This window comes from Nitrosomonas oligotropha, assembly GCF_900106555.1.
GTDB classification, from domain to species: Bacteria; Pseudomonadota; Gammaproteobacteria; order Burkholderiales; family Nitrosomonadaceae; genus Nitrosomonas; species Nitrosomonas oligotropha_A.
This window is the reverse complement of record NZ_FNOE01000014.1, coordinates 1-55,330: the sequence shown is the minus strand read 5'-3', so window position 1 is coordinate 55,330 and position 55,330 is coordinate 1. Positions and strand designations below refer to the sequence as shown.

The following is a 55,330-nucleotide window of genomic DNA, read 5'->3' as shown; positions in this document are numbered from 1 at the left end:
CCAATAGCTATCAGGACATCACAATACTGCATCGCCATGTTCGCTTCGTACGTGCCATGCATGCCCAGCATACCCAGCGATTGCTTATCGGTTGCAGGATATCCGCCCAATCCCATCAGCGTATTGGTGCACGGAAAATTCAGCAGTTGCGTTAACTCGGTCAATTGCGGCGCGGCATCGCTTAGTATTACCCCGCCACCCGCGTACACCATCGGCCGCTTAGCGCTGAGAATCAATTCCGCCGCTTTCTTAATTTGCCGTGAATGCCCTTTGGTCACGGGATTATAGGAACGCATACTGATCTTATCCGGGTATACGAACTTGGTTTTTTGCTGTGAGATGTCTTTTGGGATATCCACCAGCACGGGACCAGGTCGTCCGGTTGAAGCGATATAGAAAGCTTTTTTGATAGTCAGCGCCAGTTCGGTGATATCTTTCACCAGAAAGTTATGCTTGACGCATGGGCGCGTGATACCCACAGTGTCAACTTCCTGAAATGCATCGAGACCAATAGCGCTGGTAGGCACTTGTCCGCTAATTATCACCATTGGAATCGAGTCCATATAGGCCGTGGCAATACCGGTTACCGCGTTGGTAACACCCGGACCTGATGTTACCAGCGCCACGCCCACTTTATTACTGGAACGCGCATAGCCATCGGCGGCATGTATCGCAGCCTGTTCATGGCGCACTAAAATGTGCCGAACTTTATCCTGCTTGAACAATTCATCATAAATAAATAACACCGCACCGCCAGGATAGCCGAAAATACACTGCACTCCTTCTTCCTGCAGACAACGTATCGTAATTTCAGCACCGGTTAATTCCACGCTCATGCTTTCTGCATCCCAATATCAATTTCAACAAGTTATAAAAAAATTCTAATTATCATCACATCGTCAAATTCCTGTCCCGCCGACAGTCAATCCATCGATGCGCAATGTCGGCTGCCCGACACCCACCGGCACACTCTGACCTTCTTTCCCGCAAGTCCCGACACCCGGATCCAACAGCATATCGTTGCCAATCATGGAAACCCGGGTCAATACATCAGGCCCGTTACCGATTAAGGTCGCTCCTTTAACCGGATAAGTGATTTTACCATCTTCAATCATATAGGCTTCAGCAGCTGAAAAAACAAATTTCCCGCTGGTGATATCAACCTGACCGCCGCCAAAGTTTGCCGCGTACAAACCATGCTTCACCGAGGCGATAATTTCCGCCGGATCTTTGTCACCGTTCAACATATACGTATTCGTCATGCGCGGCATAGGAATATGCGCGAACGATTCACGCCGACCATTGCCGGTTACCGGCAAATCCATCAAGCGGGCATTCAGGCTATCCTGCAAGTAGCCCCTCAGTATGCCATCTTCTATCAATACAGTACATTGTGTCGGATTACCTTCATCATCGATATTTAACGACCCGCGCCGCTGTGGAATCGTTCCGTCGTCGACAACCGTAACACCGGGAGCGGCAACGCGTTGACCGACACGCCCTGAGAAAGCCGAGCTGCCTTTACGGTTGAAATCCCCTTCCAATCCATGACCGATTGCTTCATGTAACAAAATCCCAGGCCAGCCGCTTCCTAAAACCACCGTCATCGTGCCAGCCGGGGCCGGACGGGCATCCAAATTGACCGTGGCTTGATGAACAGCTTTTTTTGCATAATCGTGCAAAATCTCATCGGTAAAATAAGCATAACTGAAGCGTCCGCCGCCACCGGCTACCCCCTGTTCACGGCGGCCGTTCTCTTCCGCGATCACTTGCACTGATAAACGAACCAGCGGCCTTACATCGGCTGCAACCAATCCGTCACTGCGCGTCACTAAGATCACTTCATACTCGCCAGCGAGTGATGCCACCACTTGCGTCACACGCCGGTCAAGCTGCCGGGTAATGCGCTCCAATCTTTCCAGCAGCGCCACTTTATCCGCATCCTTAAGGTTCGCTATCGGATCTTCGGGTAAATAAAGCTGTGACCGCTGATCAATTGCATTACGTTTCACAATTTGCGCTGACTGGATACTGCCTTGATTGGCAATTGCCCGTGTTGCTTGAGCGGCTGATACCAACGCCGGCATGCTGATATCGTCGGAATAAGCAAATCCGGTTTTTTCTCCACAAACCGCGCGAACACCGACACCTTGCTCAATATTGAAGCTACCCGATTTAACAATACCTTCTTCCAGCATCCAGCCTTCGGAGCGGCTATACTGAAAATAAAGATCAGCATAATCGATTTTATGCGTCAGTATCTGTCCTAATACGTGTTGCAATCCGCTTGTATCGATATCATAAGGCGACAACAAGCAGCGATCGGCAATCGCAAGAAAATCCTTTGACTCTGTTATATATTCGGCTGTCATTTATGCTGTTCTATCAATCGCTTTAATCAACATGGCTGTAAAATCCGGTGATCTAACGCGGGTAAATTAGTGCGTAAGCTGGTTTGATACTCCGGATCGATTGCCGCAACCACGGCTCCAGAACCGCGCGGCAACCGTTCCATGACAACCCCCCAGGGATCAACGATCATGCTATCGCCGTTGGTTTCACGCCCATTGACATGATAACCGCCTTGTCCGGGCGCAATCACGTAAGCCATATTCTCAACCGCGCGCGCACGTACCAGTACTTCCCAGTGTGCTTTTCCGGTAATCGCCGTAAACGCCGCGGGCGCCAAAATAATATCAACATTATTCATCAGGCGGAATAATTCCGGAAAACGCAGATCGTAACATATCGACAAACCGATACGGCCAAAGGGCGAATCGACCGTCACCACTTTATTTCCCGCCTTAATGGTTTTTTCCTCGGCATAATGTTCATGACCGAGTTGCAGACCAAACAGATGAATTTTATCGTAGCGCGCGACCTGTTCGCCGTTATCCGCGTAAACCAAACAGCTATTATAGACTTTATCCGGTTCGGATGACGCCAGCGGCACTGATCCGCCCACCAACCAAATCCCCAGCCGTTTTGCCGTATCACTGAGAAATTTCTGAATTTGTCCGTCGCCCGGTTGCTCCCGGACCGCTAGCTTATCAGTATCTTTCATTCCCATGATGCAAAAATACTCCGGCAATACTATCAGCTCCGCTTTCTGAGAAGCGGCATCTTCAATCAAGCGCGCAGCTTCTTCCAGATTAGCAGATACGCTCGGACCCGAAGCCATTTGAATGGCGGCGACACGAAAGCCTTTATGTTTTTTGTTTTCCATCATTGCTTGTTGCTGTTTAGTGGTATTGTTTAACATAGTTGTTCGACTGTTCTGATTTTTAGAATGAATCAGCCAGTAATCAACACCGTGAGCAAATCCCTTTTTAAATTACGTTATCATTAAGTGATTTTCTTTTTATTAACTATCTTATAGAAAATAAAAATCTCCGCTGTACAGGCTTGATTCTAGCATTTACTCTGATAACGTTCTATTTTGATTTATGCTTAATCTAAAATGCTTCGCTATTCTATAGCCTTTACCACCCGATTATGCCTATAAACGTTCATCCATCCGCTGCAACCCTCGCCGCCGCATTATCTTTCAGCCGCTATGCACAACGCATCTTGGATAGTGAGCCGATGCGGAAGATCGCGCTGCAGGAAACGCTGCACCTGCCCTTCCGCAGAGAGGAGATGCAGGCTTTTCTTAATTCGCAAGCTGGTAAAATTGCCCATGAAGAAACTTTACATCAGGCCCTGCGCGATCTGCGCAAACAAGTCATGCTGCGGCTCGCCGTACGCGATATCAGCGGTCAAGCCGATTTGTTTGAAGTGATGTCCAGCATGACCGATCTCGCCGAAGTCACGATCAATTTCGCTTTACAACACCATGAAATCTGGCTGACGCAATCGGATCGTTTCGGATTCCCGAGGGGGGAAAACAGCAACGCCATTCAGCATTTGCTGGTGGTGGCCATGGGCAAACTGGGCGGCGGTGAACTGAATGTATCATCGGATGTTGATTTGATTTTTGTTTATCCCGAAGATGGCGTGACCGATGGCGCCAAGCCGATTTCAAACCATGAATTTTTTGCCCGCCTGGGACGCAAGCTGATCGCCAGTCTCAATGATTTGACCATCGATGGTTATGTATTCCGGGTTGACATGCGGTTACGCCCTCATGGCGAAAACAGCCCTTTAGCGATCAGTTTTTCCATGCTGGAAGAATATTTCATCAAGCATGGACGAGAATGGGAGCGCCATGCCTGGATCAAAGGCCGGGTGATCGCCAATCACACCGGCACAGAGGCCGAGTCGATTTTGATGGAAAAAATTGTCCGGCCTTTTGTGTTCCGAAAATATCTGGATTTCAGCGCATACGAATCGATGCGCCGCTTGCATGCGCAATTGCGCAAGGAGGTCGAGCGCCGCGAAATGCACGACAATATTAAACTGGGGCCCGGCGGCATTCGTGAAATCGAATTTATCACGCAAGTTTTTCAGTTGATTCGCGGCGGCCGCGATGTAGATTTGTGTATCCGCCCAACGCTCAGTGTTTTACAGCGACTGCGAAAAAAACAGCAACTCCCGATGGAGACCGTAACGGAACTTATCGATGCTTATCTGTTTCTGCGCAAATTGGAACATCGTCTGCAATATCTCGACGATCAGCAAACACAAACGCTGCCGCTAAATGTGGACGACCAAACGCTGATTGCCACTGCCATGGGATTTCCCAATTATGCAGCTTTCATGGAGCAGCTCGACATTCACCGGAATGACGTAACGCGTCACTTTGAGCTCATTTTTGCCACCCCACGGAAGTCATCCGCGCACGACACGCTGGCCAATTTGTGGCAAGCCGAAACACAAGACGTTTCACAAACCGAAGCCGCCACCATGCAACTGAGCACACTCGGATTTAGTAATCCGGTCAAAATTTCGGAACGGCTGCGGTTGTTTTATCAGGGCAGTTTTTATCAGCAACTACCTGAAACCAACCGTGAGCAAATCAATACCTTAATTCCGCTGTTGATTGAAGCTGTGGCCGGGCTACCTCCGGTTGAGACCACGTTGGAGCGTATGCTGCAGCTAATGGAAAAAATCAGCCCGCAAACATCGTATCTGGCGCTGCTGCTGGAACATCCGCACACGCTGCATCGCGTAGCCGAACTCGCCAGCATCAGCCAATGGGCAAGCGATTATCTCGGACGGCACCCTATTCTGCTGGATGAATTACTGCGGCAGGAATCGCCACATCCCGTCCCCGATTGGAACGCACTCCACGATGAGCTCGTCTATCAACTCAATCATGTCAACAACCCCAAGGATGACGTCATTGAGTGGCAAATGGACGTTTTACGTCACTTTCAACACGCTCAGGTATTCCGTCTGCTGGTCACCGACCTGGAAGGTTCATTGCTGCTCGAAACGCTCAGTGATCATCTGACTGCGTTAGCTGATCTGATGCTGGATACGGTGCTGAATTTAGCCTGGTCCGGCCTGAAGAGACGTCACCGGGCAGAACCCGCGTTTGCAATCATCGGCTATGGCAAGTTGGGCGGCAAAGAACTCGGGTATGCTTCCGACCTCGATCTGATTTTTCTTTATGAGGACGATCATCCCGATGCCGCGGAAATCTATACCAAGCTTGGACAAGGCATTAATGGCTGGCTTACGCGCCATACATCGGCGGGCCTATTGTACGAAACGGATCTGCGCTTGCGCCCTAATGGTGTTTCTGGATTATTGGTCAGCTCGATAGAAGCTTTTGCGCAATACCAGCGCGAACAAGCTTGGGTATGGGAGCACCAGGCACTGACCCGGGCCCGTTTCGTCGCGGGCGATCAGCAAGTGGGCGCGGTATTTGAACATACGCGCAAGGAAATTCTGTGCAAACCGCGTAGTCTTGGCGAACTCAAGCAGGAAATTCTGAAAATGCGCGAAAAAATGCTAGATGTCCATCCCAATCCAACCGCGCTGTTCGACATCAAACACGACCGCGGTGGTATTATCGATGTGGAATTCATCGTGCAGTATCTGGTATTGGGCTATTCTTCCCGATACCCTCAATTAACAGGCAATATCGGCAATATCGCACTACTGAAACTCGCTGGTGAACTAAGACTGATTTCCCAGGGCGCAGCTGATAAAGTACGCTCCGCATACCGGGAATTCCGGCGCATTCAACACCGCTTACGATTGAATGGCGATGTAGATATGACCGGTAATGCGCCCATCGATGGGCAAACTCAGAAATTCACTCGAGTGGAAGGCGGCCATTTGAAAGATGATCGCATGGCGGTGTTGGCTTTATGGGAGGAAGTATTTGACAATCAACAAAATGAATTCTGATCCCTGTAAAATCTACACAGAACGTGAGACATTCCCTGATCCTCGAAACAATCTCAAGTATCAGATACAACCTGATAAATTAAAAAAGATAAAATAACAAATTTTCAGAATTAAAATTCTGGCATAGTTTCTGCTATAGACACTACACACACACTTGGTGTGCCTTACTCAACCCAAAGGAGAACAACAAATGCAACAAGCACAAAAAGGTTTTACTCTGATAGAATTAATGATCGTTGTCGCCATCATTGGTATTCTGGCTGCAGTTGCTGTGCCTGCATATCAAACTTATACAATGAAAGCTAGATTCAGTGAAGTCGTATCAGCTGCTGCTCCACTTAAACTCGGTATAGAACTATGTTTCCAAGAACAAGGTACTCTACTTAACTGTACAAATGGTGCTAATGGTGTACCAGGAGCAATTGGTGCTAGCGGTCAAGTACAATCTGGGACCGTTGGTGGCAATACTGCCACATCAGCTGCAATAACCATGACACCAGCAGCTGCAAATGGAATCTTAGCTACTGACACATATATTCTGACAGGAACCACAACTGGTCCTGGAGTCCCCATACAATGGGCAAAAACTGGCGGCTGTACTGGTCGCGCAATTTGTTAATCTAACTTCTCAGTAAGAATTCAACGTATAAGGCGCGATACCCAAAGGGTATCGCGCCTTTTCTATGTTAGATGAACTACTCATTTGTAGCCGTTAATTCTATCTTATATTTTTCAGTCTGAAATACCCCTCATTTCATCAAATTCCTGCGACAGCAACCATTACTAAATTAAGTCAAAATGTGACATTTTTGGTCACAATTTATGCATAGCAATCAAACACTACATTGCATTCAAATCAGGTACGTTTACTTAATACACACCACTCGCACCTGATGAATATCCGTAACGCCCTGTAGCACTTTTTCAATGCCGTCTTGCTTCAATGTCCGCATACCATCACCCAAGGCCGTCACCAGCATATCCGCCACACGAGCACGCTCTTGGATATTCTTTTTCAGTGCATCGGTAGCCGTCATCAATTCGTGCAATCCAACCCGGCCGGAATAACCGGTACCAACACAATCATCACAACCAGCCGCTTTGTACAAGGTAATTTGACCTTGATCATCTCCATATTGTTGGATCCATTGTGCGCGTATTTCACGAAGTGCAGCATCGGGATCGGCTTTGAAACGGTCGATATTTCTGAGCTCGGCGCAATACTCGGCTAATAATGTATCGACTTCATGTTCGCTGGCTACATACGATTCTTTACAATTCTTGCATAAGCGCTTCGCTAACCGTTGCGCCAATACGCCAAGCAAAGCATCGGAAAAGTTGAACGGATCCATGCCCATATCTAGCAGCCGAATGACCGATTCCGGTGCGCTGTTGGTATGCAATGTCGCCAAAACCAAGTGCCCGGTTAGTGAAGCTTCGATACCGATACTGGTGGTTTCCTTGTCGCGCATTTCACCCACCATGATGATATCCGGATCGGCCCGCAGAAAAGAGCGCATGATGGCTGGGAAAGTTAATCCCGCTTTGACGTTGATTTGCACCTGACGCAATCCTCTTTGTGTAATCTCAACTGGATCTTCCGCAGTCCAAATCTTGGTATCGTCGCGATTGAGATATTTCAATACCGAATGCAGCGTGGTTGTTTTACCCGAACCTGTCGGGCCGCATACAAAAAACAACCCGTACGGTTTGCTGATAATTTTCTTCAACTCCTCCAGATTGTGCTCGGTAAAGCCCATTTTCTCCAGTGGAATGGGTTCACCGGCAGCCAGAATACGCATCACGACGTCTTCCAAACCACCGGCTGAAGGAATAGTCGCAACACGCAATTCGATATCCAGTGGCGCAAATTTCCTGAATTTAATCTTGCCATCCTGTGGTTTGCGCTTTTCAGAGATATCCATATCGCACATAATTTTTATACGTGTGATCATAGAGTTACGATAACCTGCTGGAACCTCGATATAAGGCATCAATGAACCATCCTTACGGAAGCGTACTTTGGTTTTTTCTTTCCCTGAGTAGGGTTCGATATGAATATCCGATACCCCCATTTTATAGGCATCAATAATGATTTTATTGACGAGCTTGACCAGCTCGTTGTCAGTCGCCGCGGAAGATTCTTCTATCTCACCTGCTGTCTCTTCGATGTCTTCAGTCCCGAGATTGGTAAGCATTTCATTGATGTCGCCGGTACCGATCTCATCCTGGCTGCCACCATAAAATTGTTCGACCGTAGCATTAAATTCTCTTTGCGTAGTAACCGTGTAAACGATCTTATGCTTTGGGAAAATGGTATTGGCAATACGCTGCGACTTAACCCGTTCAGGATCGAGCGTTAGTAGTATCAGGCCATCTTTTGTTTCATCAATCGGTAGCAAAGCATTGCTTTCAATATAATCTTTTTTTAAATTCTTAAGCAGATCAGCCGGTTTAATCCTATCCGTTCTAAAAGGCTCGTACTTAACCTGAAAGAAAGAAGCCAGTGCCTTGCCGATAAGCGGCAAACTCATGCGGAATTCGTCAACCAGCACATCTTCCAGATCGCAGCCTTTTTTCCGCGCTGAGCGTGTGGCCAGTTCCAGTTCAGGGGCGGAAATAATTGCATCGAGAATCAGATAATCATATTTTGATTTCAACAATTGAGAGGACTTCTGGCGCTGCTTAAAAGCAATGGCAAGAACGCGGCAAATTTCCACGACCCCTTCCATGATCGCGGTGGTGAATGATTCGTTCGATCTATTATTAATCACCTGAACCACGCCCATCAATTCCCGGCTATCAGCGTTCAGAATCGGCACCGCCAGCATCTGTTTGGTTCGATAACCCGTGCGTTTATCCACTTCGTTGGAAAAAACCAGTAGCGGATTAAATTTTTTTAACTCACTTTTATCGTATACATCCGCAATATTGACCACTTTCTTTTGTAAAGCGGCAAGACCGATAATACTGTTTTCCGTTACCGGCAGTTTCAAATCCTGAAAAGAATCAAATCCAGTTTTAACCCTCGAAACAAAAGAAGATTTATCTTCATTCAGTGAGTAAATGGTAAACCGGTCCGCGTTGAGTAATGCGCAAATATCCTTGCTAGTTTCCAGCATGATTTCTTCAACACCATTCGCAGCGTATATCTTGTTGATAATAACCTGCAGATTTTTGGAAAAAGCTGATTCGTTATTGTTATTTGCATTATTCTTTTGTGGTTGAATCATCGCGACTGTACTCATAGCCTCACTTCCTAAAATTCGAATAATTGATTGTTCTCAAGGCGACGCGGATTATATTTTCCAATGCACTGATCTATTTCTTCCATGATGACATCAGCTTCACCGGGTTTCAGGTGCGTAATAAATATTTCCACGTTCCGTTCCAATTTCTCTAATTCTTCCGCCAGCAAGCTGGGGCAAAAATGCCGTGATCTGATCGCGATATCCCTGTTCTGATTGCAGAAGGCGCATTCAATGATCAAATACTGCAAATTTACAATCTTATTAACGGCTACCCAGAAGGCATCATTAGTAGTTGTATCACCGGAAAAAACAAGACTGGCTAACCCCGAGTCCAACTGAAAGCCGACTGTAGGAACGGTGTGATGGGCGGGCAGTGGCGTAATCGCACGGCCATCGAGAAGAATGGTATCTCCCAACGACAATGTTTCGTAACGCATATAAGGGGAAATGTCATTGGGAATTTTTGTAAAATCTGGCCACAGATGCCAGTTAAACAAATGCTCCCGCAACGTATCCAGCGTGGGCTGGATGGCATGAATTGTTATCGGTTTGTTGCGGATTGAACCGACGGTATCCACCAGAAATGGAATAAATGCAACATGATCCAAATGTGCATGCGTAACAAGAATATGATCAATTTTGATCATCTCGGACAAACTCAAATTACCCACACCTGTTCCCGCGTCGATTAGCACATCGTCGTCCAGCAACATCGCAGTGGTTTGTTCGCCGCTTCCTATCCCTCCGCTACACCCCAAGATCCTTAGCTTCAAAAGACTCGCCCCGGAAATTCATTACTTAATCAATAACACGGGAGTTTTTGCCAACTGCATCACTTTGCTGCTTACCGAGCCCAGTAACAAACCTTGGATACCGCCCGCTCCGCGCGGCCCCATCACAATCTGATCATATTGCTTCTCACTAGCAAACCGGACAATCATTTCGGCCGGATCACCCACCACAATGTGATATTGATAAGCAACGCCCGCCTGATCGAGCAAAGTGCACGTGCTTTGCAATTCTTTTTGGCCTTCCTCTTGGTGATATTGCTTAATATCCGTCTGGTTAATGAACAATGCCGCATTGCCGCGCAGCGGATATTGCACATTCAGCAAATGCAGTTCCGGTTTTTCCTTATACCAGTCCAATAAAGCAATGAAGCCGGTTATTGCTTTATTGGCATAATCAGAACCATCGACAGGTAATAAAATTTTTAGCATGATCAATCTCTCAAACTTTTATACGTGAATGACTATTTGGGAATTTTTTCATTGGCCAAATCTTCCAATGGCTCGGGTTTAAACGGTTTCCGGGCCGCCAGCAATTTGCCGGCCGCAATAACCAGAAGCGCTACGGAAGCCGGCGCAATCCACTGAAGATACTTCGCCTGCGTACTGACCCATTCCTTAGTGACGACATCGGTAACCGCCATATCGCCAGCAATCCATCCCAACAATCCCGCGCCAATCGCGATCGTAACCGGATATCGATCCATCACCTTCATCACCATTTGACTGCCCCATACGATGATCGGCACGCTGACGACCAAGCCGAAAATGACCAAACCGATGTCATCCTTGGCCGCGCCTGCGATGGCGATGACATTGTCCAAACTCATCACTGCATCCGCCACAATAATCGTTTTAATCGCACCGACTAACGTCGTGCTGGCATCAATTTCATGCGCACCCTCCGGCTCCGGTTGCAGCAATTTAATACCAATCCAAACCAGCAAAACCGCGCCTACAATCTTTAAATAGGGCATGGTCAACAGACTCAAAGCAAAAAAGATCATCACCACGCGCAATAAGATTGCGCCAAACACACCCCAGAAAATACCCAATTTGCGCTGTTGCTCGGGCAAACGCCGACAAGCCAGCGCGATCACAACGGCATTGTCGCCGCCCAGTACAATATCAATCGCAATGATTTGTAATACAGCAAGCCAAAATTGCGGACTATCAAAAGCCATTTATTTTTCCTGACAAAAATTTTAATGCAAAAAAACGTGACGCCCGTATGCGCTATACCTTCTCTTGAACTCCAATAAACTTCAAAAGTTCATTTTTCTGTTGCATGGTATCGTTATAACCCAACTCGATTAAATCCCGGCAGAAAGGCACCTCAAATAATACGTAGCTGAGTAAAGTCGAACCATTCGGCCCCATGGCGCCGATGGCACGGTATAGATAGCGCATGATCCACGGCAGCGTATGCGCATATTTCTGGGCAATTTCGTTGATTCCCTCGCTCGGGGCAATCATCATTGCTTCGATGGGACGCAGCGATATGTTATTCGCTTTAAACGCCTCGGGCGGAATCAGTTTCAGTGTTTCATTAATGCGTAGCAAACGCTCCAGATCCACATCCAGGCTGTCGACAAAGATGCTGTTCAACGCATGTCCGGCAATCTGTGCAAAAGGCGGATAACCTGATGCGCTGATACGTTTGGGCTCGTCGGTTACTGGTTTACGCACGCCGATGATCAATACTTTATCGGCGCCCAGATGAAGCGCAGGGCTAATCGGCGCCATCTGACGCATGGAGCCATCGCCAAAATACTCACGATTCAATTTGACCGCGGGAAAAATAAACGGTATCGATGAAGAAGCCATCAAATGCTCAACCCCTATCTCGACCGGAAGACCCAGTCTTTGCGCTCGTTTCCACGGCAACACTTCTCTTGCCGCCTGATAGAAGGTCACCGATTGACCTGATGTATATCCCCAGGCAGTCAATCCCAGTGCATGCAGCGAGCCGGAGCGGATACAGTGTTGAATGGTACGGAAAGAAAAACGGTTCTTCAGTAAAGCTTCCAGTGGCGCATTATCCAGCAGAGAAATGGGATTATGCTGGCCGTATTCACTCGATACCAAGGAGAGCATACAGCGCAAAGTGTTATGAATAACACCCATGAGATCCGACCGGTAAATCTGATCGACATGAAAATTCGACCATACTTCTTCCAGCCGTCCGACACCTTCGGCAAAATTGTGGGCGGAAACGGCAATACTAGCAGCATTGATAGCGCCCGCGGAGGTGCCACAAATAATCGGAAACGGGTTACGCGTCTTATCAGGTAATAATTCGGCGATTGCGCGCAACACACCCACTTGATAGGCGGCGCGCGCTCCACCACCGGTCAGAACAAGTCCAACCTTCGGTACGGCTAATGCTTTTTTCTGTTCATACACGAACTGCAAACTCTGACTTCACCCTCTCCAGCGCATCCCGTAAGGTTTCTTCTGGTAAATTGTTTAACGAACTGGACAGGATTTTGGCTGCCTGGCAGACCGAATCCGGCAATAAAGTACTGTCCATCTTGGCCACAAACACAGCCGCGGCGCCAGTCGCATCCAGCAGGCATTGACGTTCATTCATCAATATTTCCATTTCTTCGCGCAACATGGAAACTTCTTGTTCTCTCAGGATAGTATTAGGCATATGATATTCCTTTTAACATTGATACAGTAGATAGCCTGTCGAGCAATATAGCAGAACTATAATTCATTTAAGACCTGAACTCTGTGATCTTTGCCACTCTTTTCTATCTTTCTTAAACCCAATTAATTATCGGCATTTGTACCCATATCATGAACCATCATTCACCTGCGGCGCTTTACCCTGAAATTCAACCCTACCGGCAAAGCACATTAGCCTTGGATAATATCCACACCATGTACTGGGAGGAATCCGGCAATCCCTCCGGCACACCAGTGGTATTTCTTCATGGCGGCCCGGGCGCGGGATCGACACCGGCGCACCGGCGCTTCTTCGATCCGGCATATTACCGCATAGTCATATACGATCAAAGGGGCGCGGGGCGTTCAACACCGCTGGGTGAAACACAAGACAACACAACACCGCATCTAATCAACGACTTGGAATCACTGCGCCAGCATCTGGGCATTGACCGCTGGCTGGTATTTGGCGGCTCGTGGGGCAGCACACTGGCGCTGGCGTATGGCGAAGCACATCCGGAACGTTGTCTGGGCTTCATCCTGCGCGGCATTTTTCTCTGCCGCAAACAGGAAATCGATTGGTTTCTGTACGGATTGCGCAATTTGTTCCCGGAAGCATGGCGTGAATTAGTTGCACCGCTATCCGATACGGAGCGCAACGATATACTCTCCGCTTACCATCAACGCCTGATGAACCCGGATCCGGCTATCCACATGCCTGCGGCACGCACCTGGAGTACCTATGAAGGCTCGTGCTCGACGTTATTGCCCAATCCGGCGACAGTCCGCTACTTTGCCAGCGACACCGTGGCGCTCGGACTGGCGCGCATGGAAGCGCATTACTTCATGCACAATATCTTCCTGCCGGAAAACTCGTTACTGAATAACGTGCACAAACTGCACAACATCCCCGCCACCATCGTACAAGGCCGCTACGACGCCGTGTGCCCAATCGTCAGCGCGGACGATCTGCATCACGCCTGGCCGCAAGCGGAGTACATCATCATCGACGACGCCGGGCATTCGGTGTGGGAACCGGGCATACAAGCCGCGCTGATCCGCACCACCGATCGCTTCAAAACCCGCAACCCGTAACGCGCAATCTATCCGCTCCTTACATTCCCGGCATAAGCGCTGACCTCCATCATCCACGCGATGCCCAGATGCACCGCCAGACCACCGGCGATGGAGCGGGTTTGATACGCGACGACGCCCAAAATCAAACCGCCGAAGAACGAAGAAATGCACTCGAGCAGCGGTTTACCGAAATGGACGCTGCAATAAAAAACCGCCATCGGCAGAATCGCCGCCGGTCCGGCATAGCGGGCAAACGCAAAAATCAGGAAACCACGGAAGAACAGCTCGATCGTGACGAAATCAATGCCGTAACTGACTTCGTACAACAACTGAAACCAGCCGAAATGCTCCGTGTGCGGCGCGATGAAAGCGATCTGCTTTAAGCGCGGATAGGCCGCGAGAAAATCCGGCTGCGTCCCGGCATACGCAATCAGCGGTACCATCATCAACAGCATCAAACCGTACGGCCGCCAGCGCACATTGCACAGCGTCAGCCCCCAGAAACCCGGCTGCTCTGGAAACCACCGCTGTAACACGATCAACGGCACTAGCACGACCAGCAACTTAAAAGGCAGCGTCGTGACGATCGTCCAATAACTCCCCCACACCCCATCGATTTGATTTTCCAGTGGATTGACCGCACTCGCCTTAACCGCAAACAAAGCCGGTGCGATCAGCAGCAGCAACCAAAATAGCGGCGTGGCCGCGATCAGATGTCTGCGGAATACCACCGCAAAACCATACGGAATGACAAACGCGCTGCAATACACCAAAAACAGCGCGGCACACTGCTGCCAGCGCGAATCCATCCCTTTGATCATGCTACTTTCAATGCCCAACGTATAGTTCAGCGCGATCAATAGCCCCGCCCACACCGTGCAGAACAGCAGCAGCCCTTTGTCTATAATTGATACCAATTCTCTTAAATAGTTAATTCTGAAATATAAAATAAAAAATAATGTTGAGTAGCTAAGGAAAAATAGTTACGAATCTACGGATCATCAGAGGTAATGTATTGATTACATTTCTCGTGAAATTTTGATGCTGACTTTTCCTTAACTACCGATACTGTTTAGAGATTAGTCATCGTGCACCAATGCGGCAGCAACTTGACGTGATGAAGTAATCTGACAAGAAAAATCTTCCTTTATTGAAAGATGATGCTGTTCGAGAAGAGATTGCATAGGTTTATCAGTGAAAAACACACACAGTAACCCAATGCAGCTTCAGCATGGTGAAAATCGTACAAATCGTTCACAACGATCTTTTGTGTTCGATTCCATCGAACAGCAGCGTGCAAAAGCGCACCTATGTGAAGAGTCCTTAATGCCCGTCTCACAGATTGCTTTGATATGGCTGCACATAGCAAGTTGTGGGTAGCTTGAATTTTTGACTCACGTTCATTCGTTGAGTGTTCGATAGTTTGACCAGTTGATTTTAAAAGCATGCCTTCAAAGACATCACGAGCAATAGGCGCAGCAATCTCCAGTACACCGTAGATTTCATCCTTATAGACTTGCTCGAAACTTCTCATTTCCCATCGTATGCCTCGCATTACTTTCGTTGAGGCGTGCAGCGAAATCTCCTGAATACGGCGCATCTGGAAATAAGGCATTACTTAGTATTTCAACCATTTTTGAGAGCGAGATCTCCCACATGTGATCAAAAAATGCTTTCTGAATAACAAGCTGCTCTTCAGCAGGGAATGCAGCTATCACAGGATATTATTGAATACCCAATATATAGCTGACTTTCGACCACGTGAGTAACTCTAAGTCATGTACTGTATATCCACTCTGAGCGTATAAGAAATGAGTAATCTCCGCCGCGACACGTTCTTGATGCGGTATAAGAGTGACACCACGACTAAGCTCATCGATGAGCTCAGCTGTTGCAAGTCGGGTTTGAAGATCAGTTTGCTTTAGTAGCTCCAAGAAAAGTACATCACTTATCGGGCAAATCAATCGATCCTGACACACACCTCGTAGAAATCCATCAAGCAATTTATGAGCAACTGGGTCATTTATTCGTCCAATACGAGTATCACGTAAACAAATCCAGAAACACTTATCCAGATAAATTCGCCGCCTTGTCATAACCCATTCACCGAGTTCAATTTTGCGACAACGCACATATTCACTTAACGAAACTTCTGGCATTGCACGATGGCAGTCAAAACTATCTTGGATATTTTGAGTATTCACGAGAAGGATTAACTGATGACAACTAATTAAATTAAGAATTTTGAGATCATACAATATTGAATTAAAAAATGAAGATCGTGATGCGCTCATTCTCCAAAAGCTGCGGAACATTCTCAACCAAATCTCCCGCTGAACGGAAAACCCCGTTTGTTCCCGCTTTAGGCTACCGTCACCCTACCGTATATTCCAGCTTCATTTACCCGAACAAGCAGTTGCGTTCATCGATCAACGCGGAGGAATCAATGGAAAGTTATTTTCTTGGCCGGCAACCTATTCTGGATCGCAATCAGAACTTAGTCGCGTACGAGTTGCTGTTCCGGCAGGAGGAAACCCAGGAAGCAGCCAAAGTCACCGACGATTTATCCGCGTCGGCCAACGTGATCGTCAACGCTTATGGCCGTTTCGGCATTCAGAATGTGCTCGGGCAGCAGCGCGGTTTTATCAATGCGGATCTCGATCTGATCATGAGCGACATCATCAGCCTGTTGCCGAGCAAGCATGTGGTGCTGGAAGTCAGGGTACCGGAACAGATCACGGTGGAATTTCTACAGCAATGCAACGACTTGAAACAAAAAGGCTATCAATTCGCGCTGGATAATATCGTCGCCATCGACAGCAAAATCGAGCAATTACTGCCGATCGTCAGCGTCGTCAAAGTCGATGTGCTGGCGCTTGGAGCGGATGAACTGGAAAAACTGGTCACCGCATTGAAACGCTGGCCGGTTTTGCTGCTGGCGCTGAAAGTGGAAAGCCGGGAGCAGGAAATACGCTGTAAGCAATTGGGATTCCAGATGTTTCAGGGCTACTATTTCGCCAAACCTGAAGTGATGTCGGTCAAACGCACGGACCCAGGGAAATTGTCGCTGCTTCGATTATTGACTTTGGTGACGGATAATCTCGATCACGAAGAAATTGAAAAGGAATTCAAACGCCAGCCGGGACTCAGTTATAACCTGATGCGCATGGTCAATTCCGTGGCGGGCGATTTGCCGCGCAAAATCAATTCCATCAAGCACGCCATCACATTAATGGGACGCGAGCAATTGCTGAAATGGATACAACTGCTGCTGTACACCACAGGCAAGTCGGAAGATGGCATTCCCAGCGCGCGCATGCAAACAGCGGTGGAGCGCGGCAAATTGATGGAATTGATCGCAGCCGTGGAGCGCCCGCACGATAAAAATCACCATGAACGCGCCTTTATTGTCGGCATTTTGTCGCTGCTGGACGAATTACTCGGCATCGAAATTCAGCAGATTGTCAACAAACTGGGTATTTCCGACGATATGTGCCTGGCTTTGATGAAACGCGAAGGACGTTTGGGCCAAGCATTGAAATTGGTCGAAGCGGACGAACAGGGCAACGGCGTTGCAATTCAATCCATACTCGCCGGATTGGGTTTCCTGAGTCTCGATGAATTCACCGGCATTAAAATACAAGCCAGCGGCTGGGCCAATCAAACCGGCGACATCGCCAACTAGAATAGGATAGATCTTGCGGTTAAGGCAACCGTTCAAACGCCGACACCGCTAACCCCAGCTCGTCGTCCGCGGCCTTTTTGATGCGGTCGATATTGATCCGGGTTGGAAAGCCATAGCTCGGATGATAAGCCGCCGCGATTTGATCCGCCGTGCCGTTCAAGCTCGCTTGCAGTTCCGAGAACAGCCGGTCGATGGTTGCGAAACGGGAAAAATAAGCATAGTCGGCATCTGCCGCCGTAATCGTCCTGCCCGTGTTATCTGTCATCGCGGCAACTTGGCCGTTCAGTACCTCGATCTGCAACGGCATACGTTTCCTGAAGGTGCAAAAACAAATCATATTCAGCTCGAAGCGGTAGTGCGTGATATTCGCTTCCCGCCATTTCTTCTGGTGACGATCTAAGTCGCTGCGCATGGGCGACACGCAAGCCATCAGCAGCAAAATTGACATGAGCAGAAGCGTTTTTTTCATGTGGCGCGAAATTCCCTAATCATCCATTTTTTCGGATCCGCCGACCGGCGCATCCAACTGGATTTCCGGTTCGGTCACGGGCGTAGCTGAAAATTTGATTGGCAGCTCGCTGTAGTTCACCGGTGTAATGAACACTTCCATATAAACCGGGGTGGCGAGAAATTCGGCATAAAAAGTATTGGCATAGCCGCCGGATGCCGTGGTAAAACCGAATCCATGCGGCGTGATCTGTCCCTGCGCGTCGATACGGATCAGATTATCCAGCGTAAACGGTTCGTTTCCCGGAATCGATTTACCGGTAGGATGCAAACCGGTAATGCGTTCACCATTGCGGTGTCCGGCAATACTGAGAATTGGATAGAAGCCTTGCGCATCGGCAGTTTCGGCGGTCGTGAGTGTTCCTCGGGCGACAACGCTGCCGCTTGTATAACGCCAATTCCATATTTTCTCGGCGCTGGCATTGTGCGCGCATACCAGCAGTAGCGTGACAACAGCGCCTGATAGAATCTGATTCGTTAATTTATTCATCCTGGCTCACCGCATGATAGATTTTTTCCATGGCTTCATTATTGTAGTCCTGAACCACGCTTTGCGAATTAAACAGATCTCTCAGTTCAACCACCGTGATCGCAATAATCAGCAGCAATCCGGTACCGGCAAGACCGATGAAGAGCATGATTGTTCCGGTAATAAATAGGCATAGATTGATCGTGCCACGCAGCGCTTTTCCCAGATAGAAATGATGCAGACCGGCGATAAAAAGATAATTCAGCACCGCGTAAGTATCCGGATCTTTCAGTTCTTGTTCGGCTTGTTTGAAAAATTGCAGCCGTTTGTCATCCGGCAATGCACGCACAAGTTGCCTGATGCGTTCTTCGTCTTCCCGGATGGCTTCCTGGCTTTTCATGGGCGTGGCAATGCTTAACGCGCCAGCGTGATGATCACCGCTTCCCGTTTCCAAAACAGCAAAAACCGCTTCTGCTCGACAAACTGGAACACCAACGTCCAGCCATCCGCGGCTTCCCTGTTCAGCGTCATTTCCAGCCGCTTGATCGGAATACCCGACGCGCCCAGGAAAATCGTTCCCAGTCCGCCTTCCGTCACGTATAGCACTTTGTATTCTTTGTAAGCCATGGTTGAGTCCCTGTTGATTTCACCGGAATGCGGGATTGTTTAAATCAGCGGCCTAGTTTACTGCAACTCGATAAATGGTTGTCATGCCGTGCAATCAAAAAAAGCCTATCGCAGGAAGCACGGAATGAGCGCTTTACACCGCCAGAACACGCCTGCGATAAGAGATCATCACGAGTAAGAATACGCACATGACGGCCATGACGGCTGGAAATAGCAGGGTTGTCACCGAAAGATTTTCCAGCGCCAGCATCACCAGTACATTACGCAGCGTAAATAATGCAAAAAATTGCAGTGATTCCGAGTACGGGAACTGATAGGCTTTTCTGACCGTGGGCCCGAATCCGATCACATCGATTGCTGTCAGCAGCACCACCGCCCACACCGGGTCGGATGTCCAGTACCATAGCGGCAACGAAGACAATGCTGCGATAAAAAATACCCAGTCGGCTCGAGTGACCGTTACATCGGCACGCTTCAAGTAGGCCAGATAGGCAATGCCGATGGTAATTCCAGCTGAAACACCGATCGGCCACGTACCCGCACCGCCCTTGTCCTGCAATTGCGCCACAAAAATCAGCAACGTCGTCGCACCCCAGATCACCCAGGAAAAAATATGCGGTTTGATCGAGCCCCGGAAAATTTCCCGGATGTATGGAATGAACGCGGCCAAAGTGACTGCGATGGCGAGGAGACTGAGCGCTTCTTTGTAAAACATATGCTTTTGTGATGAGCCGAGAAAAACAGAATCACATATGAGTTCATTGCTTTTGATTGGTTCAGTCTGGAACAAAATATTCTTGATGCATTTGATACATCACGAAAAACAAAGAGAATCAGCTATTTTGGGTCACCCGATCAGGGTGTTTTTGTGGTTGCAACTGCCGGTATTGCTGTTGGGATGGTTCCGGTTTTTGTTGGCTTTAATTGGTTTTAAGCGCATCCGACGAAATGGGCGAACCTTGGATGGATGCCACCGGATATATCTAGCGGCATCCTATTGAAAATTAAACTACTTGATTTTTACGGCGAACCATAAATCCCAACAGACCCAGACCTGCTAACAACATGCCATAGGTTGCGGGTTCAGGTACGGGACTCACCGTACCGCCAATAAAGAAAGTGCCGGTGCTGTTATAAGCCGCATCGATCGCAGCCACTGCTGCCGCATTGAGCGTAATGGATACGATACTGCCGTTACTTGATGAATCCACTGAAATCGAACCGTAAGAATTACCGGATGCCAAATCATTAAAAATTCCAAGACCGCTATCGGTTAGTGGATTACCGGAAACATCGAACAGGGTGTACAACAATGCAGCCGATTGGCTCAAGAAACCGCCATTCGCGCCACCGTTTTCTCCAACCGCCGGTTGATACAAATTCAATACAGCACTAGTGGTTCCAATAGCGCGATGCACGTCGAATGCGAAATAGTTATTCGCAAACCTGTCGCTTCCAAAACACGAATCGGATGAACCGCAGGTACCCGCGATATAGTTTCCTGTCGCGCCGCCAAAATTGTTGGTACCCAATTCGTCAACCCAGCCGCGATTGGTTGCCGTATACGTTGTGCTGCCGTTCAGCACCAACTGCGCGCTGCCTGCACTAGCACCTGTCCAGGCAAAAGTATGGTCACTTAAACCGGCCGATGCAACCGATGGCAGTACCGCCAATCCTAGAATGCATGCCACTGTGCTAACTAATTTATTATTTTTGATCATTTTCTTTCCTTTCAAGACTAGAATTATCTAGAAAATCACTTATAAAATTATTTTTAACCTATTTCGCACAGGAATAGTAATTTGCTGTAAATATTTAAACCATAGGGCAGCGCTACTTTTTTTATAAGCAAGTTGTACTATTTTTGGGGGTGTCTAATCGATCTATGTTCGCTGAGAACTCCCTTAGAAATCGGAGAAATACTGGCCTGCACCAGCTGAACAACGGGGGCGGGTTACCCCTTCAGGTTCCTTGTGTAACGACAGTGAATTATATGCTTTTCTTGTAAAAGCACTGCTTTTGGAATCGCCAGACCCGAAACGGCATCTTTGTTCCCCAGTGGCTACATCAAAAGCGCCCGATGTAAAGCACGACAATGAGTCCAAGAGCCAAGATAGCCACAGCGACGTTCACCAGCATGCCCCAGCGGATTCCGTATCCCTCGGGAAATTCCGCCGGATTCAGGGTCTTCAGGAATACCGCATACTGACGGGATGAATAAATGGCGGATACCGCGCCGAGCAAGATGAAAGCAAATCCCAGCCAGAATGTCAGCACCATACCGGAAGCATGCACATGATCCGGCGCCAGGGCGCTCAATAGCAGGCCGGCACGCTCAACCAAAAAACCGAAAGCGATCAAAGCAAGGCTGGTACGGTTCCAGGCCAGCAGCGTGCGTTCCGCTGCGAAGAGCACCCGGGGATCCTTGAGGCCTGACATACGTTCTCCTAAGCGTGTACTGAATCGGGTTAACGAAATAATGCCCTATGAAAAGTCAGCGGTCTCTGCGCGTTGATGCGATAGATTTCTACTCCCAAATCACCATCTTAAAGCGTTCCTTGACGATACCGAAGTAATGGCATTTCCAATCGCTTTGCGCGAAGAAATCGAGGTGGTGCCATTGATCTTTCTGTTTCAGAATGCTGGCAGCGGCATCGTCCCAATCCGTGGCGGCCAATTTAACTTCCAGCTGCTGTTTACGTTCAGCCACTTCCGCGTAATCAAAACCGTCGTATTCCCAGTGCAGCACCTCAAACACATTGCCCGCGCGATCGGCATAGTCCATACTGAAATCCAGTCCCCACTTGGGGCGCATGCGGATGATTTTATAGATCAGCGGATTGGCTTGCGCCCAGCATTCGAGCTGCTCCAGCGCTTCACCGCAGTACCCTTTGCGCTCGAATAACAAACTGTGGTTAAGCACCGCGCCTTCCACCCGTTCCGGCTGTGTAAACCAAGGCGTCTTGATCGCATGCCGGTGTTCCCGGTGCGCGTGGGCGGTCGCCAGGTTAGCCTCGGCATAACGTTGCTCCAAATCGGTCAAGTCGTAGCCATTCTGATCGAACAGCGCCAGCTCATGGACTGCAGGCGGATTCAAACTTTCCAGCGGCCGATCCCAGAAACCTTTGGGGTTGAATTGATTGTCGGTTAAGTTGAGGTAACTCATAGGTAAAAAGGCTATCGGATTAACAAATGATGGCGAAAAGAAATTGCAGATTGTGACAGGCTGAATCAAAAAAAGCTACGTAGCCGCCGCCGGGGCGGCGAACTAACCGCCGTGACGCGGCTTTCCATACAACACGCGCAGCTCATCCTTGGCTTTTTCCAGCACCTCACGTTGCTGCACAGGCAAATGCTTCCCCGCCCGGTTGATATAGAAATTGAGCATAGCCATCGCCGACGCAAATGGTTCCGCCTTGCGTCGCAAGCTGTTGTCAGCAGAATGCTTCAGCGACAATGCGATTTTGAGCGGATCACCCCAGGTAAAAACATCCTGTTCGAGATCCAAAGCATTACTGTTTCCGGTAACTTGCTGAGACCAATTGCGCGGGGTATTTTGCGGCATAAATCATCACCCGGTGTTAGACAAAAATCACGAAATGCAGCCAAGCACGCATTCATAATCAGCGGCACTTGTTGCACGCCGCATCAAAACTGCAGCGACAGTGACTAAGCTTGATTCCAGAAAAATATACACGAACAGATCGAACAGCTACTAGTAAAAAATAACCCCGTTACTTGGAACGGGGTTATCTCTGTTAAAAATAATTAATTAGACATTTTGTTTTCTACGGCGCGCGCAGAAACCAACCAGTCCAAGCCCGGCCAGGAACATTGCATAAATTTCCGGTTCAGGCACGGCTGCTATCGTATTGGAAAATGAGAAACTCAAATCGTTGTAGTCAAAAGGCCCATTGTACAAATCTTCAAAACTGACCAATGTGGTGTTCGGAAGCCAGTCGGATTGAACACGCGCATGTTCGTGGCTATCCGGATTGCGGCTTGCATCACCGGTAAAAAAATCATGGCCAGTATCGTTGACGTGCATGCGGAACATGAGTTCGGTTCCGGCAGCAAAGGTTCCCAAGCTTACCGAGGTACCAACCGGTGTAGCGTGGTTATTAAAAATAAAAGTAGAACCCAAGTAAAGATCATTGCTGAATGAAGCGGAATTTCCTTCGTAAGTTGCGATGATTTCCCCACCAGTCGCAATTACTTTAAGACCCTCGCTACCTGGTGCGGCGATTGGAAAAGCATACGCAGATAAGCTGACTCCCCCGCTAACAATCAGAGCAGCAACTAGTCGCATCACTGAATGAGTAAATGTGTATAACATAAAATATTCCTTTTTTATTATTGATCGAACCAATCCAGAAGCCCTTGGCAACAGCATTGGCATTAGAATTTGAGTATAGAACACCGGAAAAAGTGAATTGCTCCATGTATCTTGTTCCAAATGCACTACTGATTCAAAAAGTAAGGGCATTTATCTGATACTCCTGCTGCAGCGAAACGGTCAAAATCTATTGAACAGACCGCAAGCGGCTATTAAGTATTCTCCGTTTTTACGATTGAATCAAGTACCGGTCAGAAAAATTATTTTTTAAGCAATCATTGGCTTAAAGCAACACTGAATAATTTGGCAAATAAGATGAGGTACAAAACGAATGGTGAGAAGGCAAATGAGATCTATCATTGTGATAGGTAATTTTTTCAGCACCACATGATGCAGCAGATCGCTTACGTAGACTATTATTCAGTGCTTCCTAGCGCTTTAAGACAGTCAAAAAACTGAATTTTTTCCGGATAGCCGTTTTTGGTAAACGGTATTATTCCCAGCAATGGACAATCCAGTCCCTGTTCCAATGTCGCCACATTTTCCGCTGCGGCCAGCATCTGCGAATCGATGCCATTCGCCACCCAGCCCGCCAACGGCAAACCGGAAATGCGGATCGCTTGCGCAGTCAGTAAAGCATGATTCAAGCAACCAAGCCGCATACCCACCACCAAAATCACCGGAAGATTTAATGCGCATACGAGATCCGCGCCGTTCTGCGTTTGATTGACCGGCACCAAAAATCCACCCGCACCTTCGACGATGACGATATCCGCCTGATTGCTGAGTGTTTGGTGAGCACGTTGAATGACGGTGAGATCGATTTCGATCCCGGCTTGTTGCGCGGCGATATGCGGTGAGATGGGGGGATCAAAAGCGTAGGGATTGACGTATTCGCGCGCGGCGCTGATATTGCTGGCGGCGATCAGTTGTTCGACATCCGGCCATTTTCCGTTTTCACTGCCCGCCACCACCGGCTTCATGCCGATGACTCTTTTCCCTTGCGCGGCAAACGCACGCAGCAACGCGCAACTGACAGTAGTTTTACCAACACCGGTATCGGTACCGGTAACGAAGTAACTTCGCGCCATATTAAGGCGGTAAACCCAATTGCCGGCGCGTTTCCGGCGTCAGCATTGAGCGTGGATCGAACGGCTTCCAAGCGTGGCCGTACACCACCTCAAAGGTGGCGGGCAGTTTGCCATCGCGGCGCAGTTTTTCGTATTCGCCGATGACTTGCTGCCATTTATTTTTCCCCATCAATCCCTGCTGCCTGCCCTGCAATACGTTGTGCGCACCGATGGCTTTGAGGTCGCGCATCACGCTGATGACGTCGTCGTACGTCAAGGTGATATATTCCATGTCCATCACCGGGGTGGAGAAGCGGTTGTTAACCAGCAGATCGCCAATGTCGTGCATGTCGGCAAAGCGGTTGACGTGATTATAGCCGTCAATTTTCGCAAACGCCTGACGCAGTTCTTTCAAGGTATCCGGACCGAAGGTGCTGAACATCAGCAATCCATCGGCGCACAGAATGCGGTGCATTTCGGCAAAGGTGCGATCCAGGTCGTTGCACCATTGCAGTGCAAGGTTCGACCAGATCAATCCGACACTTGCATTCTTGAACGGCAATTGCTCGATATCGCCGCAGACATAGTCGCTGCGTTGTTGCTGCAACGGCAGCAAGCGCTGCCACCAGGCGGTATTGGGCCGCGCATGCGATAGCATTGCCCAGGCGATATCGACTGCGATCAATTGGCTGTTCGGATAGCGTTTGGCCAGCTGCTGGCTGCCGTAGCCGGTGCCGCTACCGGCATCGAGAATCACATCGGGTTTATATTTGATGTACTCCAGCCGCCCCAGCATACGGTTGCTGATTTCGCGTTGCAGCACCGCCGCATGGTCGTAACTGGCCGAAGCGCGTTCAAACGCGGCACGCAGTTGTTTCTTGTCAAGAATTTGTCCGGAATGCATTGAGATGAGCCACAAATTGTTCGGGGTAAGATAAAAATGGCGCGTGGCCGCAGTGCGCAAACATCACCTGCTGCGATTGCGGCAATTGCCGGTGCATCCAATCGGCCGCTGCCGGATGGGTGATCACGTCGTTTTCGCCATGCACGATTAAAACCGGTTGTTTGATGGTTACGATCCGTTCGCGTAAATCGCTGTGCTGCAAAATCCGCAAGCCTTTTTCCAATGCATCGGGATCGGGTTCGCCACGCAGAAAAAAGTGCTTGCGCAATTGCGGCAGAATTTTGCTCGCATCGCGGTCGCCGCTCATTTGCAGTGTCAAGAAACGATTGATCGTCGTGGCGTAATTGAGTTTCAAGTTTTCCAGAAACAATTGCAGCAATTTGTGCTCCATGCCCGATTCCCAATCACCACGTTTGGCAAAACATGGGGTCGTGGCAATCAGTGCCAGTTTTTCAATTCGTTGCGGTTCACGCAAAGCCAGTTCCATCGCAACCTGTCCGCCGAGCGACCAGCCACCCAGCATGCAACGCTCGGGTAGAATCTCAGCAACGATCTCAACCAAATGATCGAGTGTTCCCGGTTCACTCGCAGGACTCAAGCCATGCCCGGGCAAATCGACCAGATGCACATGAAACTGTTGTGCCAATAAATCGCGCACGCTGCCCCAAATGCCGCTGTGCATGGCCCAGCCGTGCAGCAGCACGAGATCAGGGCCTTGCCCAAAGGTTTCAATGTGTAATGATGTCATGCCGATGCCAATTCGTGCAAAGCATCGGTAAGGCGTTGCACATCTTCCGGCCAGTGGGCGGCGGATAATGAAATACGCAGCCGCGCCGCGCCTTGCGGCACCGTGGGCGGACGAATGGCCGGTACTAAAATACCGTGTTCGCGTAATGCCTGGCTGATGCGTACGGCTTCAGCGCTGTCACCGGTCAACAAGGGTTGAATCGGCGTATTGGACGGCAGCAGCTTCCACGGCAATGACCGCACGCCTTGTTTCAGTTGCGCAATATTACGTTGCAGCGCCTCGCGCCGCCATTCATCCTGTTCGATCAATCGCACACTGGTCAACAATGCGTACGCCAGCAACGACGGTGTGGCGGTGGTGTAGATATAGCTGCGCGCGGACTGAATCAAGGTTTCGATCACTTCCGGCTGCGCCGCGACGAATGCGCCAGATACACCGGCCGCTTTGCCAAGCGTCGCCATGTAGACGAGATTCGGCGAATGAGAATGGGAATGTGTATTCTCCGGCAAAAATAAGCTGCCGCGCCCCTGCTCGCCCAAAACGCCAAAACCATGAGCATCATCCAATAACAGCCATGCATGGTAGCGTTCGCACAATGCGATCAATCGCCGGATCGGCGCGATATCACCTTCCATACTGAACACTGCGTCGGAAATGACCAGCTTGCGCCGCGCTTGGACTGTGGCCAGACGTTGTTCCAGCGCTGCCAGATCACAATGTGGATAGCGAATGAATTGCGCGCGCGACAGTAAAGCCGCGTCGTTTAGCGAGGCATGGTTCAGTTTGTCGGCGAAAATCGCATCTTCGCGCCCGGCTAACGCCGTGACCATGCCGATATTGGCCATATAGCCGGTGGAAAACAGCAAGGCTTGCGGGAATCCGGCAAATGCCGCCAGCGCTGTTTCGAGATCATGATGCGCGGCGCTATGACCGTTGACCAAGTGTGAGGCACCTGCGCCAACGCCGTAGCGCCGGGCGCCGTCACATGCTGATGCGATCAATTCCGGGTGATTGGCAAGTCCCAGGTAATCGTTGCTGCTGAATGCCAGATAATCGCGCCCATCAATCGTGATATGGCTTGCTTGCGGGGAATCGATGATTTGCCGGGTGCGCCGCAGACCTTTTTGTTCGCGTATACGTAGTTGCTCAGCCAGATCCGCAAACATCTACGACAGCGCGTGCAGCCCCAGCTTATCCAATAACATACGGTCGCGATCGGTTTCCGGATTTCCGGTCGTCAACAATTTGTCGCCGTAGAAAATGGAATTGGCACCAGCCAGGAAGCACAGCGCTTGAATCGCATCGGACATTTCCTGCCGTCCTGCGGACAACCGCACCATGGCTTTCGGCATGGTGATCCGCGCTGCGGCGATGGTGCGCACGAATTCGAGCGGATCGAGCGCTTCCGTACCGTAGAGAGGCGTGCCCTTGACCTGCACCAGATGATTGATCGGCACCGATTCCGGATACGGATTCAGATTGGCCAATTGCGCAATCAATCCGGCGCGCGAGCGGCGCGTCTCCCCCATGCCGACAATGCCGCCGCAACACACATTAATGCCCGCTTGACGCACTTCCTGCAAGGTATTCAAACGATCCTCATACTGCCGCGTGGTGATGATCTCTTCATAAAATTCCGGTGCGGTATCGAGGTTGTGGTTGTAATAATCCAGACCGGCTTCACCGAGTTGCTGCGCCTGTCCGGGTTTCAATAAACCCAGCGTGGCACAGGTTTCCATACCTAGTGATTTGACCGCACGTACCATTTCGGTCATTTTCTCGATATCGCGCTGTTTCGGGCCGCGCCAGGCAGCTCCCATACAAAAGCGCGACGCGCCTTTGGCTTTGGCGGCAGAGGCGGCAGAGACCACTTCGTCCAGCGACAGCAGATCCTGATTCTCAACGCCGGTGTGATAGCGCGCGGCTTGCGGACAGTAACCGCAATCTTCCGGACAGCCGCCGGTTTTTACGGAAATCAGTGTCGATAATTGCACGCCATTGGCATCGTGATATTGCCGGTGCACGCTTTGCGCACGATAGATCAGATCGTTAAACGGCGCATTCAGCAATGATTCAATATCCGCCACGCTCCAATGTACGGAGTCTTGCGATTTTCCGGTCATCCCGCCCAGATCGTTTTGTGTTTCGTTGCTTGTCAGTGAATCCAAGTTCATATCAATTTACCTATTGTGCTGTTTAAATGCTGCAGCGATCGCGCCCATTGCCGATAGCCTTAGGAACCCAGTATTGTATTCATGCGAGTTATTTTACCACCGCCGATTTTTAAACAACGGATTAAATGCGATGCCGACCTGGATCCGGAAAAATTGTTTGCTATGCGGCGCCGCCAGCGCTCAGGATTTCTGCGTAGCGTGTTACCACGATTTACCGCAATTGCCTGATCACCATTGCCCTGTTTGCCTGTGGCCGGTACCAACAGGGGAAATCTGCGGCGCTTGCTTGAAAAAGCCGCCCGCATTCACGCGCACGATTGCCGCAATGCGCTATACTTTTCCTGCCGATGCACTAATTCATGCATTAAAATATCAGGCCAATCTGGCGATCGCACCGGTTCTTGCCCATCTGTTCATCGCCCGGCTAGAAGCGGTAGAAACGATGCCTGATGTCATCGTGCCGATGCCGCTTCACCCGATCCGGTTACGCGAGCGAGGCTTTAACCAAGCGATGGAAATCGCCCGTTACATTGCCAAGCAAACCAGCATTACCCTGTTACCGGACGATTGCAGCCGTATCAAGCATACGCTGCCGCAAGCCGGGTTGCCGTGGAAAGAGCGGCCAAAAAATATCCGCAAAGCTTTTAGCTGTACAATGGATTTATCCGGCAAGCATGTGGCGGTGGTTGACGATGTCATGACAACCGGCGCGACGCTCAACGAACTGGCCAAAGTATTGCAACGGCAAGGCGCGGCTGAAATCAGTAATTGGGTGATTGCCAGAGCCTTGCCGGAAATAAAGTAAACCGGTTCTTTTACTTCACTCTAATCGATACACTCTAATAGCTGTATGTTTCATATCGTTTTGCATCAACCTGAAATCCCGCCCAATACGGGTAATATCATCCGCTTGTGCGCCAATACCGGCTCACAGCTCCATTTGGTCAAGCCGCTCGGCTTCCCGCTGCAGGATAAACAATTGATTCGCGCCGGTCTGGACTACCATGAATTTGCTTCGATTAAAGTCCATGAAGATTGGACGGAATGCAGTCAGCATTTGCAAGGACAGCGTTTGTTTGCGATCACTACGAAGGGGAAGCCGCGCTACGACTCAATCGCGTATGCCGCCGGGGATGTTTTTTTGTTTGGTTCGGAAAGCTGCGGCTTGCCGGCTCACCTCATGGAAACTATTCCGGAGCAACAACGCATCCGGGTGCCGATGTTAGCAACCAGCCGCAGTCTGAATCTATCCAATGCTGTCGCCATCGTGGTTTATGAAGCATGGCGGCAAATCGGATTTCCGTCGGGACAATAACCGGCAACTACTGAAGATTGAGATTCTCGCTCAAGATGCGCGGCGTCACAAAAATCAGCAATTCACGCTTGTTATCGACTTTAGTGGTATTACGGAAAACGTAACCCAGTACCGGGATATCGCCCAGCATCGGCACTTTGTTAACCACTTCGTTTTCGGTGCGATCAAAAATACCGCCAATCACCACCGTTCCACCGTTTTCTACCAGAACCTTGGTCGTGACCTGTTTGGTATTGATCGGCGGCGGCAGAAACTGGTTGATTGCAGTACCGATCTTGTCCTGATTGACATTGAGTTCCATGTCGATCTGACCATTGTAAGTAATCAGCGGTTTCACTTTCAATCGCAGCGTAGCATCCATAAAACGGATACTGGTGGCACCGCTGCTGGTCGCTTGTTGATACGGCACCCTATCGCCTTGTTCGATAATCGCTTCCACACCATGCGCTGTTACCACACGCGGACTAGCGATAATCCGCCCTTTCTGGTCAGTCTCCAGCGCGGACAGTTCCAAGTTAATGAGCCGGTTATTGTTAATCTTTAACAAACTCAATCCCAATGCAGCGGGGCCTCCCAGCAATCCGGTCGCTGCTGCTGCGGGCAAGTTGACGTTCAGATTACTCCCTCCTCCCGCCGAACTGCCGCCAGCTAAAGCACTCGAATCAGCCAAATTACCGGAAATTCCAAGCCCCTGACTTCCCAAATTGGTTGAATTCTGGATCCCGAAACGGGCTCCCAGATTACGGCTAAATAGATCGGTCGCTTCCACAATACGGGCTTCGATCATGACTTGTCTTTCAAAAATATCCAATTTCTGAATACGTTTCCTGACTTCGTCCAATCGAGCCGGAATATCGGTAACGGTAATCGTATTACTGATTTCGTCCACATTGATCGTGCCGCGTTTGCTGAGCATGCTTTCAAACGACATGGAATTCACCCTGCGGTGATTCAAGCGAAAAATTTCCGAACGCAGCGGTTCCATATCGGCGATTTGCATCTTCGCTTCAACATCGAGCAATTCCCTGTCCGCCATTTCCTTTCGCGGCGCCACAAAAATGACATTGCCGGTCTTACGTTTATCTAGACCTTGCGCCTGCAACACGATGTCGAGCGCATGATCCCACGGAACGTCCTTCAAGCGCAGCGTGAGATTGCCTGCGACGGAATCGCTGGCAATGATATTCAGATTGGTAAAATCAGCGATGACTTGCAGAACCGCGCGCACTTCCACATCCTGGAAATTAAGCGATAATCTTTCTCCGGTATATCCGCCGTTGGCCCGTTGCTTCTTTGCAATTTCTTCTTCATCCTCGCTCAATGCACGGATTTCCAGAACAAACCGGGTACCGGATTGCCGCGCCGAATGTTCCCAGCGTCCGCCGGATTTCACGTGCATCCGGACGTTATTGCCTTTCTTCGATGCTTCGATGGTTTGCACGGGAGTCGCAAAATCGACCACGTCATATCGTCTTTTCAAACTACCGGGCAGCAATGTATCGACAAACTCAACGAAAACGTCATCGCCTTGAGTCTGCACATCAACAGTCGCGCCCAGCTTTGTCATGTCCACTTCAATCCGGCCTTCCCCCTTTGTACCACGGCGGAAATCGATATCCTGCAAACTGTTCATGTGCTGATTGGGCGTCTCTTCGGCAAACCGGATGGCGGTAGCGGTTGCCGGGTTCTCTGGCACGCTCACGAGCCGGACAAAGAGAATGTTTTCTTGTGCACGAATGTCATGCCGCATGAGCCTTGCCAAATTCATCACCAGCCGGGTGCGATCCCCAACTTGCACAATATTGACGCTGCGTAAATCACCTTCGGCAGCTTCTTGCACATTTCTGCCCAAGCCATTGGTGACTTGATGGAAATCGAAATAAATGCGGTGCGGGTTATCCAACGCAACTCCCGTCGGCAGAACGGAAAGCGGTTGATCTAAAGCAAGTTTGACGATGACTTCGCCATTCAGAAAAGTGGAAATATCGATGGAACGGATACTATTGGGCGGTGTTTCCGCAGTTATCGTTTGTTGCGCGAAAATTGCCGTCGCAAAACAAATCAACAGTGCTGCTAATACGATGTTGAGACCATATCTTTTCATCATTATTGGTAGCTTTAGGGTTGTTTTATTTCTAATTTTTCAGCATGAGTGTACTAGTTTTCTCAGCCCATTCATTCGCTCCATCCTGCACAATCTCCAATAGTTTAACTTCTGATTCCGAAATATGGTTAATTTTTCCGAAATTTTGTCCCAAATAATTACCGGCTTTCACACGATACAGTGTGCCATCCGGAGATTTAATCAGGGCGAAAATCATATCATGTTGCTGTAATGTTCCAACCATTAATAAATTTTCCAATGGATAGGATTCCAGAACTTCCTTACGCCTGGTCAAATCAGGTTGAATTCCGCTAGCTACTGCTTGCACTTGTCCATTTTTACGGGGCACGAAGGGGCTGGGAATGTCGAAAGCTTGATAAGTGAAATATTGATGCGGTTTTATTTCGGGAAGCGGATCGATCTGGCCTTTCAAACCTTCACCAGAGCTTTGAATAAAAGCTTCCAAATCACTATAGTCATTTTGACTGCAAGCAGTCATCGCCATCAAAACTATTGCAAGTAATACTAACAGGCATAGGTTTCTTATCATCATCATTTACCCTTAGCTTGCTTTGCGATTTCTTCTTCATCCAAATAACGGTAGGTCTTTGCAACCGCATCCAATACCAATTTTCCATCGGTAGCTGGAGCGATCGCGATGTCATTGAGCGTGACAATTCGCGGCAATCGTGCGATATCGCTGGCAAAAGCGCCAATATCATGATAACCGCCCGTGACCCGGATCGAAACCGGCAGCTCGGCATAAAATGCGTTGATCGTTTCCTTTTCGGCCGGTTTAAATAATTCAAATTGCAATCCCCGCCCCAGACCTGCCTGGTTGATATCGACCAGCAACGCTTCCATCTCGGATTTATCCGGTAGTTGTTTCAACATGGCGCTCAGCGACTGTTCTATTTCTTCTAGCTGTGCGCGTAACGCCGGTAAATTAACCGCGCTTCTTTTTTTAAGAAGATAAGTATTTTTTAATGTTTCTTCCTCAGCTTGGATTTTCTCCAACGTTTCGGTCTGGTCTTGCCACACCAGGAAATGACCGGCTATCACGATAACAATGAATAAAATGACCAGAGCAGCAATTTTAAATGCTACCGGCCAGCTCCCTGCTTGATTGATATCAAGCTGACGCAATTCAATAAGCAAATCATTCATACCTTAGCCTTACGATTTTCCAGCGGGATTGGCTGGTGAATTCTGCACATCGTCAATCGATATCCTTCTGAGTTTGATTCTCATATTGAATTCGTTCTGACGGATGTTATTAACCGTTATCGCCTTAATTTCCACCAATAGTGGCGATTCAAGCCAGGGCGATGATTCGAGATTGCGCATCAGCATGGATACCCAGGCATTGGATTGCGCATATCCCGTGAGCGTAATAATCTGATCATTCTGCTTCACACTTTGCAGGTACACACCATCGGGAAGCAATCTTACCAGTTGATCCAGTAAGTGCACGACTTCAGAGCGGCTATTCTGCAGGGTTTCCACCACCAATTTGCGCGACAGCAGTTCCTGAGTTTGCGTTTTGATATTTCGGATTTCAGCAATTTCTGTATCCAGAACAGCAATCCGGCTTTGCAAAAATTGATTTCGGGCATTTTGATTTTCTATTTCGCCGTCGATCATCGCATAAACACTCCAGACAGCCGCAATCCCCAGAAAACCGGCTACACCGGCCAGAATCGCGATTTGTTGTTGCTGTGCTTTGCGCTTCAGTTCACGGTGAGGTAGCAGGTTGATGCGGATCATGATGGGTCAAAGCTCCGCAATGCCAGACCACAGGCGATCAAAAGAGAAGGTGCATCCTGGTTTAATTGCCGCGAAATGATGCGGCTTGATAACTCCATGTTTGCAAATGGGTTCACAACAAGTGTGCTGACTTGCGTACGTGCAGCAATGATGGCATCCAATCCGGGTATAACAGCACACCCTCCTGCTATAAAAATATAATTCACTTCAGTATATTGCGTTGAAGTGTAAAAGAACTGAATGGCGCGCATCACTTCAATCGCCAGGGTCTCGCAAAATGGTTGCAGTACTTCCGCTTGGTAATTTCCCGGCAAACTCCCGCCGCGCTTAGCAGCCTCCGACTCTTCCAGTGACAGATTAAACTGATTATGAATTTCCTGTGTCAGTTGATCGCCGCCGAAGTGCTGATCGCGCGTATAGAGCGATTCATCATTCAACAGCACATTTACCTTCATGACAGTCGCGCCAATATCAACCAGCGCAATCACTTGATCTTTCCCGCCACCCGGTAATTGACGCAACGTTAATTCAAATGCTGCCTGTGCCGCATAAGGTTCAACGTCCACGATCACTGTCTTCATACCGGCTGCAAGCGCGGCAGCCACACGATCCTCTACTTTTTCCTTGCGCGAAGCCGCAATCAGCACTTCGACTTCTTCCGGATTATCCGGAACGGATCGAGTTACTTGAAAATCCAGGTCCACTTCATCCAATGGAAAAGGAATGTATTGACTGGCTTCATTCTCTACTTGAAAAACCAGGTCTTCCTCGCGTTGCCCTGCTGGCACTACAATTTTTTTGGTAATCACATCCGTCGCGGGCAGTGCGAGCGCCACATTCTTTTGCCGCGTTCCCATCCGCTTCCAGCCGCGCCGCAGGCTTTCGGTCACTGCCTCCATATTGGCAATTCCGCCATCCTGCATGGCGTCAGCCGGCAGGGATTCTATGACATAGCGTTCTATACGGTAAGCTTGATTGTCTTTGCCAATCATCGATAACTCAACCATCTTCACGGATGAGGAACTGATGTCCACTCCGATCAATGGCGGTGACTTCAGCTTTAAGAAGTCTAAATTGATATCAAAATTTCCCTTGAACATTGGCTTGTTAGAAGCGATACTTGCGCATTATAAATTACCCTGTTAAAGCCGAATATAGGTAAACTACTACCCATTATCAAGATAAATCTAGGTTTATTCAGCAGATTAAGAAATTGATGTTGATTCTGACAGAATTCGAAAAATCCTATTCAAAGAAAAACAGTAGATATACCCCCTATAATTTTGTATTTTAACCGTTTCATCATTTAATTATTCATGTTTGCTCGCTGGTTGTACTATTTTTTTGTCACCTTATCCGCATTAGGTTTAATCGGTGTGCTACTGGCAGGCTTTGCCGGACTGGTCATTTACTCCAATTTGCCATCACTGGATACGCTGACGGACTATCGCCCGAAAATACCTTTACGCATATACAGCGAAGAAGGTCAGATAATCGGTGAGTTTGGCGCGGAACGAAGAAATGTGGTCAGTATCTCTGAAGTGCCAGAGCATCTGAAACAAGCCATTCTTGCGGCGGAAGATGATCGCTTTTACGAACATGGCGGGGTTGATTATTTGGGTGTATTGCGCGCGGCCTATTCCAATTTCTCCGCAGGCAGCGTCCGCCAAGGTGCCAGTACGATTACCATGCAAGTCGCCCGGAATTTTTTTCTGACCAGGGAAAAAACACTAACCCGGAAACTCAGCGAAGCGCTACTGGCATTCAAGATTGAACACAGCCTAAGCAAAGACAAGATTTTAGAACTGTACGTGAATCAAATTTACCTGGGGCACCGCAGTTATGGTTTTGCAGCGGCGGCATACACCTACTTCGGAAAGTCATTACAAGAAATCAATATCGTAGAAGCCGCCATGCTGGCCGGATTGCCCAAGGCGCCTTCAAGTTATAACCCGATCAGCAATCCAAAGCGGGCGAAAAGCCGGCAATTGTACGTATTGGGCCGGCTTCATAAACTCAATTACATTTCCAGTAACGAATTGAGTGAACTGGAAAAACAGCCTGTTCCCGTGAAGAAGCAATCAACCGCCTTTGCAATGCGTGCCGAGTATGTGGCAGAAATGGTCCGCCAGGTCATCTATGATCGATATCAGGAAGAAACCTACGATAAAGGGATCAAGGTTTATACCACTCTGCGGCAGCTGGATCAGGAAGCCGCTTATCAGGCGCTCCGTAAAAATGTGATCGATTACGACAGACGCCGTGGTTATCGCGGTCCCGAAGCTTATATCGATCTGATGAAATATGGCGGCAATCAAGAAAAAACACTGGACGACGCGCTGGACGAAATCAACGATAGCGATGATATTTATGCAGCCGTTGTAATAGCGGCTAAACCTAATGCCGTTCAGGCTTATAAAAAGGGTGGAGAAGTCATTGAAATCACTGGTGATGGACTAAAATTCGCACAGAAATTTTTGGTTGAGAAAAAAGATCCCGGCAAAAAATATATTACCCCCGGTGCATTAATCCGTGTGCAAAAAAATCAGAAGAATGTCTGGCATATCGTCCAGCTACCGGAAATAGAAGCAGCGCTTGTTTCTATCGACCCCAATGATGGTGCTATCCGTGCATTGATCGGTGGATTTGATTTCTATAAAAATCAATTCAATCATGTCACACAGGCATGGCGGCAGCCGGGTTCCAGTTTCAAACCTTTTATTTATTCGGCCGCATTGGAAAAAGGTTTTACTCCAGCCACCATTATCAACGATGCCCCGCTCTCGTTCAGCGCAACCCAGACCGGCAGTCAGCTATGGGAACCAAAAAATTTCGATGGCAAATTTGAAGGACCGATGCGCATGCGCACGGCGCTAACTAAATCAAAGAATCTTGTGTCGATCCGGATCTTGCAGGCGATCGGTATACAGTATGCGCAAGATTACATTACGCGATTCGGTTTCGATGCTAGCCGTCATCCACCCTACTTACCGATGGCGCTCGGCTCGGGTTCCGTCACACCGATGCAAATGGCTGCCGGATATGCGGTTTTTGCCAACGGCGGTTTCCGCATCGCACCTTATTTCATCAAGAAAATCGAAGATGAGAAAGGCAATATCATCGAGCAATTCCAACCTGTCTCCGTTACCAATGGGGCAAAACGTGTGATCGATCCGCGCAATGCCTTTATCATGACCAGCATGATGCAGGATGTTGTGAATCAGGGTACAGCAGCCAAGGCAAGACAACTGGGACGCACCGATCTCGCGGGAAAAACCGGTACGACCAGCAATTTTATCGATGCTTGGTTTTGCGGTTTCCAAAAAGACCTGGTAACCATTGCCTGGACAGGATATGACGAGCCAAAATCGTTGGGAAACAATGAGACCGGCGGGCGTGTTGCGTTACCGATTTGGATGGATTATATGGGTCCTGTGTTGAAAGGCGTCGCAATGGCAGAATACAAACCACCCAATGGTGTCGTTGCCGCAAGAATTAACTCAGCCACCGGATTCAGGGAATCCGGCGGAGATATGACCGAGTATTTTCTTAGCGAGCAGCTTCCGCCGCTAAATGAAAATCCGGTTGAACATACACCGAAAGTTACTCGAGATTTACAAGATCAACTGTTCTAGTTCTATTATTACTCGCTATTTAATGGCTTATTGTCTCTTCTTGAGCCAATTTGCAGCTTCTATCGCGTAATAAGTCAATATTCCGTCCGCACCAGCGCGTTTAAATGAAAGCAGCGATTCCAGCACGCAAGCTTCTTCATCTAACCATCCGTTAATCGCGGCAGCTTTCAGCATGGCATACTCGCCGCTCACTTGGTATACAAAAGTGGGCGCACCGAATTGATCCTTCACACGACGAACGATATCCAGATAAGGCATGCCGGGTTTAATCATCACCATATCAGCTCCCTCGTTCAAATCCAACCCAACTTCCCATAACGCCTCATCGGAGTTTGCCGGATCCATCTGATAGGTATATTTATTCCCCGCGCCAAGATTCGCTGCAGACCCAACCGCATCACGAAACGGTCCATAGAAACTTGAAGCATACTTTGCGGAGTACGCCAATATACGGGTATGAATAAATTGCTGGCTGTCCAAACCATTCCGGATCGCTGCTATGCGTCCATCCATCATGTCGGAAGGCGCGACAACGTCAGCTCCAGCTTGTGCATGCACCAACGCTTGCTGACACAAAACATTCACGGTTTCATCGTTCATGACGTAACCGTGTTGATCAATGAGACCATCCTGACCATGGCTGGTATACGGGTCAAGCGCAACATCCGTAATGACCCCCAGCTCGGGAAAATTCTGTTTCAGCTGCTGCACTACTCTAGGAACCAATCCATCGGGATTGTAGGCTTCACTCGCAGTCAGATTCTTAAATTCAGTGTCAATCACCGGAAAAATAGCCAGAGCTGGAATACCAAGCCGCAAACAATTCTCCGCTTGTGCCATTAACAAATCCAAACTTTGCCTGACAATTCCCGGCATTGATTTCACATTCTCGCTGCGATTCTTCCCATCCAAAACAAATACCGGATAAATCAAATCATCTGCACGAAGATGAGTCTCTTGCATGAGGCGGCGGGAAAATTCGTCACGACGCATGCGTCGCATTCTTTTTTGCGGAAATTGGCTATACAAAGACATAAATAAAAATCAGGAAAAATAATACGATAAAAAATAATTCTATTAATTTGAGGAACTAATACAGTCGAGAAGGTCTCTTAGCAAAGGACATCTTGATCGTCCCCCTGTCTTTCCTCCCTGAGACAGGGCCTTAAGTGTGATATTAAGGCGATTCCCCCCGGTTTTACTCCCCTTTAGCCGGGGGCTTTTTTTATAACTTGAATCGCTCAATACTAAACGCTAATCAACACTTAACCAAGAATTAATAACGGAAGTAGCATCTTCTATCCCGCTACGAGCCAAGCTAGAAAATAACTGCACGCTACATCCCGGGTATGATTCATGCACATATTGCGTCGCATGCTGTAACGTAATGTTTGCTTGTTGTTTACTCAATTTATCAGCTTTCGTCAATATAATGTGAACTGTCTTTCCTGTCGGTATAAACCAATCCAACATCTGAATATCCAGTGCTTTGAACGGATGCCGGATATCCATGATCAACACTAAACCTTTCAGTGATTCTCGCGTCTGTAAATATTGACTTAATAACTCTTCCCAATGCTTGCGGATGTTATCCGGAACCTTCGCATAGCCATACCCGGGTAAATCAACGAGAAACTGGCTTTCATTCAATTGAAAAAAATTAATATGTTGAGTGCGCCCTGGTGTTTTACTCACAAAAGCCAACCGGTTCTTATTGGCCAAAGTATTTATAACACTTGATTTACCAGCATTTGATCTTCCCGCAAAAGCAATCTCAACCCCAGTATGCTGTGGCAATGCATGCATATCATTTACAGAGGTATAAAAAGTTGCTTTCTGGAATAAGTGCATGAAATTTTATGAACTGGATAATTCTTTTCTATTCAATTCATCTTTAGCAATCACTACCAATCCTTCCAAAACTAAGTTGTCAATTATCTTTGCCGGATATTTAATAAAAGGGCTTAGCAACGATGCGTTTCCACCACTGATGATGCAATTTATAGCTGAATGCGTAAGTAGTGTGGATAAAACATCATACATACGATCTATAGCACCTACCAAGCTTTGTATTATGCCACTATGAATTGCATTTTGCGTATTAACGGGAAAATTTTGGTAGACACCCAATCTATTAGAAATAGACTCCAATTGAGTACCGGAATAAAGGCTATTAAGCATCAAATGAAAACCGGGTAAAATGATGCCGCCTAAGAATTTTCCGCTGTCAGATAGTGTATCGATTGTTACCGCAGTGCCAGCGTTAATAACTAAACAAGCCTTGTGCTCAATGTTCCATGCAGCAATTAAAGCAGCCCAACGATCACTGCCCAATTGCTTTGGATCTGAATAACCATTTAAAACACCACATTGATAGGATTGTGAATGGTGCCATATCGGTTGTATTGACCATCGTGAAATGAGCTTACAAATTTCGTTTTTTGTTTCATCACGTGCTACATGCGAAATTATAATTAAATGCGGTTCAGATAAAACACTGAATTCAGTTTCTAACTCAGAGATATCATCATACGAAACACGGCGTTGGATTAACCAAAGATCATTATTAAACAATCCCCATTTAACAAAAGAATTTCCAGAATCAATGATTAATAAAGTGGGATTCATTTGTCGCTTAATTATCTTTTAAGCGCATAGAGATATTACCAGTACTATAAGACTGTTTACCGTTAGGTGTAATTAAGCAAATAGAACCGTCTTCATTTACATCATCAACAACTCCAACAACAGATTGCTTATTTGGAAAAAGTAGTGTCACGTTTTTTCCTTGATATGCATGATAACTTATCCATTCATCTTTGAAATATGAGAAACCATATTTCTCAAAATCAGTTAAAACGGTGTATAACTGCACAAGCAACGCACCAAATATTTCATTACGATCATGCACCTTACCTGTGCATTGCAATAAATCAGTTACTTTTTGCTGGATATGAGATTTAATCGAGAACGGAAGATGAAAATTTATACCAACTCCAATAACCGCAAATGCTGGGCCATCTATTTTTCCACGAAGCTCAACCAATATACCTGCCAATTTACTAGTTTCATGCAGAATATCGTTAGGCCATTTAAGGTAAATATTACTATCTGAAAAGGATCTTAAGACACGTACGAGAACAATACCAATTACTAAGCTCAAGCCAGATAAAACAGAAACACCATTTCTGAAACGCCAGAGTATCGAAAAGGTTAGCGTATTCCCTAATGTACCACTATGCCATTTGCGATTTTCTCGACCACGTCCTTTCAATTGAATCTCAGCAGCCGCAATAACTATAGGATTATTATCGTATTCTGATTTATCGAATCTATTCAATAAGTAATTATTCGTAGAATCAATTATATTAAATATTTTTATATCAAATTTTTTGGAGTAATAAGATATAAAATTAAGAATCTTATTTTTATTTAATAAATTAACTTTAGTTAAAATAATATTTTTAACTTTCTTCCAAATATGAGAGATAAGAAGGTTTTATTAATAACAAATTTTTGCTAAATAACAGATAGATAAAAGTGAGAAAAAAGATATTAATCTTCACTGATCTCTTTCTTGTCCGATGTCTCCTGAATTGGTCGATCAAGCAGTTCTACGAGTGCCATTGGAGCATTGTCACCTTTTCTATATCCGAACTTAAGAATTCTGACATATCCACCAGGTCGCGTAATATAACGTGGTCCAAGTTCATCAAATAATTTAGTCACAATTTGGCGATCACGCAATTTATCAAATGCGGCCCTACGATTGGACAAGGATGGCTTTTTGCCTAGAGTAATAACAGGCTCGACATAGCTTCTGAGTTCTTTAGCTTTTGGAAGTGTCGTAGTAATCACCTCATGACGTAATAATGAATTACTCATGTTACGAAACATGGCCAACCTGTGACTACTAGTTCTATTTAATTTCCTAAATGCATTATTATGACGCATGATTCTGATCCTTCGATATATTTTCTAAATTAGCAGGTGGCCAATTATCTAATTTCATTCCTAAGGTGAGTTCTCTCGATGCTAATACTTCTTTTATTTCATTGAGAGATTTTCTTCCTAAATTTGGTGTTCTCAGTAACTCAGCTTCTGTACGCTGAATCAAATCTCCAATGTAGTAAATGTTTTCTACTTTCAAACAATTAGCAGATCTTACAGTTAGTTCTAAATCATCAACAGGGCGAAGTAAAATTGGATCAATCTGAGGCATCTGCGGTTTTTCTTTTGGAATAGGAGTACTTTCCAAATCAGCAAAAACAGATAGTTGCTGCACTAAAACACGGGCTGCATATCGAATTGCTTCTTCTGGTTCAACAACCCCATTTGTTTCAAGATCAATGATCAATTTATCCAGATCTGTGCGTTGCTCTACTCGAGCACTTTCAACGGTATAACTAACGCGTCTAACTGGACTAAAAGAAGCATCCAAAAAAATTGTTCCTATATCTTTGTCAATATTCTTATTTTTCCTAATTGTCGCCGGGACAAATCCTCTTCCCTTCTCAACTCTTAATTCAATATTTATTTTACTATCTGCAGTCAAATGAGCAATGATGTGTTCAGGATTAATTATTTCAACATCGTGTCCAGTTTCAATATCGCCAGCAGTAACGACACCTTTTCCATTTTTCCTCAAGTATAAAGTAGCTTCATCATTATTATGAAGTTTCAGGACTATCCCTTTAATATTTAATAAAATATCAACAATATCTTCTTGGACTCCATCTAAAGCAGAATATTCGTGAACTATTCCTGCAATCTTTACTTCTGTAGGAGCAAAACCTGACATTGAAGATAATAGAATTCTTCGAAGTGCATTACCTAATGTATGGCCATAACCTCTTTCAAAGGGTTCCATCACAACTTTGGCGTGCAATGGAGAGATATTCTGAACATCAATAATTCGTGGTGTAAGCAGCTCCGTACCGAGCATAAAAAATCCTTTTGTCTAAAATCTATATTGATTATTTTGAATATAATTCAATTATCAATGATTCATTAATAGAAGCAGGTAAATCTGAACGTTCAGGTTTCATTTTATAGATACCTTTCATTTCGTTAACATTTACATCTATCCATGAAGGAAAATTTCGATTGTTGGCTGTTTCAATAGAAGATTTAATACGTAATTGATTTTTCGCATTTTTATCAATTTCGACTGCGTCTCCGACATTAACTAAATAAGATGGTATATTAACTTTATGTCCATTTACCAAAATACTGTTATGCCTAACAATTTGGCGTGCTTCTGATCTAGATGATCCAAATCCCATATGATAAACGACATTATCAAGGCGGCTTTCTAACAATTGAAGCAAGTTATCGCCAGTTATACCTCTTTCCTTATCAGCTAATTTATAAATATTTCGAAATTGTTTTTCCAGAATACCATAGATTTTTTTTACTTTCTGCTTTTCACGCAATTGGCCACCGTAGTCAGATAAACGCCCCTTTTTTTGACCATGTTGGCCTGGTGGGTAATTTCTTCGTTCTATAGCGCATTTGTCTGTAAAACATTTTTCTCCCTTCAAGAATAGCTTTTCGCCTTCTCGACGGCATTGTTTACATTTTGGTGCAAGATTTCGAGCCAAGATATCTCCTTAAATACGGCGTTTTTTAGGTGGTCGACAACCATTATGGGGCACTGGCGTAACATCAGAAATACTGGTAATTTTAAAACCAGCTGCATTCAGTGCTCTTACCGCAGAGTCACGACCAGGACCTGGGCCTTTTACTTTTACTTCAAGATTTTTGACGCCACAATCAATTGCTATTTTACTTGCCGTTTCAGCGGCTACTTGCGCAGCAAATGGTGTACTTTTTCTTGATCCTTTGAATCCAGCGCCACCTGAAGTTGCCCATGATAGAGCATTTCCTTGCCTATCAGTTATAGTAACTATTGTATTATTAAAAGATGCATGTATATGAGCAATTCCCTCAGAAACATTTTTCTTAATCTTCTTTTTAACACGTGAATTCGTTTTATTCATCATAAAATCCAAAATAACAACAATTTGTTTATATAGTTAACGAGCACGTATTGCTTTGCGAGGACCCTTTCTAGTTCTTGCATTAGTTCTAGTGCGTTGCCCACGAACCGGAAGGCCTCGCCTATGTCGAAGTCCTCGATAACATCCTAAATCCATTAATCTTTTAATATTCATCGAAATTTCACGACGAAGATCACCTTCAATTGTCATCCTAGTTACATAATCACGTAATTGCTCAATTTGTTCTTCAGTAAGATCTTTTAATTTTTTATCAGTATCAATACCAACTGCTTCACAAATGTTCTTAGAACTAGATCTACCAATACCATAAATAGCAGTGAGAGCAATGCCAACATGTTGATGATTAGGTATGTTTACGCCAGCAATACGTGCCATTTATATTTTCCTATATAATCTTACTTTCACTTTATGTTTAACCTTGTCGTTGCTTGTGTCTTGGATCTATACAAATAACTCGCACAACTCTATTACGTCTAATTATTTTACAATTTCTGCAATATTTTTTTACTGATGCATTTACTTTCATAAGATTAAATTTAGTAATTAAAAATAGTAATAAGTTATTATTAGGAAGTTTATTCGTTATTTAGCTCTAAAAGTGATACGAGCTCTTGTTAAATCATATGGCGTCAAATCAACTGTTACTTTGTCACCTGGTAAAATCCTGATATAGTGCATACGCATTTTCCCAGAAATATGCCCTAACACTATATGTCCATTCTCTAATTTTACTCGAAATGTTGCATTAGGAAGTGTTTCGAGAATTTCACCTTGCATTTGTATTGTATCTTCTTTTGCCATCTAAAATTGTCGAATATTTATCTTGTAGGTAATTTTGCTTGATTACTTTTGAAGTTAGTTTTCTTAAGTAAGCTATCATATTGCGATGACATAACATGTGATTGAATTTGTGACATGAAATCCATCGTCACGATTACAATAATTAAAAGAGAGGTGCCTCCAAAATAAAAAGGAACATTCCATTTCAGAATTAAAAATTCAGGCAATAAACATACTAATGTAACGTAAATTGAACCCGATAATGTCAAACGTAACATAATTTTTTCAATATATCGTGTTGTCTGTTCCCCAGGTCTAATACCAGGAACAAAGGCTCCACTTTTTTTAAGATTATCAGCGGTTTCTTTCGGATTAAAAACGAGAGCCGTGTAAAAGAAACAGAAAAAAATGATCATCATCGCATACAGAATGACATATATCGGTTGTCCAGGTGATAATGCTGAACTTATGTCTTTTAACCAAGTTACAGATTCATCATTTGCAAACCATCCAGCTAATGTTGCAGGAAATAAAATTATACTTGAAGCAAAAATCGGTGGAATTACACCAGACATATTTAATTTTAAAGGCAAATGGGAACTTTGACCTCCATACACCTTTTGACCTATTTGGCGTTTCGCATAATTCACTAAAATACGTCGTTGTCCTTTTTCAACAAAAACAACGATTCCTGTTACACAAGCAGCTGCGACAAATATACCTAGTGCAATTAAAAAATGCATCGAACCAGTACTAACCAAATCTAAAGTGCCACCTATAGCACTTGGCAAACCAGCGGCTATACCAGCGAAAATTATCAATGATATTCCGTTACCGATGCCACGTTCTGTAATCTGTTCACCCAACCACATCAAAAAAATTGTGCCTGTCACTAAAGTAATAACAGTAGTAATCGTGAACATTCCTCCAGGACTTATTACTAAGCCAGCTTGAGATTGTAATGCAATAGAAATTCCGTAACTTTGAACTAATGCCAAAGCAACAGTACCATATCTTGTATATTGCGTAATTTTCCTTCTACCACTTTCGCCTTCTTTTTTTAAGGATTCTAAAAATGGAATTGCTACTGTTCCTAGTTGCATTATAATAGAAGCAGATATATACGGCATAATTCCAAGCGCAAATATCGAAAACCGAGAGAGAGCCCCTCCAGAAAACATATTGAACATACCCAATACACCGCTCTCTTGCGATTCAAATAAGTCTTTCAAAACAATTGGATCTATTCCAGGAACAGGAACATGAGCACCAATTCTATAGACAATTAACGCCAACAGTAAAAACCATAAGCGCCTTTTAAGATCGGCAAATTTATCTACAGGGTTATTTGACATATTATATAGATTAAAAATCTTTATGAAATTGTGCTTCCAGAAGTAAGAAGTATATCTTTAACTCCTTTGCTTATTATAATATTTTTAAAATTGAAAGCTTTTGTACAATTTCCAGATTTAAAGATTCTGACTTTATTTGTTTTTCTTGGAATCAAGTTATTTGTAACTAAAGTTTCTATACTAATTTCTTTTTCCGAAAGTGAATTTAAATCCCCTAACCGTAAGCTAGGATATTCTCGACGTTTTAAAATGACAAAACCTCGTTTTGGTAAACGTCTTTGTATTGGCATTTGCCCACCTTCAAAACCTACTTTATGAAATCCACCTGATCTTGATTTTTGTCCCTTATGGCCTCTTCCACAGGTTTTTCCAACACCTGAACCCATTCCACGCCCAACTCGTACTTTATTTCTTTTTGAGCCTAAAGAAGGCTTAATAGAATTCAAAAACATAATTTAATCGCATTTAACTAAATAATTAATCTTGTAAATCATACCACGCACTTCAGGCGTATCAATAAGTATTGAAGAGCTATTTAGCTTCCTCAGTCCTAAGCCCCGAACTGTTGCTTTATGCGATTTTTTTGTTCCTATCATGCTTTTAATAAGAGTAACTTTTATAGTCTTTTCTTTTTGAGAATTCACCATGATTTCAACCTATTATTTCTTTGATAGTTTTATTACGCTTAGCAGCTATTGTTGCTGGGGTGTTCATTTGATTCAAGCCTTTTAATGTTGCTCTAACTACATTATAGGGATTTGTGGAGCCTATGCATTTAGCCAATATATTTGTCATGCCCATTACTTCAAATATAGCTCTCATGGGACCACCAGCAATGATACCCGTTCCCTCAGGAGCAGGTTGCATATATACCTTAGCAGCTCCATGTGATGCAGTTATAGGGTGATATATAGATCCATTTTTTAATTTAATTTTTATCATTTTCCGTCGAGCTTCATCCATTGCCTTCTGGACAGCAACCGGAACTTCACGAGACTTACCTTTACCCATACCAACACCGCCATCACCGTCACCAACAACAGTCAATGCCGCAAACCCTAAAATACGACCACCTTTAACAACCTTTGTAACTCTGTTAATAGCAACCATTTTTTCACGTAAATCATCGCCGCTTTCTTCAGTCCCTATCGATTTAGTACTCATATTTTATGACCTTGGAATCATTAAATTCTATTAAAATTTCAATCCTTCTTCACGAGCAGCTTCAGCTAATGCCTTAACTCGACCATGATATTTATACCCAGATCTGTCAAATGCTATATTTGATATACCAAACTTAATACCTTTTTCTGCAATTCTTTTTCCAATTATTGATGCTGCCTCTACATTACCACCCGCCTTGATTTCTTTTTTTACATCAGGCTCTAGTGTCGATGCACTTGCAATAATTTTATTATTTTTGTCATCAATCAATTGTGCATATATATGAGAATTACTTCTATGAATTGATAATCGAATGACGCCTAATTCCGCTATAGTGGCACGAGTTTTCTTTGATCTTCTAATACGCTTACTTTTTAAATTCGGCATGTTAATTTCACTTATTTTTTCTTAGTTTCTTTAAGAACAATGACTTCATCCGAATACCGAACACCTTTTCCTTTGTAAGGCTCTGGTTTTCTATACGCTCTAATATCAGCTGAAACCTGTCCAACTTTTTGTTTATCTATACCTTTGATTATTATCTCAGTCTGCGACGGTGTTTCAATTTTAATTCCATTTGGAATTTCAAAATCAATAGGGTGTGAAAAACCGAGTGTAAGACTCAATTTATTTGCATTTGCTTGTGCTTTATAACCGACTCCAACAAGTTGCAATTTTTTTTCAAATCCTTTTGAAACTCCATGAACCATGTTTGCAATTAATGCTCTGAACGTTCCAGATAACGCATTTGCATGCTGAGAGTTAGAGTTTGCTTTAATTTTCAGAAAACCATCTATTTGATTCACACTAATCTCACAAACAAGTGGATATTCTAAAATTCCAAGAGGCCCTTTTATCTTAATATCTTGTCCGGATAAAAGAATTTCAACATTTTCAGGAATCGATATTGGATTATTACTTACACGAGACATTTAATAAATCCTTAAACTAGAGTGCACAAGAGTTCGCCACCGATACCCAACACCCGCGCTTTGTTTTGCGTCATAACACCTTGTGATGTTGATACAACAGCTATACCTAAACCGTTCATCACATTTGGTAAATTTTTACTTGATTTATAAATTCTTAAGCCAGGTTTGCTGATACGTTTAATATTCTCAATTACCGGCTCACCTGCATAATATTTTAAAACAATTTCTAGCGTACTTTTGCTATTTTCTTTAATGATATTATAAGAATCTATATAACCTTCATCCTTAAGCACATTAGCAATTGATACTTTTAAGCGAGAACATTCCATTTTAGCAGAATGCTTTCTTGCCATCTGAGCATTTCTAATTCTTGTTAGCATATCTGCAATTGGATCGCTCATACACATATTGATTACACTCTATAATAATTATTTATACTATGAAAACATATAGCAGATAAAAAAATTTACCAACTAGCTTTTATGATTCCCGGGATCTTTCCACTCATTGCCATATCTCTTAATTTGTTTCTTCCAAGTCCAAATTTAGAATAAACTCCGCGTGGCCTTCCTGTTAATTCGCACCTATTTCTTAATCTAACAGCGCTAGAATCTCTCGGAAGTTTCTGCAATTGTTCTCTTGCTTTTGCTCTATCATCTTCATCCAGTGAATAATTTGAAATTATTTTGTGTAAATTTTTTCTTTTTTCAAAATATTTAGCTACTAATTTTTGTCGTTTATTATTTCTATTCACTGTTGATAATTTAGCCATAAATTCCTCAATTCTTGAAGGGAAAACTAAATGCTGCCAACAAAGCTTTCGCTTCAATATCACTTTTTGCTGTTGTCGTTATTGAAATATTCATGCCTCGTAAAGCATCAATTTTATCGTAATCTATTTCAGGGAATATAATCTGCTCTTTTATACCCATATTATAATTTCCTCTTCCATCAAAAGATTTTCCTGATATTCCTCTGAAATCTCGTATTCTTGGTATTGCGATAGTAATTAATTTATCGAGAAACTCGTACATTCTAACTTTTCTAAGAGTTACCATGCATCCTATTGGATAGTCTTTTCTAACTTTAAAAGTTGCAATTGATTTCTTGGCACGTGTAACTACCGGTTGTTGACCACAAATTTTTTTTATATCTGAAACTGCATTCTCGATCACTTTTTTATCGATGGTCGCTTCACCTAATCCAATATTAAGTGTGATCTTAGTTATACACGGTACTTCCATTACAGATTTGTATCCAAATTGCTTTTTTAATTCTTCTGCTATTGTATTTCGGTAATAATCTTGTAAACGCGCCATATCATTACAATCCTTTTTATACTTCGATCAAATCATTTGTAGCTTTAAAAAAACGTACTTTTTTATCATTAGAATCAAATCTAAATCCAACTCTATCAGCTCTTTTTGAAGTAAAGTTATAAATAGCAACATTTGAAATGTGAATTGACATCTCTTTATTAATTATTCCGCCAGTCGCTCCAGTTGAAGGATTAGGCTTCTGATGTTTTTTTACCGAATTTATTCCTTGTACTAGCAAGCGTTCGGAACCAATCGTGCGTAATACTGTACCTTTCTTACCTTTATCTTTACCTGTAAGTACAATTACATCATCACCTTTTTTAATTTTTCTCATAATTATTCTCTTCTCGGCATTACAGAACTTCTGGAGCAAGCGAAACAATCTTCATGAAACGTGCATTACGCAACTCACGCGTAACTGGCCCGAATATACGTGTTCCAATAGGTTCGAGTTTATTATTTAAAAGCACAGCAGCATTATCATCAAATTTTAACAACGAGCCATCTAAACGTCTTACACCTTTTGCTGTACGTACAACTATAGCGTTATAAACTTCACCTTTTTTTACACGTCCTCTCGGTGCAGCGTCTTTAATACTCACTTTAATTATGTCGCCGATACCCGCGTATTTTCTCTTTGATCCTCCAAGAACTTTGATACACATTAATGACCTCGCACCTGTGTTATCAGCAACTCGCAATATTGATTGCATCTGTATCATTTAATATTCTCTTTTAAAAACACATATCGAATATTTATTTAATTTTTTGATTAAATAAATATTATTTTAAATAAGTATTACTAAGAATCGAAGAGGCAGCATTATACAAGAAAACTTTCTTGGCTCACATACTTTATGATAAATAACGCCTGGAATAAAAATAAAACTATTTATCTCTCGGATTCGTTATTTACATGTTTTACTACTTTCCAGTTTTTGGTTTTCGATAATGGACGACATTCTTCAATTAATACAATATCACCTATTGAAAGTTGTTCATCAAAAACATGCGCATGATATTTTTTTGATCTAATTACAAATTTCCCATACAGCGGATGCTTTATTCGACGCTCAACTAGAACTGTAACTGTTTTATCCATTTTATTACTTGTGATACGCCCAGTCAGTGTACGTTTTAATTTTTCACTATTCATAGTTAACTTGCTTTCTGAGTCATAATTGTTTTAACTCTTGCGATATCTTTTCTAATTATTTTCATTCGACTTGTGTCTGAAAGTTGCTGCGTTGCCAATTGCATTCTTAAGCTAAACTGCACTCTTAATAAGGAAATAAGTTCCTTGTTAAGTTCAGATATTGATTTTTCTTTTAATTCACTAACTTTCATTGTCATCCGCCAAATTGCCTGATAGTAAACACTGTTTTAATTGGTAATTTTGCTGCAGCCAGCCTAAATGCTTCTTTCGCTAATTCTTCACTCACTCCATCCATCTCATACAGTACTTTTCCTGGCTGTATTTCAGCAACATAATACTCTGGACTTCCCTTACCGTTTCCCATCCGAACCTCAGCGGGTTTATGGGAAATTGGTTTATCTGGAAAAATCCGTATCCAGATACGGCCGCCTCTTTTAATATGCCTTGTCATCGCTCTTCGTGCGGCTTCTATTTGGCGAGCTGTTAATCGACCTCTATCAACTGCTTTTAGACCAAATTCACCAAAGCTAACTTTTGAACCACGTGTTGCGATGCCTGTATTTCTTCCTTTTTGTTGCTTTCTATATTTAGTTCGCGCTGGTTGAAGCATATTTTTCCCCAGAATTTATTTTTATCAGATATTAAAGAATCTAGTAACAGTAATAAATGCTTTTATCATTCAATGATTTTATCTATTTTAGAGTCAGATTCTTTAATAAATGCTGAAGAAGATTTTTTATTAATTTTCTTTTTTTCACTATCAGAAACATTACCTGAGGTATTCAAACTATTTGTGTCACTTTTCCCAAGTATCTCGCCCTTAAAAACCCACACTTTAATTCCAATAATGCCATAAGTTGTTTCAGCTTCTGATGTTGCATAGTCGAGATCTGCCCTTAAAGTATGAAGAGGGACACGGCCTTCTCTATACCATTCTGTACGGGCAATTTCAATCCCATTTAATCTACCCGAACTCATTATTTTAATACCTTGAGCTCCAAGTCTCATAGCATTTTGCATAGCACGCTTCATTGCTCTACGGAACATAATTCTTTTTTCCAATTGCTGAGCAATATTATCAGCAATTAATTGTGCATCCAATTCAGGCTTTCTAATTTCCTCAATATTAACATGAACGGGAACCCCCATTCTTTTTTGGAGCTCTGTACGTAATACCTCTATGTCTTCACCCTTTTTTCCAATAACCACACCTGGACGCGAGCTATAAATAGTAATTCTTGCATTTTTTGATGGTCTTTCTATCAAAACTCTACCAACCGAAGCATTTTTAAGCTTTTCATTAAGAAAAGTCCGTACTTTTATATCTTCATTCAGCATAGTTGCAAAGTTATTGCTATTTGCATACCACCTTGACAACCAATTTCTTTGAACTGAAAGACGAAATCCGATTGGATGTATTTTTTGACCCATATCAATTAGTGCCTATAATTTTATTTAATTTGACTACCATTATCGCTTACTGTTAACGAGATATGACATGTTGGCTTCACAATTCTGTTGCCACGACCTTTGGCGCGTGCGCTTGTTCGTTTCATCAGTACTCCTCTATCAATATATATAGATGAAACTTTCAATTCATCAATATCAGCACCATCATTATGTTCTGCATTTGCAATAGCTGATTCTAAGATCTTGCGAATTATTTCCGCACCCTTTTTAGGACTAAAAGTCAAAATATTCAGCGCTTTGTCAACTGACAGGCCTCTTATTTGATCTGCTACAAGACGTCCTTTTTGTGCTGATAACCTGACTCCGCGTAATTTAGCAGTAGTTTCCATATTTATTCCTATCGCTTAGTAACTGCTTTTTTATCGCCAGCATGGCCTTTAAAAGTACGTGTAAGTGAAAATTCACCAAATTTATGACCAACCATATTTTCTGTCACAAAAACAGGAATATGTTGCTTACCATTATGAACGGCCACCGTCATTCCAATAAAATCTGGCAATATTGTGGATCGTCTTGACCATGTCTTGACAGGTCTTTTATCATTTGTTTCACGCGCTTTCATTATTTTTTCCATCAAATGCGTATCTACAAATGGTCCCTTTTTAACTGATCTTGCCATTTAGCCTATTATCCTTTTTTTGAATAACGATGACGAACTATCATCACTTCTGTTCTTTTATTTTTTCGAGTTCTATAGCCCTTAGCTGGTGTTCCCCATGGACTGACTGGATGTCTTCCGGCTGATGTCCGTCCTTCCCCACCGCCATGTGGGTGATCAATAGGATTCATTGCCACGCCACGCACCGTTGGCCTAATTCCACGCCACCGGACAGCGCCTGCTTTACCTATTGATCTTAAATTATGTTCAGCATTGCCTACTTCGCCGATTGTAGCACGACAATCAATATGCACTTTGCGCATCTCCCCAGAACGAAGTTTCAGTTGTGCATAATTACCTTCTCGTGCTTGTAATTGTATAGATGCTCCTGCAGATCGCGCTAATTGAGCCCCTTTTCCTGGCAATAATTCTACACAATGAATTATCGTTCCCATCGGTATATTACGTAAAGGCAACGCATCTCCTGGTTTTATCTGAGCATTTTTGCCGCTAGAAATTTTTGTGCCTACCGTTAATCCTTTTGGAGCAATAATGTACCTTCTTTCCCCATCTTGATAACAAATTAAGGCAATATTAGCTGTCCTATTAGGATCATATTCAATACGCTCAACAATACCACTTATATCATCTTTATCACGTTTAAAATCTATCAATCTATAGTGATGTTTATGACCACCGCCACGATGCCTTGTAGTGATACGACCATAATGATTACGTCCCGCAGTTTTAGTTTGTTTCTCTATTAAATTTTTATAAGGTTCGCCTTTGTACAAATCCTTATTTACTAATTTAACTACAGATCTTCTTCCGGGTGAAGTCGGTTTTAATTTAACAAGGGCCATTATTTAACCTCTGCATTTGAAAAATTTGCAAAACTCAATTCCTGCCCTTCCTTAATGCTTACAATGGCTTTTTTCCAATCATTTCTGTGTCCCACAAAACGTCCAAATCTTTTGCTTTTTCCTTTAACGTTTATAGTTTGAACATTTTTTACTTCTATCTTCTGTTCTTTCCATAACAATTCTATGGCATCCTTTATCTCTTTCTTAGTTGCATCTGTCACTACACGAAATACCGTTTGATTGTTTTTCTCTCCAATAAACGTAGCTTTCTCTGAGATGTGTGGCGCTAATATAACTTTTAATAAACGTTCTTGATTTATGTTTGAATTCTTCATGACAGAAGTTCCTCAAGATTCTTCAATCCTTCTGTTGTAAGCAAAATCTTTTCAAATTTTAAAAGACTTACCGGATCTATATTCTTCACCTCAACTACCGAAACGTGCGGCATATTACGTGATGAGAGATACAAATTTTCATCCACATTATTCGTAATCAACATAACTTCATCAAGTCCTAACGCAATCAGTTTTTCTCTAAAAGCTTTAGTTTTATGCGTATCGACATTAAAGTCATTAATGATGATTAATCGCTCATCGCGCACTAATTGCGACAAAATGACACTTATGCCGGTACGGTACATTTTTTTATTGAGTTTTTTTCTGTAATTCTCATCCGGGCTATTTGGAAAAATTTTTCCGCCTCCACGCCATATTGGACTTGATGCCATACCGGCACGAGCTCGTCCTGTTCCTTTTTGCCGCCATGGCTTACGAGTTGACTTGGCAACATCTGCGCGCCCTTTCTGAGCTCGTGTTGCTCCTCGCGCATTTGATAGATAAGAAGTTATAACTTGATGAACAAGTGCTTCATTGTAATCTCTATTAAAGAGTTCATCAGAAACAGTGATATTTTCTGTTATCTGATTCTTTTCACCGATAAACTTTAACTCCATTACTTGTTCATCCTATTGTTATTTCGTTTTATTAATCAGTCTATTTTTTTACTTTAACGCTCGAACGCACTATAACATTACCGCCTTTAGATCCTGGTATAGCGCCTTTCAAAAGCAATAAATTCCTTGCTTCATCAATTCTTAATATCTCTACATTCTGAACAGTTCTTCTTACATTACCCATGTGACCGGACATTCTTTTTCCGGGAAAAACGCGACCAGGATCTTGCGCCATTCCAATTGATCCTGGTTTATTGTGTGCTTTTGAATTACCGTGACTTGCACGATTGGAAGAAAAGTTATGTAACTTTATAGTTCCCGCATAGCCTTTACCAATAGTTGTCCCAGATACGTCTACCTTTTGACCAACATTGAATATTCCACATGTAATTACAGCACCATTTTGCAGTTGATTGATATCTTCATCTGCAGTTACTCTAAACTCTTTTATTATGCTTCCTGCTTCTACACCAGCTTTTGAGAAGTGTCCTGCAATTGATTTATTGACTCTACTCGCTCTTTTTTTTCCAAATGTCAATTGCGCTGCAGAATAACCATTTGTGTCATATTTCTTTAACTGAGTTATGCGATTATTGGAAACATCAATGACTGTTACTGGCAAGCTATCGCCATTCTCAGTAAAAATTCGAGTCATCCCAACTTTACGACCAATTAACCCTATTGCCATTTTCCGCCTCTATCAAAGAGCACATGTTTTTATTAAGAAATAACTAAATACTCTAACTATTTATTTAACAATACTTATAATTTGATTTCCACATCTACGCCAGCGGGCAAATCTAACTTCATCAAAGCATCGACTGTTTTATCTGTTGGATCAATGATATCCATTAATCTTAGGTGTGTTCTAATCTCAAACTGATCGCGAGATGTTTTATTTACGTGAGGCGATCTCAACACATCAAAACGTTCGATTCTTGTCGGCAATGGAACGGGGCCCTTAACAACAGCTCCAGTTCTTTTTGCTGTTTCTACGATTTCAAGTGCCGATTTATCTATTAACCGATAATCGAATGCTTTTAGACGAATTCTAATTTTTTGATTTTGCATATATATTTAAATTTCGAGTTTATAGATTCAATTTCACAATCTGATTGACTCTAACTTCATTTCGCCTTATAAAATATCATTCAATAATTTTTGCAACGACACCGGCACCAACCGTGCGCCCGCCTTCTCGTATCGCAAATCGCAATCCGTCTTCCATCGCAATCGGTGCTATCAGATTTACCGTCACCGATACGTTATCCCCAGGCATCACCATTTC

The 55,330-nt window shown here is 44.8% G+C and carries 72 protein-coding genes and 1 pseudogene (1 of these 73 cut by a window edge); 7 read left to right on the top strand and 66 right to left on the bottom strand.

Annotated features, from left to right (window positions below; all coding sequences use genetic code 11):
- The 3 genes from BLU57_RS09160 to BLU57_RS09150 form a co-directional block, all read right to left on the bottom strand.
- Positions 1-836, bottom strand: the 5' portion of a protein-coding gene (locus BLU57_RS09160; RefSeq protein WP_090319559.1) for an acetolactate synthase 3 catalytic subunit. It extends 868 nt beyond the left edge of the window; the window shows 836 of its 1,704 coding nt (coding positions 1-836); its start codon is at positions 834-836; the stop codon falls past the left edge of the window.
- 63 nt (positions 837-899) lie between these two features.
- Positions 900-2,372 carry a metalloprotease TldD gene (gene tldD, locus BLU57_RS09155; protein ID WP_090319556.1) on the bottom strand — a complete coding sequence of 491 codons (1,473 nt, stop codon included), beginning with the start codon at positions 2,370-2,372 and terminating at the stop codon, positions 900-902.
- A 26-nt stretch (positions 2,373-2,398) separates the two neighbouring features.
- Positions 2,399-3,229 (bottom strand): carbon-nitrogen hydrolase family protein, encoded by an 831-nt coding sequence (locus BLU57_RS09150; RefSeq protein WP_090319630.1) that lies wholly within the window; start codon positions 3,227-3,229, stop codon positions 2,399-2,401.
- 266 nt (positions 3,230-3,495) lie between these two features.
- On the opposite strand from BLU57_RS09150, the gene glnE reads away from it, so the two are divergent.
- Together glnE and BLU57_RS09140 are read left to right on the top strand one after the other, a co-directional pair.
- The gene (glnE, locus tag BLU57_RS09145; RefSeq protein ID WP_090319554.1) at positions 3,496-6,300 is read left to right on the top strand and encodes a bifunctional [glutamate--ammonia ligase]-adenylyl-L-tyrosine phosphorylase/[glutamate--ammonia-ligase] adenylyltransferase; all 2,805 of its coding nucleotides are present in this window, start codon (positions 3,496-3,498) and stop codon (positions 6,298-6,300) included.
- A 190-nt stretch (positions 6,301-6,490) separates the two neighbouring features.
- Positions 6,491-6,919, top strand: a complete 429-nt coding sequence (locus BLU57_RS09140; protein WP_090319551.1) for a pilin — start codon at positions 6,491-6,493, stop codon at positions 6,917-6,919.
- Positions 6,920-7,166: 247 nt separating this feature from the next.
- Here the strand turns inward: BLU57_RS09140 and BLU57_RS09135 are convergent, their stop codons facing one another.
- From BLU57_RS09135 to BLU57_RS09110, 6 genes are read right to left on the bottom strand one after another with little or no spacing between them, the layout of a single operon-like run.
- Positions 7,167-9,548, bottom strand: a complete 2,382-nt coding sequence (locus BLU57_RS09135) for a GspE/PulE family protein (protein ID WP_090319547.1) — start codon at positions 9,546-9,548, stop codon at positions 7,167-7,169.
- An 11-nt stretch (positions 9,549-9,559) separates the two neighbouring features.
- Positions 9,560-10,324, bottom strand: coding sequence for a 3',5'-cyclic-nucleotide phosphodiesterase (locus tag BLU57_RS09130; RefSeq protein WP_090319544.1), 765 nt, complete (start codon positions 10,322-10,324; stop codon positions 9,560-9,562).
- A gap of 21 nt (positions 10,325-10,345) precedes the next feature.
- Positions 10,346-10,771: a universal stress protein gene (locus BLU57_RS09125; RefSeq protein ID WP_090319541.1), complete on the bottom strand. Its 426-nt coding sequence runs from the start codon at positions 10,769-10,771 to the stop codon at positions 10,346-10,348.
- 32 nt (positions 10,772-10,803) lie between these two features.
- Positions 10,804-11,523, bottom strand: a complete 720-nt coding sequence (locus BLU57_RS09120; protein WP_090319538.1) for a TerC family protein — start codon at positions 11,521-11,523, stop codon at positions 10,804-10,806.
- A gap of 52 nt (positions 11,524-11,575) precedes the next feature.
- The gene (locus BLU57_RS09115) at positions 11,576-12,745 is read right to left on the bottom strand and encodes a patatin-like phospholipase family protein (protein ID WP_090319534.1); all 1,170 of its coding nucleotides are present in this window, start codon (positions 12,743-12,745) and stop codon (positions 11,576-11,578) included.
- Complete coding sequence (locus BLU57_RS09110) at positions 12,738-12,995, bottom strand: hypothetical protein (RefSeq protein ID WP_090319530.1); 258 nt, start codon at positions 12,993-12,995, stop codon at positions 12,738-12,740. The genes BLU57_RS09115 and BLU57_RS09110 overlap by 8 nt, the downstream gene beginning before the upstream one ends.
- A 149-nt stretch (positions 12,996-13,144) precedes the next feature.
- Here BLU57_RS09110 and pip point away from each other — a divergent pair, with 149 nt between their 5' ends.
- Positions 13,145-14,107, top strand: a complete 963-nt coding sequence (pip, locus tag BLU57_RS09105) for a prolyl aminopeptidase (RefSeq protein WP_090319529.1) — start codon at positions 13,145-13,147, stop codon at positions 14,105-14,107.
- An 8-nt stretch (positions 14,108-14,115) separates the two neighbouring features.
- On the opposite strand, the gene BLU57_RS09100 is transcribed toward pip, so the two are convergent.
- The 3 genes from BLU57_RS09100 to BLU57_RS09090 form a co-directional block, all read right to left on the bottom strand.
- Positions 14,116-15,006, bottom strand: a complete 891-nt coding sequence (locus tag BLU57_RS09100; RefSeq protein ID WP_256206151.1) for a CPBP family intramembrane glutamic endopeptidase — start codon at positions 15,004-15,006, stop codon at positions 14,116-14,118.
- 230 nt (positions 15,007-15,236) lie between these two features.
- Positions 15,237-15,704, bottom strand: coding sequence for a hypothetical protein (locus BLU57_RS09095; protein WP_090319525.1), 468 nt, complete (start codon positions 15,702-15,704; stop codon positions 15,237-15,239).
- 109 nt (positions 15,705-15,813) lie between these two features.
- Positions 15,814-16,383 (bottom strand): hypothetical protein, encoded by a 570-nt coding sequence (locus BLU57_RS09090; protein WP_090319522.1) that lies wholly within the window; start codon positions 16,381-16,383, stop codon positions 15,814-15,816.
- 152 nt (positions 16,384-16,535) lie between these two features.
- On the opposite strand from BLU57_RS09090, the gene BLU57_RS09085 reads away from it, so the two are divergent.
- A complete protein-coding gene (locus BLU57_RS09085; protein WP_090319627.1) occupies positions 16,536-17,774 on the top strand; it encodes an EAL and HDOD domain-containing protein in 1,239 nt (412 codons plus the stop codon).
- A gap of 19 nt (positions 17,775-17,793) precedes the next feature.
- Here BLU57_RS09085 and BLU57_RS09080 read toward each other — a convergent pair whose 3' ends face one another.
- The 15 genes from BLU57_RS09080 to bioB all read right to left on the bottom strand — a co-directional run bounded on the left by BLU57_RS09080 (position 17,794) and on the right by bioB (position 28,558).
- Complete coding sequence (locus BLU57_RS09080; RefSeq protein WP_090319519.1) at positions 17,794-18,243, bottom strand: DUF6174 domain-containing protein; 450 nt, start codon at positions 18,241-18,243, stop codon at positions 17,794-17,796.
- A gap of 15 nt (positions 18,244-18,258) precedes the next feature.
- Positions 18,259-18,771 (bottom strand): hypothetical protein, encoded by a 513-nt coding sequence (locus BLU57_RS09075; RefSeq protein ID WP_090319516.1) that lies wholly within the window; start codon positions 18,769-18,771, stop codon positions 18,259-18,261.
- Positions 18,764-19,204 carry a TM2 domain-containing protein gene (locus tag BLU57_RS09070; protein WP_256206150.1) on the bottom strand — a complete coding sequence of 147 codons (441 nt, stop codon included), beginning with the start codon at positions 19,202-19,204 and terminating at the stop codon, positions 18,764-18,766. The genes BLU57_RS09075 and BLU57_RS09070 overlap by 8 nt, the downstream gene beginning before the upstream one ends.
- Positions 19,165-19,377, bottom strand: a complete 213-nt coding sequence (locus BLU57_RS09065) for a DUF4177 domain-containing protein (protein WP_090319510.1) — start codon at positions 19,375-19,377, stop codon at positions 19,165-19,167. The genes BLU57_RS09070 and BLU57_RS09065 overlap by 40 nt, the downstream gene beginning before the upstream one ends.
- 133 nt (positions 19,378-19,510) lie before the next feature.
- Positions 19,511-20,092 (bottom strand): hypothetical protein, encoded by a 582-nt coding sequence (locus tag BLU57_RS09060; protein WP_090319508.1) that lies wholly within the window; start codon positions 20,090-20,092, stop codon positions 19,511-19,513.
- Between the two features lie 289 nt (positions 20,093-20,381).
- The gene (locus BLU57_RS09055) at positions 20,382-21,098 is read right to left on the bottom strand and encodes a PEP-CTERM sorting domain-containing protein (protein WP_090319505.1); all 717 of its coding nucleotides are present in this window, start codon (positions 21,096-21,098) and stop codon (positions 20,382-20,384) included.
- A 346-nt stretch (positions 21,099-21,444) separates the two neighbouring features.
- Positions 21,445-21,816: a YidH family protein gene (locus BLU57_RS09050; protein ID WP_090319502.1), complete on the bottom strand. Its 372-nt coding sequence runs from the start codon at positions 21,814-21,816 to the stop codon at positions 21,445-21,447.
- An 88-nt stretch (positions 21,817-21,904) separates the two neighbouring features.
- Entirely contained in the window at positions 21,905-22,543 is a 639-nt protein-coding gene (locus BLU57_RS09045; protein WP_090319499.1) for a hypothetical protein, read from the bottom strand.
- A gap of 102 nt (positions 22,544-22,645) precedes the next feature.
- Complete coding sequence (locus tag BLU57_RS09040) at positions 22,646-22,942, bottom strand: DUF3175 domain-containing protein (protein ID WP_090319496.1); 297 nt, start codon at positions 22,940-22,942, stop codon at positions 22,646-22,648.
- A gap of 207 nt (positions 22,943-23,149) precedes the next feature.
- On the bottom strand, positions 23,150-23,833 hold the full coding sequence (locus tag BLU57_RS09035; RefSeq protein WP_256334391.1) for a PEP-CTERM sorting domain-containing protein: 684 nt from the start codon (positions 23,831-23,833) through the stop codon (positions 23,150-23,152).
- 296 nt (positions 23,834-24,129) lie between these two features.
- Positions 24,130-24,804: a dethiobiotin synthase gene (gene bioD / locus BLU57_RS09030; RefSeq protein WP_090319491.1), complete on the bottom strand. Its 675-nt coding sequence runs from the start codon at positions 24,802-24,804 to the stop codon at positions 24,130-24,132.
- Position 24,805: 1 nt separating this feature from the next.
- Positions 24,806-25,687, bottom strand: coding sequence for a malonyl-ACP O-methyltransferase BioC (gene bioC, locus BLU57_RS09025; RefSeq protein WP_090319489.1), 882 nt, complete (start codon positions 25,685-25,687; stop codon positions 24,806-24,808).
- The gene (bioH, locus tag BLU57_RS09020; protein ID WP_090319486.1) at positions 25,665-26,435 is read right to left on the bottom strand and encodes a pimeloyl-ACP methyl ester esterase BioH; all 771 of its coding nucleotides are present in this window, start codon (positions 26,433-26,435) and stop codon (positions 25,665-25,667) included. The genes bioC and bioH overlap by 23 nt, the downstream gene beginning before the upstream one ends.
- Positions 26,432-27,601, bottom strand: a complete 1,170-nt coding sequence (bioF, locus tag BLU57_RS09015; RefSeq protein WP_090319483.1) for an 8-amino-7-oxononanoate synthase — start codon at positions 27,599-27,601, stop codon at positions 26,432-26,434. The genes bioH and bioF overlap by 4 nt, the downstream gene beginning before the upstream one ends.
- Positions 27,602-28,558, bottom strand: coding sequence for a biotin synthase BioB (gene bioB / locus BLU57_RS09010; RefSeq protein ID WP_256206158.1), 957 nt, complete (start codon positions 28,556-28,558; stop codon positions 27,602-27,604).
- Between the two features lie 181 nt (positions 28,559-28,739).
- On the opposite strand from bioB, the gene BLU57_RS09005 reads away from it, so the two are divergent.
- The gene (locus tag BLU57_RS09005; protein ID WP_090319477.1) at positions 28,740-29,414 is read left to right on the top strand and encodes a ComF family protein; all 675 of its coding nucleotides are present in this window, start codon (positions 28,740-28,742) and stop codon (positions 29,412-29,414) included.
- 45 nt (positions 29,415-29,459) lie between these two features.
- Positions 29,460-29,924 (top strand): tRNA (uridine(34)/cytosine(34)/5-carboxymethylaminomethyluridine(34)-2'-O)-methyltransferase TrmL, encoded by a 465-nt coding sequence (gene trmL / locus BLU57_RS09000; RefSeq protein ID WP_090319474.1) that lies wholly within the window; start codon positions 29,460-29,462, stop codon positions 29,922-29,924.
- A 7-nt stretch (positions 29,925-29,931) separates the two neighbouring features.
- Here trmL and pilQ read toward each other — a convergent pair whose 3' ends face one another.
- Genes pilQ through BLU57_RS08975 form a run of 5 tightly spaced genes read right to left on the bottom strand, consistent with a single transcriptional unit; the run spans position 29,932 to position 34,895 of the window.
- Complete coding sequence (gene pilQ / locus BLU57_RS08995; protein ID WP_256206148.1) at positions 29,932-32,031, bottom strand: type IV pilus secretin PilQ; 2,100 nt, start codon at positions 32,029-32,031, stop codon at positions 29,932-29,934.
- Between the two features lie 28 nt (positions 32,032-32,059).
- Positions 32,060-32,584, bottom strand: a complete 525-nt coding sequence (locus tag BLU57_RS08990) for a pilus assembly protein PilP (RefSeq protein ID WP_371113158.1) — start codon at positions 32,582-32,584, stop codon at positions 32,060-32,062.
- Entirely contained in the window at positions 32,581-33,195 is a 615-nt protein-coding gene (locus BLU57_RS08985) for a type IV pilus inner membrane component PilO (RefSeq protein ID WP_090319471.1), read from the bottom strand. The genes BLU57_RS08990 and BLU57_RS08985 overlap by 4 nt, the downstream gene beginning before the upstream one ends.
- Before the next feature lie 9 nt (positions 33,196-33,204).
- The gene (locus BLU57_RS08980) at positions 33,205-33,795 is read right to left on the bottom strand and encodes a PilN domain-containing protein (protein ID WP_090319469.1); all 591 of its coding nucleotides are present in this window, start codon (positions 33,793-33,795) and stop codon (positions 33,205-33,207) included.
- Positions 33,792-34,895, bottom strand: coding sequence for a pilus assembly protein PilM (locus BLU57_RS08975; RefSeq protein ID WP_090319466.1), 1,104 nt, complete (start codon positions 34,893-34,895; stop codon positions 33,792-33,794). The genes BLU57_RS08980 and BLU57_RS08975 overlap by 4 nt, the downstream gene beginning before the upstream one ends.
- A 216-nt stretch (positions 34,896-35,111) precedes the next feature.
- Between BLU57_RS08975 and BLU57_RS08970 the strand changes: the two genes are divergently transcribed.
- A complete protein-coding gene (locus tag BLU57_RS08970) occupies positions 35,112-37,430 on the top strand; it encodes a penicillin-binding protein 1A (RefSeq protein WP_090319463.1) in 2,319 nt (772 codons plus the stop codon).
- A 27-nt stretch (positions 37,431-37,457) separates the two neighbouring features.
- Here BLU57_RS08970 and hemB read toward each other — a convergent pair whose 3' ends face one another.
- The 34 genes and pseudogenes from hemB to tuf all read right to left on the bottom strand — a co-directional run.
- Positions 37,458-38,465 (bottom strand): porphobilinogen synthase, encoded by a 1,008-nt coding sequence (hemB, locus tag BLU57_RS08965; RefSeq protein WP_090319461.1) that lies wholly within the window; start codon positions 38,463-38,465, stop codon positions 37,458-37,460.
- A gap of 219 nt (positions 38,466-38,684) precedes the next feature.
- Positions 38,685-39,281, bottom strand: coding sequence for a ribosome biogenesis GTP-binding protein YihA/YsxC (gene yihA, locus BLU57_RS08960; protein ID WP_090319458.1), 597 nt, complete (start codon positions 39,279-39,281; stop codon positions 38,685-38,687).
- 6 nt (positions 39,282-39,287) lie between these two features.
- Positions 39,288-40,058, bottom strand: a complete 771-nt coding sequence (locus tag BLU57_RS08955) for a type III pantothenate kinase (protein ID WP_090319455.1) — start codon at positions 40,056-40,058, stop codon at positions 39,288-39,290.
- Positions 40,059-40,065: 7 nt separating this feature from the next.
- Positions 40,066-40,806: a biotin--[acetyl-CoA-carboxylase] ligase gene (locus BLU57_RS08950; protein WP_256206157.1), complete on the bottom strand. Its 741-nt coding sequence runs from the start codon at positions 40,804-40,806 to the stop codon at positions 40,066-40,068.
- A gap of 179 nt (positions 40,807-40,985) precedes the next feature.
- Positions 40,986-41,384 (bottom strand): 50S ribosomal protein L17, encoded by a 399-nt coding sequence (rplQ, locus tag BLU57_RS08945; protein ID WP_090319449.1) that lies wholly within the window; start codon positions 41,382-41,384, stop codon positions 40,986-40,988.
- Positions 41,374-42,375: a DNA-directed RNA polymerase subunit alpha gene (locus tag BLU57_RS08940; RefSeq protein ID WP_090319446.1), complete on the bottom strand. Its 1,002-nt coding sequence runs from the start codon at positions 42,373-42,375 to the stop codon at positions 41,374-41,376. The genes rplQ and BLU57_RS08940 overlap by 11 nt, the downstream gene beginning before the upstream one ends.
- 31 nt (positions 42,376-42,406) lie before the next feature.
- Positions 42,407-43,033: a 30S ribosomal protein S4 gene (rpsD, locus tag BLU57_RS08935; RefSeq protein ID WP_090319443.1), complete on the bottom strand. Its 627-nt coding sequence runs from the start codon at positions 43,031-43,033 to the stop codon at positions 42,407-42,409.
- Positions 43,034-43,042: 9 nt separating this feature from the next.
- A complete protein-coding gene (rpsK, locus tag BLU57_RS08930; RefSeq protein WP_090319440.1) occupies positions 43,043-43,432 on the bottom strand; it encodes a 30S ribosomal protein S11 in 390 nt (129 codons plus the stop codon).
- Between the two features lie 36 nt (positions 43,433-43,468).
- Entirely contained in the window at positions 43,469-43,828 is a 360-nt protein-coding gene (rpsM, locus tag BLU57_RS08925; protein WP_090319437.1) for a 30S ribosomal protein S13, read from the bottom strand.
- A 37-nt stretch (positions 43,829-43,865) separates the two neighbouring features.
- Positions 43,866-43,979, bottom strand: coding sequence for a 50S ribosomal protein L36 (gene rpmJ / locus BLU57_RS08920; RefSeq protein WP_090319434.1), 114 nt, complete (start codon positions 43,977-43,979; stop codon positions 43,866-43,868).
- A 56-nt stretch (positions 43,980-44,035) separates the two neighbouring features.
- The gene (infA, locus tag BLU57_RS08915; RefSeq protein ID WP_013966779.1) at positions 44,036-44,254 is read right to left on the bottom strand and encodes a translation initiation factor IF-1; all 219 of its coding nucleotides are present in this window, start codon (positions 44,252-44,254) and stop codon (positions 44,036-44,038) included.
- Positions 44,255-44,271: 17 nt separating this feature from the next.
- Positions 44,272-45,588 (bottom strand): preprotein translocase subunit SecY, encoded by a 1,317-nt coding sequence (gene secY / locus BLU57_RS08910; protein ID WP_090319431.1) that lies wholly within the window; start codon positions 45,586-45,588, stop codon positions 44,272-44,274.
- 20 nt (positions 45,589-45,608) lie between these two features.
- A complete protein-coding gene (gene rplO, locus BLU57_RS08905) occupies positions 45,609-46,040 on the bottom strand; it encodes a 50S ribosomal protein L15 (protein WP_090319428.1) in 432 nt (143 codons plus the stop codon).
- 3 nt (positions 46,041-46,043) lie between these two features.
- Positions 46,044-46,235 carry a 50S ribosomal protein L30 gene (rpmD, locus tag BLU57_RS08900; RefSeq protein ID WP_090319425.1) on the bottom strand — a complete coding sequence of 64 codons (192 nt, stop codon included), beginning with the start codon at positions 46,233-46,235 and terminating at the stop codon, positions 46,044-46,046.
- A 4-nt stretch (positions 46,236-46,239) separates the two neighbouring features.
- Positions 46,240-46,752, bottom strand: coding sequence for a 30S ribosomal protein S5 (gene rpsE, locus BLU57_RS08895; RefSeq protein WP_090319422.1), 513 nt, complete (start codon positions 46,750-46,752; stop codon positions 46,240-46,242).
- A gap of 30 nt (positions 46,753-46,782) precedes the next feature.
- Positions 46,783-47,139, bottom strand: a complete 357-nt coding sequence (gene rplR / locus BLU57_RS08890; RefSeq protein WP_090319418.1) for a 50S ribosomal protein L18 — start codon at positions 47,137-47,139, stop codon at positions 46,783-46,785.
- A gap of 11 nt (positions 47,140-47,150) precedes the next feature.
- Complete coding sequence (gene rplF, locus BLU57_RS08885; protein ID WP_090319415.1) at positions 47,151-47,684, bottom strand: 50S ribosomal protein L6; 534 nt, start codon at positions 47,682-47,684, stop codon at positions 47,151-47,153.
- Between the two features lie 11 nt (positions 47,685-47,695).
- Entirely contained in the window at positions 47,696-48,091 is a 396-nt protein-coding gene (gene rpsH, locus BLU57_RS08880; protein ID WP_090319412.1) for a 30S ribosomal protein S8, read from the bottom strand.
- 59 nt (positions 48,092-48,150) lie between these two features.
- Positions 48,151-48,456, bottom strand: coding sequence for a 30S ribosomal protein S14 (gene rpsN / locus BLU57_RS08875; protein WP_090319409.1), 306 nt, complete (start codon positions 48,454-48,456; stop codon positions 48,151-48,153).
- A 7-nt stretch (positions 48,457-48,463) separates the two neighbouring features.
- Complete coding sequence (gene rplE / locus BLU57_RS08870; RefSeq protein WP_090319406.1) at positions 48,464-49,003, bottom strand: 50S ribosomal protein L5; 540 nt, start codon at positions 49,001-49,003, stop codon at positions 48,464-48,466.
- Between the two features lie 16 nt (positions 49,004-49,019).
- Positions 49,020-49,337: a 50S ribosomal protein L24 gene (gene rplX / locus BLU57_RS08865; protein WP_090319619.1), complete on the bottom strand. Its 318-nt coding sequence runs from the start codon at positions 49,335-49,337 to the stop codon at positions 49,020-49,022.
- A 19-nt stretch (positions 49,338-49,356) separates the two neighbouring features.
- Positions 49,357-49,725 carry a 50S ribosomal protein L14 gene (gene rplN / locus BLU57_RS08860; RefSeq protein ID WP_090319403.1) on the bottom strand — a complete coding sequence of 123 codons (369 nt, stop codon included), beginning with the start codon at positions 49,723-49,725 and terminating at the stop codon, positions 49,357-49,359.
- Between the two features lie 170 nt (positions 49,726-49,895).
- Positions 49,896-50,159: a 30S ribosomal protein S17 gene (rpsQ, locus tag BLU57_RS08855; RefSeq protein ID WP_090319399.1), complete on the bottom strand. Its 264-nt coding sequence runs from the start codon at positions 50,157-50,159 to the stop codon at positions 49,896-49,898.
- 2 nt (positions 50,160-50,161) lie between these two features.
- Entirely contained in the window at positions 50,162-50,350 is a 189-nt protein-coding gene (gene rpmC / locus BLU57_RS08850; protein ID WP_090319616.1) for a 50S ribosomal protein L29, read from the bottom strand.
- Positions 50,351-50,352: 2 nt separating this feature from the next.
- Positions 50,353-50,769, bottom strand: a complete 417-nt coding sequence (gene rplP, locus BLU57_RS08845; protein WP_090319395.1) for a 50S ribosomal protein L16 — start codon at positions 50,767-50,769, stop codon at positions 50,353-50,355.
- A gap of 65 nt (positions 50,770-50,834) precedes the next feature.
- Complete coding sequence (rpsC, locus tag BLU57_RS08840) at positions 50,835-51,590, bottom strand: 30S ribosomal protein S3 (RefSeq protein ID WP_090319392.1); 756 nt, start codon at positions 51,588-51,590, stop codon at positions 50,835-50,837.
- A gap of 20 nt (positions 51,591-51,610) precedes the next feature.
- Positions 51,611-51,958 carry a 50S ribosomal protein L22 gene (gene rplV, locus BLU57_RS08835; RefSeq protein WP_090319389.1) on the bottom strand — a complete coding sequence of 116 codons (348 nt, stop codon included), beginning with the start codon at positions 51,956-51,958 and terminating at the stop codon, positions 51,611-51,613.
- An 8-nt stretch (positions 51,959-51,966) separates the two neighbouring features.
- Positions 51,967-52,248, bottom strand: a complete 282-nt coding sequence (gene rpsS, locus BLU57_RS08830) for a 30S ribosomal protein S19 (RefSeq protein ID WP_090319386.1) — start codon at positions 52,246-52,248, stop codon at positions 51,967-51,969.
- An 8-nt stretch (positions 52,249-52,256) separates the two neighbouring features.
- Positions 52,257-53,090 carry a 50S ribosomal protein L2 gene (gene rplB / locus BLU57_RS08825; RefSeq protein WP_090319383.1) on the bottom strand — a complete coding sequence of 278 codons (834 nt, stop codon included), beginning with the start codon at positions 53,088-53,090 and terminating at the stop codon, positions 52,257-52,259.
- Complete coding sequence (rplW, locus tag BLU57_RS08820) at positions 53,090-53,425, bottom strand: 50S ribosomal protein L23 (RefSeq protein ID WP_090319380.1); 336 nt, start codon at positions 53,423-53,425, stop codon at positions 53,090-53,092. The genes rplB and rplW overlap by 1 nt, the downstream gene beginning before the upstream one ends.
- On the bottom strand, positions 53,422-54,042 hold the full coding sequence (gene rplD / locus BLU57_RS08815) for a 50S ribosomal protein L4 (protein ID WP_090319377.1): 621 nt from the start codon (positions 54,040-54,042) through the stop codon (positions 53,422-53,424). Before rplD ends, rplW begins: the two co-directional genes overlap by 4 nt.
- A 40-nt stretch (positions 54,043-54,082) precedes the next feature.
- Positions 54,083-54,730, bottom strand: coding sequence for a 50S ribosomal protein L3 (gene rplC / locus BLU57_RS08810; protein ID WP_090319375.1), 648 nt, complete (start codon positions 54,728-54,730; stop codon positions 54,083-54,085).
- Between the two features lie 74 nt (positions 54,731-54,804).
- Positions 54,805-55,113: a 30S ribosomal protein S10 gene (gene rpsJ / locus BLU57_RS08805; RefSeq protein WP_013966801.1), complete on the bottom strand. Its 309-nt coding sequence runs from the start codon at positions 55,111-55,113 to the stop codon at positions 54,805-54,807.
- A 76-nt stretch (positions 55,114-55,189) separates the two neighbouring features.
- Positions 55,190-55,330, bottom strand: a pseudogene (gene tuf, locus BLU57_RS08800) (elongation factor Tu); the annotation flags it as partial.

Coding starts and splice junctions, on each gene's coding strand:
- rpsQ (WP_090319399.1), bottom strand. CDS start 50,159: ATGAATAGTGAAAAATTAAAACGTACACTGACTGGGCGTATCACAAGT.
- BLU57_RS08955 (WP_090319455.1), bottom strand. CDS start 40,058: ATGAATCCCACTTTATTAATCATTGATTCTGGAAATTCTTTTGTTAAA.
- glnE (WP_090319554.1), top strand. CDS start 3,496: ATGCCTATAAACGTTCATCCATCCGCTGCAACCCTCGCCGCCGCATTA.
- rplQ (WP_090319449.1), bottom strand. CDS start 41,384: ATGCGTCATAATAATGCATTTAGGAAATTAAATAGAACTAGTAGTCAC.
- rpmC (WP_090319616.1), bottom strand. CDS start 50,350: ATGAAAGTTAGTGAATTAAAAGAAAAATCAATATCTGAACTTAACAAG.
- rplE (WP_090319406.1), bottom strand. CDS start 49,003: ATGGCGCGTTTACAAGATTATTACCGAAATACAATAGCAGAAGAATTA.
- BLU57_RS09055 (WP_090319505.1), bottom strand. CDS start 21,098: ATGATCAAAAATAATAAATTAGTTAGCACAGTGGCATGCATTCTAGGA.
- BLU57_RS09110 (WP_090319530.1), bottom strand. CDS start 12,995: ATGCCTAATACTATCCTGAGAGAACAAGAAGTTTCCATGTTGCGCGAA.
- tldD (WP_090319556.1), bottom strand. CDS start 2,372: ATGACAGCCGAATATATAACAGAGTCAAAGGATTTTCTTGCGATTGCC.
- rpsM (WP_090319437.1), bottom strand. CDS start 43,828: ATGGCACGTATTGCTGGCGTAAACATACCTAATCATCAACATGTTGGC.
- rpsK (WP_090319440.1), bottom strand. CDS start 43,432: ATGAATAAAACGAATTCACGTGTTAAAAAGAAGATTAAGAAAAATGTT.
- BLU57_RS09125 (WP_090319541.1), bottom strand. CDS start 10,771: ATGCTAAAAATTTTATTACCTGTCGATGGTTCTGATTATGCCAATAAA.
- rpmD (WP_090319425.1), bottom strand. CDS start 46,235: ATGGTGAATTCTCAAAAAGAAAAGACTATAAAAGTTACTCTTATTAAA.
- BLU57_RS09005 (WP_090319477.1), top strand. CDS start 28,740: ATGCCGACCTGGATCCGGAAAAATTGTTTGCTATGCGGCGCCGCCAGC.
- BLU57_RS09065 (WP_090319510.1), bottom strand. CDS start 19,377: ATGGCTTACAAAGAATACAAAGTGCTATACGTGACGGAAGGCGGACTG.
- rpsJ (WP_013966801.1), bottom strand. CDS start 55,113: ATGCAAAATCAAAAAATTAGAATTCGTCTAAAAGCATTCGATTATCGG.
- BLU57_RS09095 (WP_090319525.1), bottom strand. CDS start 15,704: ATGCCTTATTTCCAGATGCGCCGTATTCAGGAGATTTCGCTGCACGCC.
- rplD (WP_090319377.1), bottom strand. CDS start 54,042: ATGGAGTTAAAGTTTATCGGTGAAAAGAATCAGATAACAGAAAATATC.
- BLU57_RS09040 (WP_090319496.1), bottom strand. CDS start 22,942: ATGCCGCAAAATACCCCGCGCAATTGGTCTCAGCAAGTTACCGGAAAC.
- rplO (WP_090319428.1), bottom strand. CDS start 46,040: ATGTTTTTGAATTCTATTAAGCCTTCTTTAGGCTCAAAAAGAAATAAA.
- BLU57_RS08970 (WP_090319463.1), top strand. CDS start 35,112: ATGTTTGCTCGCTGGTTGTACTATTTTTTTGTCACCTTATCCGCATTA.
- BLU57_RS09120 (WP_090319538.1), bottom strand. CDS start 11,523: ATGGCTTTTGATAGTCCGCAATTTTGGCTTGCTGTATTACAAATCATT.
- bioD (WP_090319491.1), bottom strand. CDS start 24,804: ATGGCGCGAAGTTACTTCGTTACCGGTACCGATACCGGTGTTGGTAAA.
- rplC (WP_090319375.1), bottom strand. CDS start 54,730: ATGGCAATAGGGTTAATTGGTCGTAAAGTTGGGATGACTCGAATTTTT.
- infA (WP_013966779.1), bottom strand. CDS start 44,254: ATGGCAAAAGAAGATACAATACAAATGCAAGGTGAAATTCTCGAAACA.
- rpsS (WP_090319386.1), bottom strand. CDS start 52,248: ATGGCAAGATCAGTTAAAAAGGGACCATTTGTAGATACGCATTTGATG.
- BLU57_RS09135 (WP_090319547.1), bottom strand. CDS start 9,548: ATGAGTACAGTCGCGATGATTCAACCACAAAAGAATAATGCAAATAAC.
- rpsE (WP_090319422.1), bottom strand. CDS start 46,752: ATGAGTACTAAATCGATAGGGACTGAAGAAAGCGGCGATGATTTACGT.
- secY (WP_090319431.1), bottom strand. CDS start 45,588: ATGTCAAATAACCCTGTAGATAAATTTGCCGATCTTAAAAGGCGCTTA.
- pip (WP_090319529.1), top strand. CDS start 13,145: ATGAACCATCATTCACCTGCGGCGCTTTACCCTGAAATTCAACCCTAC.
- rplV (WP_090319389.1), bottom strand. CDS start 51,958: ATGGAAACTACTGCTAAATTACGCGGAGTCAGGTTATCAGCACAAAAA.
- BLU57_RS08975 (WP_090319466.1), bottom strand. CDS start 34,895: ATGTTCAAGGGAAATTTTGATATCAATTTAGACTTCTTAAAGCTGAAG.
- BLU57_RS09140 (WP_090319551.1), top strand. CDS start 6,491: ATGCAACAAGCACAAAAAGGTTTTACTCTGATAGAATTAATGATCGTT.
- bioC (WP_090319489.1), bottom strand. CDS start 25,687: ATGCATTCCGGACAAATTCTTGACAAGAAACAACTGCGTGCCGCGTTT.
- bioF (WP_090319483.1), bottom strand. CDS start 27,601: ATGTTTGCGGATCTGGCTGAGCAACTACGTATACGCGAACAAAAAGGT.
- yihA (WP_090319458.1), bottom strand. CDS start 39,281: ATGCACTTATTCCAGAAAGCAACTTTTTATACCTCTGTAAATGATATG.
- rplR (WP_090319418.1), bottom strand. CDS start 47,139: ATGCCGAATTTAAAAAGTAAGCGTATTAGAAGATCAAAGAAAACTCGT.
- BLU57_RS09150 (WP_090319630.1), bottom strand. CDS start 3,229: ATGATGGAAAACAAAAAACATAAAGGCTTTCGTGTCGCCGCCATTCAA.
- rplB (WP_090319383.1), bottom strand. CDS start 53,090: ATGGCCCTTGTTAAATTAAAACCGACTTCACCCGGAAGAAGATCTGTA.
- BLU57_RS09050 (WP_090319502.1), bottom strand. CDS start 21,816: ATGTCAGGCCTCAAGGATCCCCGGGTGCTCTTCGCAGCGGAACGCACG.
- rpsC (WP_090319392.1), bottom strand. CDS start 51,590: ATGGGTCAAAAAATACATCCAATCGGATTTCGTCTTTCAGTTCAAAGA.
- BLU57_RS09090 (WP_090319522.1), bottom strand. CDS start 16,383: ATGAGCGCATCACGATCTTCATTTTTTAATTCAATATTGTATGATCTC.
- bioB (WP_256206158.1), bottom strand. CDS start 28,558: ATGACCGGAAAATCGCAAGACTCCGTACATTGGAGCGTGGCGGATATT.
- rplP (WP_090319395.1), bottom strand. CDS start 50,769: ATGCTTCAACCAGCGCGAACTAAATATAGAAAGCAACAAAAAGGAAGA.
- BLU57_RS08985 (WP_090319471.1), bottom strand. CDS start 33,195: ATGAATGATTTGCTTATTGAATTGCGTCAGCTTGATATCAATCAAGCA.
- BLU57_RS08940 (WP_090319446.1), bottom strand. CDS start 42,375: ATGCTCGGTACGGAGCTGCTTACACCACGAATTATTGATGTTCAGAAT.
- BLU57_RS09060 (WP_090319508.1), bottom strand. CDS start 20,092: ATGTTTTACAAAGAAGCGCTCAGTCTCCTCGCCATCGCAGTCACTTTG.
- BLU57_RS09045 (WP_090319499.1), bottom strand. CDS start 22,543: ATGAGTTACCTCAACTTAACCGACAATCAATTCAACCCCAAAGGTTTC.
- BLU57_RS08990 (WP_371113158.1), bottom strand. CDS start 32,584: ATGATGATGATAAGAAACCTATGCCTGTTAGTATTACTTGCAATAGTT.
- hemB (WP_090319461.1), bottom strand. CDS start 38,465: ATGTCTTTGTATAGCCAATTTCCGCAAAAAAGAATGCGACGCATGCGT.
- rplX (WP_090319619.1), bottom strand. CDS start 49,337: ATGAGAAAAATTAAAAAAGGTGATGATGTAATTGTACTTACAGGTAAA.
- rplW (WP_090319380.1), bottom strand. CDS start 53,425: ATGAAGAATTCAAACATAAATCAAGAACGTTTATTAAAAGTTATATTA.
- trmL (WP_090319474.1), top strand. CDS start 29,460: ATGTTTCATATCGTTTTGCATCAACCTGAAATCCCGCCCAATACGGGT.
- bioH (WP_090319486.1), bottom strand. CDS start 26,435: ATGACATCATTACACATTGAAACCTTTGGGCAAGGCCCTGATCTCGTG.
- BLU57_RS09075 (WP_090319516.1), bottom strand. CDS start 18,771: ATGAATAAATTAACGAATCAGATTCTATCAGGCGCTGTTGTCACGCTA.
- rplF (WP_090319415.1), bottom strand. CDS start 47,684: ATGTCTCGTGTAAGTAATAATCCAATATCGATTCCTGAAAATGTTGAA.
- rpmJ (WP_090319434.1), bottom strand. CDS start 43,979: ATGAAAGTAAATGCATCAGTAAAAAAATATTGCAGAAATTGTAAAATA.
- pilQ (WP_256206148.1), bottom strand. CDS start 32,031: ATGATGAAAAGATATGGTCTCAACATCGTATTAGCAGCACTGTTGATT.
- BLU57_RS09080 (WP_090319519.1), bottom strand. CDS start 18,243: ATGAAAAAAACGCTTCTGCTCATGTCAATTTTGCTGCTGATGGCTTGC.
- BLU57_RS09085 (WP_090319627.1), top strand. CDS start 16,536: ATGGAAAGTTATTTTCTTGGCCGGCAACCTATTCTGGATCGCAATCAG.
- rplN (WP_090319403.1), bottom strand. CDS start 49,725: ATGATACAGATGCAATCAATATTGCGAGTTGCTGATAACACAGGTGCG.
- BLU57_RS08980 (WP_090319469.1), bottom strand. CDS start 33,795: ATGATCCGCATCAACCTGCTACCTCACCGTGAACTGAAGCGCAAAGCA.
- rpsH (WP_090319412.1), bottom strand. CDS start 48,091: ATGTGTATGAGCGATCCAATTGCAGATATGCTAACAAGAATTAGAAAT.
- rpsN (WP_090319409.1), bottom strand. CDS start 48,456: ATGGCTAAATTATCAACAGTGAATAGAAATAATAAACGACAAAAATTA.